The sequence below is a fragment of the Mesorhizobium sp. B2-8-9 genome (assembly GCF_006439475.1).
Lineage (GTDB): Bacteria > Pseudomonadota > Alphaproteobacteria > Rhizobiales > Rhizobiaceae > Mesorhizobium.
Map to the genome: position 1 here is coordinate 106,266 of NZ_VFTQ01000005.1, position 53,433 is coordinate 159,698.

General features: G+C 63.5%; 64 protein-coding genes and 1 pseudogene (2 of these 65 running past the window's edge). 37 read left to right on the top strand and 28 right to left on the bottom strand.

Features of this window, described 5'->3' with window-relative positions:
* The 8 genes from FJ423_RS08355 to msrA form a co-directional block, all read left to right on the top strand.
* Positions 1-175 carry the final stretch of a LamG domain-containing protein gene (locus FJ423_RS08355; protein ID WP_140840723.1) on the top strand. It extends 536 nt beyond the left edge of the window, so only the last 175 of its 711 coding nucleotides appear in the window; its start codon lies beyond the left edge, outside the window; the stop codon is at positions 173-175.
* 69 nt (positions 176-244) lie between these two features.
* Entirely contained in the window at positions 245-1,321 is a 1,077-nt protein-coding gene (locus FJ423_RS08360; protein ID WP_181174747.1) for an acyltransferase, read from the top strand.
* 122 nt (positions 1,322-1,443) lie between these two features.
* On the top strand, positions 1,444-2,196 hold the full coding sequence (locus tag FJ423_RS08365; protein ID WP_140840727.1) for a glycosyl hydrolase 108 family protein: 753 nt from the start codon (positions 1,444-1,446) through the stop codon (positions 2,194-2,196).
* Positions 2,193-2,396, top strand: coding sequence for a hypothetical protein (locus FJ423_RS08370; protein WP_140840730.1), 204 nt, complete (start codon positions 2,193-2,195; stop codon positions 2,394-2,396). Before FJ423_RS08365 ends, FJ423_RS08370 begins: the two co-directional genes overlap by 4 nt.
* 109 nt (positions 2,397-2,505) lie before the next feature.
* Positions 2,506-2,745, top strand: a complete 240-nt coding sequence (locus tag FJ423_RS08375; protein WP_140840732.1) for an ABC transporter permease — start codon at positions 2,506-2,508, stop codon at positions 2,743-2,745.
* Positions 2,730-2,924 (top strand): hypothetical protein, encoded by a 195-nt coding sequence (locus FJ423_RS08380; protein ID WP_140840733.1) that lies wholly within the window; start codon positions 2,730-2,732, stop codon positions 2,922-2,924. The genes FJ423_RS08375 and FJ423_RS08380 overlap by 16 nt, the downstream gene beginning before the upstream one ends.
* Entirely contained in the window at positions 2,924-3,244 is a 321-nt protein-coding gene (locus tag FJ423_RS08385) for a hypothetical protein (RefSeq protein WP_140840735.1), read from the top strand. The genes FJ423_RS08380 and FJ423_RS08385 overlap by 1 nt, the downstream gene beginning before the upstream one ends.
* A 154-nt stretch (positions 3,245-3,398) precedes the next feature.
* On the top strand, positions 3,399-3,920 hold the full coding sequence (msrA, locus tag FJ423_RS08390; RefSeq protein WP_095768415.1) for a peptide-methionine (S)-S-oxide reductase MsrA: 522 nt from the start codon (positions 3,399-3,401) through the stop codon (positions 3,918-3,920).
* Between the two features lie 112 nt (positions 3,921-4,032).
* Here the strand turns inward: msrA and FJ423_RS08395 are convergent, their stop codons facing one another.
* Entirely contained in the window at positions 4,033-4,227 is a 195-nt protein-coding gene (locus FJ423_RS08395; protein WP_140840737.1) for a hypothetical protein, read from the bottom strand.
* 171 nt (positions 4,228-4,398) lie between these two features.
* On the opposite strand from FJ423_RS08395, the gene FJ423_RS08400 reads away from it, so the two are divergent.
* Positions 4,399-4,659 carry a hypothetical protein gene (locus tag FJ423_RS08400; protein WP_140840739.1) on the top strand — a complete coding sequence of 87 codons (261 nt, stop codon included), beginning with the start codon at positions 4,399-4,401 and terminating at the stop codon, positions 4,657-4,659.
* Positions 4,660-4,685: 26 nt separating this feature from the next.
* Here the strand turns inward: FJ423_RS08400 and FJ423_RS08405 are convergent, their stop codons facing one another.
* The 4 genes from FJ423_RS08405 to FJ423_RS08420 all read right to left on the bottom strand — a co-directional run bounded on the left by FJ423_RS08405 (position 4,686) and on the right by FJ423_RS08420 (position 6,863).
* Positions 4,686-5,231, bottom strand: a complete 546-nt coding sequence (locus FJ423_RS08405) for a PAS domain-containing protein (RefSeq protein WP_140840741.1) — start codon at positions 5,229-5,231, stop codon at positions 4,686-4,688.
* Positions 5,232-5,780: 549 nt separating this feature from the next.
* The gene (locus FJ423_RS08410) at positions 5,781-6,221 is read right to left on the bottom strand and encodes a GFA family protein (RefSeq protein WP_140840743.1); all 441 of its coding nucleotides are present in this window, start codon (positions 6,219-6,221) and stop codon (positions 5,781-5,783) included.
* A 120-nt stretch (positions 6,222-6,341) separates the two neighbouring features.
* Positions 6,342-6,593 carry a hypothetical protein gene (locus FJ423_RS08415; protein WP_246680117.1) on the bottom strand — a complete coding sequence of 84 codons (252 nt, stop codon included), beginning with the start codon at positions 6,591-6,593 and terminating at the stop codon, positions 6,342-6,344.
* Positions 6,594-6,695: 102 nt separating this feature from the next.
* Positions 6,696-6,863, bottom strand: coding sequence for a Thivi_2564 family membrane protein (locus FJ423_RS08420; RefSeq protein ID WP_140545453.1), 168 nt, complete (start codon positions 6,861-6,863; stop codon positions 6,696-6,698).
* 202 nt (positions 6,864-7,065) lie between these two features.
* Between FJ423_RS08420 and FJ423_RS08425 the strand changes: the two genes are divergently transcribed.
* Entirely contained in the window at positions 7,066-7,230 is a 165-nt protein-coding gene (locus tag FJ423_RS08425) for a DUF3309 family protein (protein ID WP_095768421.1), read from the top strand.
* A 675-nt stretch (positions 7,231-7,905) separates the two neighbouring features.
* Positions 7,906-9,129 (top strand): anion transporter, encoded by a 1,224-nt coding sequence (locus FJ423_RS08430; protein WP_140840747.1) that lies wholly within the window; start codon positions 7,906-7,908, stop codon positions 9,127-9,129.
* Positions 9,130-9,230: 101 nt separating this feature from the next.
* On the opposite strand, the gene FJ423_RS08435 is transcribed toward FJ423_RS08430, so the two are convergent.
* The 5 genes from FJ423_RS08435 to FJ423_RS08455 all read right to left on the bottom strand — a co-directional run bounded on the left by FJ423_RS08435 (position 9,231) and on the right by FJ423_RS08455 (position 13,658).
* Positions 9,231-10,316, bottom strand: a complete 1,086-nt coding sequence (locus tag FJ423_RS08435; protein WP_140840749.1) for an HPP family protein — start codon at positions 10,314-10,316, stop codon at positions 9,231-9,233.
* 326 nt (positions 10,317-10,642) lie between these two features.
* Positions 10,643-10,939, bottom strand: coding sequence for a cupredoxin family copper-binding protein (locus FJ423_RS08440; protein ID WP_246680118.1), 297 nt, complete (start codon positions 10,937-10,939; stop codon positions 10,643-10,645).
* Positions 10,940-11,025: 86 nt separating this feature from the next.
* Positions 11,026-11,550 carry a DUF4142 domain-containing protein gene (locus tag FJ423_RS08445; protein WP_140840753.1) on the bottom strand — a complete coding sequence of 175 codons (525 nt, stop codon included), beginning with the start codon at positions 11,548-11,550 and terminating at the stop codon, positions 11,026-11,028.
* A gap of 93 nt (positions 11,551-11,643) precedes the next feature.
* Entirely contained in the window at positions 11,644-12,342 is a 699-nt protein-coding gene (locus FJ423_RS08450) for an RNA polymerase sigma factor (protein ID WP_140840755.1), read from the bottom strand.
* A gap of 143 nt (positions 12,343-12,485) precedes the next feature.
* A complete protein-coding gene (locus FJ423_RS08455) occupies positions 12,486-13,658 on the bottom strand; it encodes a cystathionine beta-lyase (protein ID WP_140840757.1) in 1,173 nt (390 codons plus the stop codon).
* A gap of 463 nt (positions 13,659-14,121) precedes the next feature.
* Here FJ423_RS08455 and FJ423_RS08460 point away from each other — a divergent pair, with 463 nt between their 5' ends.
* From FJ423_RS08460 to FJ423_RS08480, 5 genes are all read left to right on the top strand, one after another.
* Entirely contained in the window at positions 14,122-15,150 is a 1,029-nt protein-coding gene (locus tag FJ423_RS08460) for an amino acid ABC transporter substrate-binding protein (RefSeq protein WP_140545460.1), read from the top strand.
* A gap of 62 nt (positions 15,151-15,212) precedes the next feature.
* On the top strand, positions 15,213-16,400 hold the full coding sequence (locus tag FJ423_RS08465; protein ID WP_140840759.1) for an amino acid ABC transporter permease: 1,188 nt from the start codon (positions 15,213-15,215) through the stop codon (positions 16,398-16,400).
* A gap of 4 nt (positions 16,401-16,404) precedes the next feature.
* Positions 16,405-17,562 (top strand): amino acid ABC transporter permease, encoded by a 1,158-nt coding sequence (locus FJ423_RS08470; RefSeq protein ID WP_140840761.1) that lies wholly within the window; start codon positions 16,405-16,407, stop codon positions 17,560-17,562.
* A gap of 14 nt (positions 17,563-17,576) precedes the next feature.
* Positions 17,577-18,380, top strand: coding sequence for an amino acid ABC transporter ATP-binding protein (locus tag FJ423_RS08475; RefSeq protein WP_095768430.1), 804 nt, complete (start codon positions 17,577-17,579; stop codon positions 18,378-18,380).
* A 172-nt stretch (positions 18,381-18,552) separates the two neighbouring features.
* Positions 18,553-19,224 carry a TIGR02117 family protein gene (locus FJ423_RS08480; RefSeq protein WP_140840763.1) on the top strand — a complete coding sequence of 224 codons (672 nt, stop codon included), beginning with the start codon at positions 18,553-18,555 and terminating at the stop codon, positions 19,222-19,224.
* Between the two features lie 226 nt (positions 19,225-19,450).
* Here FJ423_RS08480 and FJ423_RS08490 read toward each other — a convergent pair whose 3' ends face one another.
* Positions 19,451-20,683, bottom strand: coding sequence for an FAD-dependent monooxygenase (locus FJ423_RS08490; protein ID WP_140840765.1), 1,233 nt, complete (start codon positions 20,681-20,683; stop codon positions 19,451-19,453).
* A gap of 15 nt (positions 20,684-20,698) precedes the next feature.
* Positions 20,699-20,944 carry a zinc-finger domain-containing protein gene (locus tag FJ423_RS08495; RefSeq protein WP_027169907.1) on the bottom strand — a complete coding sequence of 82 codons (246 nt, stop codon included), beginning with the start codon at positions 20,942-20,944 and terminating at the stop codon, positions 20,699-20,701.
* A gap of 252 nt (positions 20,945-21,196) precedes the next feature.
* On the opposite strand from FJ423_RS08495, the gene FJ423_RS08500 reads away from it, so the two are divergent.
* The gene (locus FJ423_RS08500; protein WP_095768434.1) at positions 21,197-23,392 is read left to right on the top strand and encodes an RNA degradosome polyphosphate kinase; all 2,196 of its coding nucleotides are present in this window, start codon (positions 21,197-21,199) and stop codon (positions 23,390-23,392) included.
* Positions 23,389-24,924 carry an exopolyphosphatase gene (gene ppx / locus FJ423_RS08505; RefSeq protein WP_140840766.1) on the top strand — a complete coding sequence of 512 codons (1,536 nt, stop codon included), beginning with the start codon at positions 23,389-23,391 and terminating at the stop codon, positions 24,922-24,924. The genes FJ423_RS08500 and ppx overlap by 4 nt, the downstream gene beginning before the upstream one ends.
* A 24-nt stretch (positions 24,925-24,948) precedes the next feature.
* Here the strand turns inward: ppx and FJ423_RS08510 are convergent, their stop codons facing one another.
* The 4 genes from FJ423_RS08510 to FJ423_RS08525 form a co-directional block, all read right to left on the bottom strand.
* Complete coding sequence (locus FJ423_RS08510; RefSeq protein WP_140840768.1) at positions 24,949-25,371, bottom strand: DoxX family protein; 423 nt, start codon at positions 25,369-25,371, stop codon at positions 24,949-24,951.
* A 140-nt stretch (positions 25,372-25,511) separates the two neighbouring features.
* The gene (locus tag FJ423_RS08515) at positions 25,512-25,934 is read right to left on the bottom strand and encodes a DoxX family protein (protein ID WP_140840770.1); all 423 of its coding nucleotides are present in this window, start codon (positions 25,932-25,934) and stop codon (positions 25,512-25,514) included.
* A 210-nt stretch (positions 25,935-26,144) separates the two neighbouring features.
* The gene (gene fumC / locus FJ423_RS08520; protein ID WP_140840772.1) at positions 26,145-27,542 is read right to left on the bottom strand and encodes a class II fumarate hydratase; all 1,398 of its coding nucleotides are present in this window, start codon (positions 27,540-27,542) and stop codon (positions 26,145-26,147) included.
* 261 nt (positions 27,543-27,803) lie between these two features.
* The gene (locus FJ423_RS08525) at positions 27,804-28,286 is read right to left on the bottom strand and encodes a cupin domain-containing protein (RefSeq protein ID WP_348642883.1); all 483 of its coding nucleotides are present in this window, start codon (positions 28,284-28,286) and stop codon (positions 27,804-27,806) included.
* A 102-nt stretch (positions 28,287-28,388) separates the two neighbouring features.
* Here FJ423_RS08525 and FJ423_RS08530 point away from each other — a divergent pair, with 102 nt between their 5' ends.
* Entirely contained in the window at positions 28,389-29,360 is a 972-nt protein-coding gene (locus FJ423_RS08530) for a LysR family transcriptional regulator (RefSeq protein WP_140840776.1), read from the top strand.
* A 73-nt stretch (positions 29,361-29,433) separates the two neighbouring features.
* Here FJ423_RS08530 and betI read toward each other — a convergent pair whose 3' ends face one another.
* Positions 29,434-30,084, bottom strand: coding sequence for a transcriptional regulator BetI (gene betI, locus FJ423_RS08535; RefSeq protein ID WP_140840778.1), 651 nt, complete (start codon positions 30,082-30,084; stop codon positions 29,434-29,436).
* A gap of 84 nt (positions 30,085-30,168) precedes the next feature.
* On the opposite strand from betI, the gene choX reads away from it, so the two are divergent.
* Together choX and FJ423_RS08545 are read left to right on the top strand one after the other, a co-directional pair.
* The gene (choX, locus tag FJ423_RS08540; RefSeq protein WP_140840780.1) at positions 30,169-31,107 is read left to right on the top strand and encodes a choline ABC transporter substrate-binding protein; all 939 of its coding nucleotides are present in this window, start codon (positions 30,169-30,171) and stop codon (positions 31,105-31,107) included.
* The gene (locus FJ423_RS08545; protein WP_181174748.1) at positions 31,104-31,940 is read left to right on the top strand and encodes an alpha/beta hydrolase; all 837 of its coding nucleotides are present in this window, start codon (positions 31,104-31,106) and stop codon (positions 31,938-31,940) included. The genes choX and FJ423_RS08545 overlap by 4 nt, the downstream gene beginning before the upstream one ends.
* On the opposite strand, the gene FJ423_RS08550 is transcribed toward FJ423_RS08545, so the two are convergent.
* Positions 31,941-32,699: an NIPSNAP family protein gene (locus tag FJ423_RS08550; RefSeq protein ID WP_140840782.1), complete on the bottom strand. Its 759-nt coding sequence runs from the start codon at positions 32,697-32,699 to the stop codon at positions 31,941-31,943. It lies immediately after the preceding gene.
* A gap of 227 nt (positions 32,700-32,926) precedes the next feature.
* On the opposite strand from FJ423_RS08550, the gene FJ423_RS08555 reads away from it, so the two are divergent.
* A complete protein-coding gene (locus FJ423_RS08555; RefSeq protein ID WP_140840784.1) occupies positions 32,927-33,574 on the top strand; it encodes a TetR/AcrR family transcriptional regulator in 648 nt (215 codons plus the stop codon).
* Between the two features lie 50 nt (positions 33,575-33,624).
* Positions 33,625-34,749, top strand: a complete 1,125-nt coding sequence (locus tag FJ423_RS08560; protein WP_140840786.1) for a metallophosphoesterase — start codon at positions 33,625-33,627, stop codon at positions 34,747-34,749.
* A gap of 76 nt (positions 34,750-34,825) precedes the next feature.
* On the opposite strand, the pseudogene FJ423_RS08565 reads toward FJ423_RS08560, so the two are convergent.
* Positions 34,826-34,960 (bottom strand): annotated as a pseudogene (locus FJ423_RS08565) (CsbD family protein).
* A gap of 164 nt (positions 34,961-35,124) precedes the next feature.
* Here FJ423_RS08565 and FJ423_RS08570 point away from each other — a divergent pair.
* The 7 genes from FJ423_RS08570 to FJ423_RS08595 all read left to right on the top strand — a co-directional run bounded on the left by FJ423_RS08570 (position 35,125) and on the right by FJ423_RS08595 (position 39,195).
* Positions 35,125-35,784, top strand: a complete 660-nt coding sequence (locus tag FJ423_RS08570) for a glutathione S-transferase family protein (RefSeq protein ID WP_140840788.1) — start codon at positions 35,125-35,127, stop codon at positions 35,782-35,784.
* A 104-nt stretch (positions 35,785-35,888) separates the two neighbouring features.
* The gene (locus tag FJ423_RS08575) at positions 35,889-36,644 is read left to right on the top strand and encodes an SDR family NAD(P)-dependent oxidoreductase (RefSeq protein ID WP_140840790.1); all 756 of its coding nucleotides are present in this window, start codon (positions 35,889-35,891) and stop codon (positions 36,642-36,644) included.
* Between the two features lie 370 nt (positions 36,645-37,014).
* Complete coding sequence (locus FJ423_RS08580) at positions 37,015-37,422, top strand: hypothetical protein (protein ID WP_140841070.1); 408 nt, start codon at positions 37,015-37,017, stop codon at positions 37,420-37,422.
* A gap of 1 nt (position 37,423) precedes the next feature.
* Entirely contained in the window at positions 37,424-37,582 is a 159-nt protein-coding gene (locus FJ423_RS33490; RefSeq protein ID WP_181174749.1) for a hypothetical protein, read from the top strand.
* A gap of 44 nt (positions 37,583-37,626) precedes the next feature.
* Positions 37,627-37,965 (top strand): YkgJ family cysteine cluster protein, encoded by a 339-nt coding sequence (locus FJ423_RS08585; protein ID WP_140841072.1) that lies wholly within the window; start codon positions 37,627-37,629, stop codon positions 37,963-37,965.
* A gap of 100 nt (positions 37,966-38,065) precedes the next feature.
* Positions 38,066-38,677 (top strand): LysE family translocator, encoded by a 612-nt coding sequence (locus tag FJ423_RS08590; protein ID WP_140840792.1) that lies wholly within the window; start codon positions 38,066-38,068, stop codon positions 38,675-38,677.
* Positions 38,678-38,796: 119 nt separating this feature from the next.
* Entirely contained in the window at positions 38,797-39,195 is a 399-nt protein-coding gene (locus FJ423_RS08595; protein WP_140840794.1) for a RidA family protein, read from the top strand.
* Here FJ423_RS08595 and FJ423_RS08600 read toward each other — a convergent pair.
* From FJ423_RS08600 to FJ423_RS08610, 3 genes are read right to left on the bottom strand one after another with little or no spacing between them, the layout of a single operon-like run.
* A complete protein-coding gene (locus FJ423_RS08600; protein ID WP_140840796.1) occupies positions 39,192-39,578 on the bottom strand; it encodes a nuclear transport factor 2 family protein in 387 nt (128 codons plus the stop codon). The two genes, FJ423_RS08595 and FJ423_RS08600, sit on opposite strands and share 4 nt — an antisense overlap.
* Positions 39,579-39,597: 19 nt before the next feature.
* Complete coding sequence (locus FJ423_RS08605) at positions 39,598-40,032, bottom strand: OsmC family protein (RefSeq protein WP_140840798.1); 435 nt, start codon at positions 40,030-40,032, stop codon at positions 39,598-39,600.
* Positions 40,033-40,069: 37 nt separating this feature from the next.
* A complete protein-coding gene (locus FJ423_RS08610; RefSeq protein WP_140840800.1) occupies positions 40,070-41,080 on the bottom strand; it encodes an NAD(P)-dependent alcohol dehydrogenase in 1,011 nt (336 codons plus the stop codon).
* A 114-nt stretch (positions 41,081-41,194) separates the two neighbouring features.
* Between FJ423_RS08610 and FJ423_RS08615 the strand changes: the two genes are divergently transcribed.
* A complete protein-coding gene (locus FJ423_RS08615) occupies positions 41,195-41,803 on the top strand; it encodes a TetR/AcrR family transcriptional regulator (RefSeq protein ID WP_140840802.1) in 609 nt (202 codons plus the stop codon).
* Between the two features lie 77 nt (positions 41,804-41,880).
* Here FJ423_RS08615 and groL read toward each other — a convergent pair whose 3' ends face one another.
* The 3 genes from groL to FJ423_RS08630 form a co-directional block, all read right to left on the bottom strand.
* On the bottom strand, positions 41,881-43,536 hold the full coding sequence (gene groL, locus FJ423_RS08620; protein ID WP_095768453.1) for a chaperonin GroEL: 1,656 nt from the start codon (positions 43,534-43,536) through the stop codon (positions 41,881-41,883).
* A gap of 63 nt (positions 43,537-43,599) precedes the next feature.
* Entirely contained in the window at positions 43,600-43,896 is a 297-nt protein-coding gene (gene groES, locus FJ423_RS08625) for a co-chaperone GroES (RefSeq protein ID WP_010915433.1), read from the bottom strand.
* Between the two features lie 228 nt (positions 43,897-44,124).
* Entirely contained in the window at positions 44,125-44,925 is an 801-nt protein-coding gene (locus FJ423_RS08630; protein ID WP_140840804.1) for a class I SAM-dependent methyltransferase, read from the bottom strand.
* A gap of 72 nt (positions 44,926-44,997) precedes the next feature.
* Here FJ423_RS08630 and FJ423_RS08635 point away from each other — a divergent pair, with 72 nt between their 5' ends.
* Entirely contained in the window at positions 44,998-45,849 is an 852-nt protein-coding gene (locus tag FJ423_RS08635; protein WP_140840806.1) for a hypothetical protein, read from the top strand.
* Between the two features lie 8 nt (positions 45,850-45,857).
* Here FJ423_RS08635 and FJ423_RS08640 read toward each other — a convergent pair whose 3' ends face one another.
* Entirely contained in the window at positions 45,858-46,619 is a 762-nt protein-coding gene (locus tag FJ423_RS08640; protein ID WP_140840809.1) for an SDR family oxidoreductase, read from the bottom strand.
* 104 nt (positions 46,620-46,723) lie between these two features.
* Between FJ423_RS08640 and FJ423_RS08645 the strand changes: the two genes are divergently transcribed.
* Entirely contained in the window at positions 46,724-47,620 is an 897-nt protein-coding gene (locus FJ423_RS08645; protein ID WP_140840811.1) for a LysR family transcriptional regulator, read from the top strand.
* A gap of 6 nt (positions 47,621-47,626) precedes the next feature.
* Here the strand turns inward: FJ423_RS08645 and FJ423_RS08650 are convergent, their stop codons facing one another.
* Positions 47,627-48,253: a TetR/AcrR family transcriptional regulator gene (locus tag FJ423_RS08650; protein WP_140840813.1), complete on the bottom strand. Its 627-nt coding sequence runs from the start codon at positions 48,251-48,253 to the stop codon at positions 47,627-47,629.
* 119 nt (positions 48,254-48,372) lie between these two features.
* On the opposite strand from FJ423_RS08650, the gene FJ423_RS08655 reads away from it, so the two are divergent.
* The 4 genes from FJ423_RS08655 (at position 48,373) to FJ423_RS08670 (ending at position 53,216) form a co-directional block, all read left to right on the top strand.
* Positions 48,373-49,557: an MFS transporter gene (locus FJ423_RS08655; RefSeq protein WP_140840815.1), complete on the top strand. Its 1,185-nt coding sequence runs from the start codon at positions 48,373-48,375 to the stop codon at positions 49,555-49,557.
* 14 nt (positions 49,558-49,571) lie between these two features.
* Positions 49,572-50,852 carry a D-arabinono-1,4-lactone oxidase gene (locus FJ423_RS08660; RefSeq protein ID WP_140840817.1) on the top strand — a complete coding sequence of 427 codons (1,281 nt, stop codon included), beginning with the start codon at positions 49,572-49,574 and terminating at the stop codon, positions 50,850-50,852.
* The gene (locus FJ423_RS08665) at positions 50,849-51,985 is read left to right on the top strand and encodes an alanine racemase (protein ID WP_140840819.1); all 1,137 of its coding nucleotides are present in this window, start codon (positions 50,849-50,851) and stop codon (positions 51,983-51,985) included. Before FJ423_RS08660 ends, FJ423_RS08665 begins: the two co-directional genes overlap by 4 nt.
* A gap of 295 nt (positions 51,986-52,280) precedes the next feature.
* Positions 52,281-53,216 carry a helix-turn-helix domain-containing GNAT family N-acetyltransferase gene (locus FJ423_RS08670; RefSeq protein ID WP_140840821.1) on the top strand — a complete coding sequence of 312 codons (936 nt, stop codon included), beginning with the start codon at positions 52,281-52,283 and terminating at the stop codon, positions 53,214-53,216.
* A gap of 152 nt (positions 53,217-53,368) precedes the next feature.
* Here the strand turns inward: FJ423_RS08670 and FJ423_RS08675 are convergent, their stop codons facing one another.
* A protein-coding gene (locus tag FJ423_RS08675; RefSeq protein WP_140840823.1) for an AraC family transcriptional regulator crosses the window boundary here: on the bottom strand, positions 53,369-53,433 show its 3' portion. It continues 769 nt past the right edge of the window; only the last 65 of its 834 coding nucleotides appear in the window; its start codon lies off the right edge, out of view; it ends in the stop codon at positions 53,369-53,371.

The following is a 53,433-nucleotide window of genomic DNA, read 5'->3' on the forward strand; positions in this document are numbered from 1 at the left end:
GGTTGCCTGGGATAGCACTTCGCTGAACATCGGAACTTTCGTCGGTGAGCGGGACACCGGCGGGCCAGACCACAAATACAAAGGGAATATGGACGAGATTCGGATCTCGAACAATCTTGCCCGCTACATCGCCAACTTCACACCGGCCGGTTCTGCATTTGATCGCTACGACTGATTGTTCATCTGGACATCTGGCATCGGCTGCGCGTACTAACGTCGGCGGGTTGCGAGGGACATGATCAGAATGGGATTCGCTACGGGCGACAGACAGCGTTTGTTGGCGCTCGATGGCCTTCGCGCCTACGCGGCAATCGCGGTCATCTTCTATCACGGTATCCTTCATTTTGATGAGGGATTGATACAGCGCGTTTTGCCAAAAGCGTTCTGGGAAGTGACCGCAACCGACCAGTGGCCCAAGCTGTGGCTCTCCATTTTCAACGGCACGGCGGCGGTCGAGCTGTTCTTCCTTCTAAGTGGTTGCGTGTTGATCCGTTCCCTTTCTGACATTGGTAATCCGTGGCGTGCGGGCGCATCGTTTGCCGTGAAGCGCGTGTTTCGCATCTATCCAGGGCTCATAGCCTGTGTGCTGGCCGCGGCATTGCTTCAGGCATGGCCTATCTCGTGGTCGGAAGCCTGTGCGAACATGGCCCTGTGGTCCTATGCAGTCATACAACCAACTTGGACACTGCAGGTGGAAATGCTCGCCGTCCCACTGATGCTGCTGGCTGGAGTGTTTACGCTTCGGTGGGGCATGTGGGGTACTCTTGCAGTGCTCGTTTACACATGCATCGCTCGGAAAAATCCTGAACTGCTTGGAGTACAATTGCTCTCAGATTACGGGTATCTGTTCATCTTTGGGGCCTTGGTGCCGAGCGGGCTGGGTGCCTTTGCTGCTAAGTTGGCAAGGCCGATAGGATGGGCACTGCTCCTGGTCGCTTTCCTGTTGCTTAGGCAATTCGTGCACGGCCTTGAGCTTCTGACGGCAGCGTTAGGTTTTGTGTTGCTCGCGCTGTTGTTCCACGATGACAGGGCGGCTTCGTCACCGTTCTTCGTTTCGCCTCTTCCCGCATTTCTCGGGCGTGTGAGCTTCGGCCTCTATCTGTGGAATGTCCTCTTTCTGAACGCAATTCACAATGTGCCGCCAAGTTGGCTTCCGTCGGATGCAGTGATGGCGGGCATTCTGGTATCTCTCGTCATTATCCCCCCGAGCGTCTTCTTAGCAGCCGTCAGCTACCGATTGATTGAGCTGCCCGGAATTGCGCTTGGGCAAAAACTCTCTCGCGCCATCATTAAAGGCGCACCGCGTTTAGAAGCCGCGTAGATCTTGCCACTGCACCTTTAGTTTGGTCGCTGACCGCCGCGTGCGAGCGCTCCGTCTCGCCGCATGTTCCTTCGCACCCCTGAATCTCAAGAATCTGCCCCTCCCGGCGGAAAGGAACCCCAATGGACCGCAACTTTGCGCGTGCCCTTTCGCTCGTTCTCACCTCTGAAGGCGGCTGGTCCGACAATCCCGCCGATCCCGGCGGTGCGACCATGAAAGGCGTCACGCTCGCCAATTTCCGCCGCTACGTCAAAGCAGACGCCACGAAGGCCGATCTGCGCGCCATCTCGGATGACCAAGTCGCCACCGTCTATCGCCGTTTCTATTGGGATGCTGTAGTGGGCGCCGAACTCCCCGGCGGCATCGACTACGCGCTCTTCGACTTCGCCGTGAACAGCGGGCCGGGCAGGGCGGCGAAGCATCTTCAGGGTGTGCTCGGTGTTGTTCAGGATGGCCGCATTGGCCCGGCCACGCTGGCGGCGGTGAGGGCAAAACCCGCCGGCGTCGTCATCGATGCGCTGTGCGACGCGCGGCTCGCCTTCCTGGAAAAACTATCGACCTGGCCGAGCTTCGGCCGGGGCTGGAGCGTCCGAGTCGCCTCCGTGCGCCGGCAGGCGCTGCTGATGTCGGCCGCGCCGTCGGCGACTGAGGGATACGCTTCGCCGAGGCCGGCATCCACCGATGACGTCCCGCTAGCCGCAGCGTCTGCCGGCGTCGGATTGCCTGCCGCCGGCGAGGCGCCCACTGCGCCACACAAATCCGCATCGGGTGCCAAGGTAGCCGGCATTCTCACCCTGATCGCGCTGGCGCTCGGCTCGCTCATCGCCTGGACCGCGCATCTTTCCTGCAATCTTTTCGGAGTGCTCTGCCGATGACTGCCGTTATCATCCGCGTCGCCCTGCGCTATTGCGCGGGCGTGCTTGTCGCGCGCGGCCTTCTGGGCGCCGACGACGCCTCGGCATTCTCTGCCGATCCCGACATTCAAATGGCGCTGGAGACCGGCCTCGGTCTTGCCATCGCCGCCGCGGCCGAGTGGTGGCATCTGCTCGCGCGCCGGTTCGGCTGGGAGCATTGACCATGGAAAATCTGAAAGCTCTGCTCACCGCCTGTATCGAAGCCGCCAGGCCGTATGTTGTTATCGGCGCCGCCTGCTTTGTCGCCGGTCTTCTCATCGGAGCGCTGCTATGAGCGCGCTGCTGGCATGGCTTCTCACCAATCCGACAATCCTGGCGATCGGAGCCGGCCTTGTCGGCGCGCTCGGCTGGGGCTTCCGCCAGCGCCTCGCAGGCGCAAGGGCCGAGCGCAGCAAGCAGGCCGGCGCCGAGGCCGCGGCCCGGGATGTCGCCGACCAGGTCGACAACGATGTCGGCGCTTTGCCGGCTGACGCGGTCAGAAAGGAGCTGAAGTCATGGGCAAGGGATTGATCGTCGCCGCCATCGTCGCCGCGCTCGCCGGCTGCACGACGGGCAGGGGCAGCTTCTGCGCCGTCGCCCCGCCGATGCGCCTCTCTGCCAGCGCGGTCGATGCCTTGTCCGACCAGGAGGCGAGGGCGCTGCTTGCGCACAACCGCAAGGGCGAAAAACTCTGCGGCTGGAGGCCGTGATGCATGACATCTTCGATCTTCTCGGCATCAAGGGCCAGGTCGTGGCAGCGGGGCTCGCCGGCGGCGTGCTGCGGGCGCTGTCGCGCCATCGCTACAAGCTGCGCGAGATGATTGCCTCGCCCATCTGCGGCGCCTTGGCCGCCGCCTATCTGACATTGCCTGTCGTCGCTTGGGTCCGGGCAAGCGGCCTGCCAATTCCCGCCGCCGACGACACCACCACGCTCGCCGCAGCCTTCCTCATCGGAGTCTCGGCCATGTGGATCTCGGACATCGTTTTCGAGGTGGTCGTGCGAAGATTCAAACAAATGCCGGATTCCTGATCGCGGCGGACCGACACCGTGCAGGCATCGAGACATCGACCGGGAGATCGTCTACACGATACCAAGATGACGGTGTCAGCGGTTTGCCCGCTCGAGCCGCTGGAAGAATCCAGGCGCAACGCCTATCTATGGAGCAATCCAAAGGAGGTACGACATGGCTTCTTCCACCGAGCGCGCGGTCCTTGCCGGCGGCTGCTTCTGGGGCATGCAGGATCTGATCCGGCGCTTGCCCGGCGTGATCTCGACGCGAGTGGGCTACAGCGGCGGCGATGTCCCCAACGCCACCTACCGCAACCACGGCACCCACGCCGAGGCGATCGAGATCATCTTCGATCCGGCCAAGACCAGCTTCCGCACGCTGCTCGAATTCTTCTTCCAGATCCACGATCCGACGACGAAGAACCGCCAGGGCAACGATATCGGCGCGAGCTATCGCTCGGCGATTTTCTATACCAGCGATGAACAGAAACGGATCGCCGAGGACACGATAGCCGATGTCGACGCGTCCGGCCTGTGGCCTGGCAAGGTCGTCACCGAGCTCGCTCCGGTCGGGCCCTTCTGGGAAGCCGAGCCCGAGCATCAGGACTATCTCGAGCGCTATCCCAACGGCTACACCTGCCATTTCGCACGGCCGGGCTGGAAGCTTCCGGTTCGTCAACAGGCGGCCGCGTCATAATCAGCGACCGCGGTGTGTTGACATAGTCTTCACGCGCTTTGATCTGCCCGCCGTGCCGGAAGGCATGGCGGGCTTTTTTGCGTTTCGGCTGGTTGTCCCGGCCCGGCGGGCCTTAGCCCTTGGCTCGGCGGCCTTCGTGTTCGTGGTTGCCGATCCAGTGGGCGCGGATGCGGTCGCTGGCTTCGAGATAAGCCATGTCGATCAGGTAGGTCAGAAGCTTCTCGCCATCGGCCTCCGCCTTCTGGCGAAGTTCTCGCAGGATTCCCTGCGCAAATTGCAGGTTTTCCATTTTGCTAGGCTGGTCCATGGGTGCCCCCAAATGTCGGTGCGGTAAGTTTGGCTCACTATGCTTGTACGAAGATTATCGCCTCGCTCGCGGTGAAGCTGTACTCGGTTGCACTGGGGACGCCCGATCAACGAAGCTGTTGGACATCGCGCGGAAATGTCGATATTTTGCGCGCCCAATCGGATGGCGACCATGCACGAAGACGAGGGCAGCACTCCTGACAAGTTGCAAGCCATGCTTGACGTGATCGCCAGGAGCGAGCCCCCGAGCGAGAGCGGGCAAGCCGATTTCGGCCGATTGAAAGCCGACGCCGCCAAGGCTGCCGGCGTGTTGATCGAATTTTACGGCGATGCAGCCCTGGAGCGGGCCAAGCTCATAGAGCGCCGGTCGCCCCAGTCGTATTTTGCGCGCATGGTCGTGGCTGAAGTCGGCCGGCGCGGCAAGCGAAATTGACCCGCGAGCAATCGGCGAAAGCTGCTTCAAGACGATCTTCGCCTCCCCAGCCTTGCGCTAAGCCGCTGCTCGACCTCTTCCTCGATGTTGTCCAGGAGATAGGACATCAGGTCGTGTCCGATCGACCGCGCTAGGTCCTTGGCTTGCTCGACATGGTTGCGGATCTCGCGCAGCGCCTGCTCTTCGCACGCGGCGTCGTCCGTCAAATCGACGAACCAGCCGGGATAGAGCGCTGCCTCGCCTGTCCCGTCAACATAGCATTGGCCGACGGCCAGGATCTTGCGCACCCCCATCTTCTCGGAATGGACCCTATAGACCTCCCTGAATGCGGACCTGCGCTCCACGGCCTTGCGGATCGCCAGCCGAACCCGTGAACGATCGTCCTGATCGATGCTTTGCATGCATCGTTCAAGCGAAGCGCCATGAGAGAACTCATCGAGTGTCAGACCGAAATAATCTGAAAGATTGGCGTCGCCATAAACGCGGTCGCGCTTGATGTCCCAGGTCCAGAACCCGTCGATCGGTGGATACCGCACATGCATGTTGCGGCCGTGTTCAGGCGCCGTCGTCATGAAAACCGCCCCGTCCGGTTTCAAGCTTTGGCAGCACTATGTCGCAAAAACGGTAAGAAACAAACATGGCCTTTTGTACAAGGCCGGAAGTCATAAGACTTGCTGCCACTGGCAATTCGGGGATGTCATGTTGATATAACCGGAAAGAGGGCGAAGAAAAATTTCTTGAGCCGAAAGAATTTTCACTTTGATGTTGCAACTGCCGCTTGGCGTTTTACGCGAAAACGCGGCGGACAAGCAGGAGAAACAACCCCGGAGGTTGTATTTCCGCAAGAGGCATGGTTGAAAATTCTTATATTTTGTAAAAGAATAAAACTCTTTGCGTACTGCTGCAGGAAGCCAAGCCGGCTTGCCGCCTCATATTTGCAGCATATCCAAATGCTAGCGTCAGCCGATTGACCGGCAAACCGACCGGTGGTTGAAAAACGCGAAACTTCGAGAGAAGCCCGCGCATATCAATCCGCGGCTGGGCGTCCTCTCGGACGTGCCGAAGCCGTCACCAGACTGAAGGTCTTTGTCGTTCAGACTAAAGTCTGCCAAGAGATCAACCTAAGCCAGTCTTTGCCGCGGCTCCAGGTCGGCTTCAGCGCCTGCGGCCGAATCATCGGCGATTCGGTCATGCTCGAACTGGCGCGCCGTGGGCAGGGCCTGCAACCAGGGCTCGCGGCGTCCGATCCAGAGTTCATAGCTCGGCACCAGCCCTTCGGTTGGCGCAACGTCCAAGCTACCGATCGTCACTTCGGCCTCGTCGTCGCCAACGAACGGAACGCGGCTTCCGCAGGTGGGGCAAAAGCTCCGAGCGCCATAGCTGCTGGTGATGCCGGTGGTTTCGAACGCTTTTAGCGGCCATACGGCGTAGGCATGGAAGGCCGACCCGCTTGTCTTGCGGCAGTCCTTGCAGTGACAGAGGCCGACCCGGAGCGGCTCCCCAGTGACGCGGAACTGCACCCCGCCACACAGGCAACTCCCGCTGCGCGCGATTTCAGGCATTGCTGGTCCTCCTGCGGCTATGCACAGAGCCAATTTCGCTCACCCCGGCAGGTCCCGCTGCCGGCTGCTAAAACCCGCAACAAGTTGCGATGGTTCCACGCCTGCGTGCAAGAAGCACGGTCAGTCGGGGAGGTTGATCGGCTCCTCGCACCGATAGACGCGGCACTCGCCGTCCTTGGTGGGAACCGTCGTCGACACAGGCACTTCCGGCCAGTCGCACTCATTGCCGAATTGCCGAACGAATCGGTCATAAGTATCCGCGCCTGTGCTCAAGACCACGGCACGATCGCTTTTGATCAGCGTCTGCGTCTGCTCGCAAGTCATCGTGCGTGTGTCCGGCCGGGCGTAGGCGGCGCTCACGGTGCACAACATTGGGCCGGCGCACAATATTTTGCCTGCGGCAAGTGCGATCAACAGGGTTCTCATGGGGACGCCAGGTTTTTGAAGTTTCCAGGTGTCGAATATGGATCGCGGCTAGAACACCGCAAGATATTTGAGCAGCGAAACGATTCCGATGATGATGACGATGATCTGCGCGATCTGGCGCGCGCGGGCATCGAGCGGCAGGCGTTGCACGAGGTAAAGCACCAGGATCACCACGAGGAAGGTGATCAATATGCCGATAAGGATCGATGCGCCCATTTGCCTGCCTTCTTACCAAGATTGCCCGGATGGGCAGGCTCCAACGTTGCCGGCTGTGAAATGGTTCCAAGCGGATTGAGCCGCCGATCGTGTCGTCCGAAAGCAGAAGCCGGCTCCGACGTCGGCGGAACATGCGCGCGGCTTGCGAGTTCACTTCCTCGATAGCAATGCGCGGGATCGCACTGTCAGAGAGGAAGAAACCATGGGCCTCGGCACGATTCTTATCATCATTCTCATTCTTGCCCTGCTTGGCGGCTTCAGCGGCTTAGGCGGAGGGCCTTTCTACGGCACCGGCTATTATGGCGGCGGCGGCCTCGGACTCGTCCTGGTCATCGTGATCATCCTGGTGTTGCTCGGCCGCATCTGACGGCCCACGATGCGACCAGGCCTCAGAGTGTCGCCAGCGCGTCCCTCAGCTTCGCCACTAGGCGATTGCTTCGCGGCTGGCGTTGCGGTTCCCGATCTGCGTTTCGACTAGTTTTGGCGGGCAAGGCGGCGATCAGCGCGACGACGGCAAGGAGCGGAAGCATTTGCCGTCGCAGGGCGCACCGCAGTCAGATGATCATTGCTGCCATAGAACAGGATTCGGCGGCGTTGCGGTCGACCGGCGGCAGATCCGCGAATCCCGCTAGCTCTCGCGCCCACTGCATTCGAGGCACACGATACTGTGTCCCGGACAATTCAGCCGGTGCGTGCCCCCTGGGCAGCAATGGCCGTTCGAGCTCAGCCAGCGCGCGCAAACGAAAACCTTCTTGGCCCCGTGACAGCGGGAGCATTCCTGCGGACGCATCAGTTCCTCCCGTGACGGGACGCCATGTTCCGCTTCAACGACCGTGTTCATCCGTTTAGTCCCCAACGCCTGGATTATCGGTCACATATGTTAATTCACTATTCTTTACATTAGGGTTTATGAATGTGAAAGGCGTGAAAGCGACATAAGGTTTTCACGCGCTTGTGCGCTTTCCCTTTGCGCTGGCGTTGTTAAATGTGGTGCCGCCCGATGCGTCGACGGATCAGGGCACGCAAAGGGAACCTTCTTGCAATGACATGGACCGGAGCGGGCGCGCTTTTCATCCTCGTGCTCACCTATGCCGGCGTCGCCGTCGGCCGTATTCCGGGCCTGCGGCTCGACCGCGCCGGCATCGCGTTGCTGGGCGGCGCCGCCATGATCGCAATCGGCGCGATCGGCATCGAGGATGCCTACAGAGCCATCAATTTCGACACCATAACCTTGCTGCTCGGCATGATGATCGTCGTGGCGCATCTGAAGGTCTCGGGCGCGTTTCGGGCGCTTGGCGGCTTTGCCATCGAGCATGCCCACGCGCCCTTCATGCTTTTGGTAATGGTGACGCTGCTGACCGGCGCGCTCTCGGCCTTCCTGGTCAATGACGCGATCTGCCTGGTGATGGCGCCGATCGTCGTGCACGTCACACGAGTCATCAACCGCAACCCGGTGCCTTACCTCATCGCTACCTGCACGGCCTCGAACTGCGGCAGCGTCGCCACCATCACAGGCAACCCGCAGAACATGGTGATCGGTGCGCTGTCCGGCATTTCCTATCCGGCTTTCACGCTGGCGCTCGCGCCGGTGGCGCTGTTCGGCCTGCTCTGCGTCATCGTCATCGTGCGCATCGTCTACCGGGCCGAATTCTCCCGCCCTGCCGAGCTCAGCCCGGAAGTCTATCGCGGCCGCATGCTGCCCGGGCAGGTCCTGAAGGCCACCATCGTGTGCGTGTTGCTGGCGCTCGCCTTCTTCGCCGGCGTTCCCGTCGCGAAGGCGGCGCTCATTGCCGGCGCCTTCCTGCTGGTCACGCGGGCAATCAAGCCGCGGCGCATTTACCGCGAGATCGATGGACCGCTGCTCTTCATGTTCGCCGGCTTGTTCGTGGTGGTGGCGGGTGCCGAGCGCACCTTGCTCACGCCCGACATGATCGCCTGGGCCAAGAACATCGGACTCGACGATGTCTGGCGGCTCTCCGGCTTCACCGCGGTGCTTTCCAACATCATGAGCAATGTGCCGGCGGTGCTGGCGCTCCGGCCCTTCGTTCCTGGGCTGGAAAACCCGGCGCGCGCCTGGCTGGTCGTGGCGATGAGCTCGACGCTTGCCGGCAATTTCACGCTGCTCGGCTCGGTTGCCAATCTGATCGTCGCCGAACAGGCAAAAGCTGCCGGCAAGGAGCTTTCCTTCTCGGCTTTCTTTAAGGTCGGCCTGCCGCTGACGCTGGTGACGCTTCTTGCCGGAACCGCCTGGCTGGCCTGGGCCTGAAGACGCTGTCTCTTCGGACCGCCTGATCGAGGGCGCCGCGGCGACATGACCGGCGGCAGCGTCTCGACCTGGCAGTCGGCTTGCCGGGGTGAGGGCCTTGCTTAGGCCACCGCCTTCAACGGCGCCCTGTCTGCCTGCTGCAGGCGTGCGGCGGCCGCGAGCAGGTCGGTCTGGGTGATCAGGCCGAGGATGCGCCGCTCGGCATCGACGATCACCACCGCATGGCTTCGCCCGTCGGTCAGCACCGGTAGCAGGCTCATCGCCGGGGTGTCGGGTGAGGCGGTGCCGGCCTTAGACATCACCCCTTTGACCGTGTCGGTCGCCCTTGTCAGCTCGCGCAGGCCGACCGCGCCGGAGAGCCGACCGTCCGCGTCGATCACCGGCAAGGTGCGGATGTTGTGGTCGATCAGCTGTTTGCGCGCGTCGTCGGCCGAGGCCTTTTCCGCCACGGAGATCACATCGCGCGACATGATGTCTTTGCAAAGCAGCGTACGCTGCGAGCGCACCATGGCCTGCAACTCGACCTGGCGCAGCAGGCGCTCCAGGTCGTCACGGTCGATGTCGAAGGTCTCGTCGAGCGCCGAGAGGGCGGCGTCGACATCCTCGGGCCGGAAGCCGACGCGCTCGGCCGGCGGCCGATCGGCGGTGCCGTGGCCGCGGGCGGTGGGCACGTGCACATGGGGATAGTTGCGCCGCGACAGCTTGTGGAAAAGGAAGCCGAGCGCAACCAGAATGGCCGAGTTGAGTGCTACCGGCACGAAGGGAAACAGGAAGCCCGCGGCGGCTACGGCCGGCCCGCCGAGCACGCCGGTAAGCGCCGCTGCGCCGCCCGGCGGATGCAATGAGCGCGTGAACGACATGGCGGCGATCGCCAGCGCCACCGCTAGGCCGGAGGCGATCACCGTGTCATGCACAAAATGCGCCACCGTCACGCCAACCAGCGCCGAAATCGTGTTGCCGCCGATGATCGACCAGGGCTGCGCCAGTGGGCTCGAGGGAACGGCAAAGAGCAGCACCGCCGAAGCGCCCATTGGCGCCACCAGCATCGCCACAAGCGGGCCGCTACCCATGGCGAGCCCGCTAATCATGCCGGTGAGCGCGATACCGATGGTAGCGCCGATGCAGGCAAGCAGCCGCTCGCGAAGCGTCGCGCCAGCAAGGATCGGAACGAAAAGGCGAAACGCCATGGCAGGCCCTGGATCGAAGAGGTGGAATTGCGATGCCCGCAATGCCGCTGAAGCCGCGGATTTGAAAGCCAAACCAATCCGTAGATTCGCCGCTGAAGGGAATATTATTGCACAGCGATCCGCGCAGGACGCGCCGCCAGCGGCCTCGGCTTTCTCAATCGCGCCAAGCCTTTACGACGGTTTGCAGAGTCGGTTCGGCAATTCGCCCGAATGTCTGGCCTAGGCGAAAGTGTGCGAGTGCGGTGCGCGGCGCTGAGGCTGCTTTCGGCATGGGAGGATTGCTGCAAGGGCAAGCGAGGCGCTGCGCGCGCCTCGCTCTCGGATAGCTAGGGGGCCACCTCGACATGGCCCTTCATGTTGGGATGGAAGCGGCAGAAATAGTCCGCTGTTCCCGCCGCCTTCAGCGCAACCTTGCCCTTCGACTTTGCCGGGATCAGCACGTCCCAGCCGCCTTTCACCGTCGCGGTGTGGGCGATCACGTCCTTGTTCGTCCACTCGATCGTATCGCCGACCTTGGCCTGAATGTTTGCGGGCGAGAAGACCAGCTTGTCGATCGTTATCTCGATCGTCGCCGCGAACGCCGGCGATGCGATGAGCGCCAGCGCCAGAGTGAGCAAAGCAATTCCTGGAAAAGTGTGAAACGGTTGGGCGCAGCGACTTCGCCGTAGCTTTCCGTCAGGAATTGCCTCAAAACAAAGCAATAGCAGCCTCATTTCAACATGCCGGCGACGTGTTCGGCATGTTGCTGATGCCCCCGGAAAATCTTGAGGCCGGTCTCCAGCAGGTCCTTCAGTTCGGCATTGCTTGCCGAGGGGATAAGCAAGGTTTCGAGCGCGCCGTTGACCTGTTTGTGATAGGCCACTTCGTTCTCTATATAGGCCTTGTCGAAGGCGGCACCCTTGAGCTTCGCCAGCTTGGCGTCTTCTTCCTTCGCAGCCTTGGTCAGGGCCTTGCTGGTGTCGTTGTCCTCGGGCGTGACCTTCAGCTTCTTCACGAGGTCGAGCGCCTGCTTGTTCACCGCCTCGTGGTCCCGCTCCATGTCTTTGGCGAAGTCGACGACCTCCTTGTTCTTGGATTTCTTGATCGCCAGCTTGGCCGCTTCGATGTCGAGCGTGCCGGCCGTATAGGCAATGTGGGCGATCTGCGGATCGGTGGGCTTTTCGGCGGCTAGCGCCAGCGGCGCCGTGCTCACGAAGAAAAGGGCGGCGAGGGCGGCGGTTGATCGCATGAACATGGCATCTCCTTCGCCCGACGGCGCTCGCCTCGGGCTTCATTTGAGGTTGACGGTAGATTGGATGCCGGACGCGTCAAAACGTTCCTGGGAAAGTTAGACCTCGAAATCCAGCCTTTTCATCAGCGCCTGCGTCAGCCGCTCGCAACGCCGGCCTGCAAAGGGGAAGGCGTCGAGCAGCACCGGACCGATCTCGTCGTCCAGTGCCTTTCGCACCAGCGTTCGCGCCCGGTGCAGCCTGGTCTTCACCGTCTCGGGCCTCACGCCGAGAAAATCGGCGGTTTCCTCGATGCTCAGGCCCTCGATGACGCGGGCGACGAAGACGGTGCGATAGACATCGGGAAGGCTGTCGGTCGCCCGTTCGACAAGCCTCAGAATCTGCCGCTGCGCCATCGTCCGCTCCGGATCGTCGCCTGGGTTCAAGTCGGTTGGATTCAAGGGAAACCGGATGATCTGCGCCTCCGGGTTCTCATGCATGGCCGCGACGCGCTTGCGCTTGCGCAGCCGGCCGAGCGCTTCGTTGATGACGATGCGCGACAGCCAGGTGGAGAGCGAAGCCTCGCCGCGAAAGCTGCTCAGACTGGCGAAGGCGCGCAAATAGGCCTCCTGCACGATGTCCTCGGCCTCCGCGTCGTTGCGCACCACGCCGCGCGCAATGCGGTAGAGTCGCTGGTTGTACGTCTTGATGATGGCACGGAACGCATTCGGATCGCGCGCAAGCGCCCGGCGAACCAATGGCATGTCGCCGGCTTCGGCCGTACCGACCTCGGCGGTTTCGATGGCGGGCTTTATCATCGCGCCCGATCTCCCGACAGATGTTGCATCCACGGTTGGATGCGCCTGCCGACAAAAGGTTCCCGAGCTGGTTGCACGGACCATGCTACCGCTTCGACCGGGGCTTGTCTGCCGCCGGTGCGGATTCCGTGCCGATCAGCCTGTCATCCGGCTGCGGCGGCAGCCGCGAGCCCGCGCAGAATGTCGGCCTTGAGATCTTCGACATCCTCGAGCCCGACCTGCAGGCGGATCAGCGAGCCGGCATACGAGCCTTTGGCAAGCATGCGGTCGCCGAGGAAGACCGGAACGGCGAGGCTTTCATAGCCGCCCCAAGAATAACCGAGGCCGAAGATCTTGAGCGCATCGAGAAAGGCGTGCTGGGCCTTCTGGCCGCCGCCGTTGAGCACGATCGAGAAGACACCGCTCGAGCCGCAGAAATCGCGCTTCCAGAGCGCATGGTCGGGATGGCTTTCCAGCGCCGGATGCAGCACCTGCGCGATCCCAGGCTGCTCCTCCAGCCAGCGCGCGATGTCGAGCGCGCTCTTGCGGTGATGCTCGAGCCGCACGCCCATCGTGCGCAGGCCGCGCAGCACTTGGTAGATATCGTCGGGACCGGAACAGCAGCCCAACACGCAAAACCCATCATAAAGCTTTGTCCAGCAGGCGTCGTTGGCCGAAACCAGGCCGAGCAGCACGTCGGAATGACCGGCCGGATATTTCGTCGCCGCGTGGATCGAGATGTCGACGCCATGGTCGAGCGGCTTGAAATAGAGCGGTGTCGCCCAGGTGTTGTCCATCATCACGATGGCGTTCGCCGCATGTGCAGCCTTGGAGATCGCCGGGATGTCCTGCACCTCATAGGTGTTCGATGCCGGCGATTCGGTGAACACTACCTTTGTGTTTGGCTTGATCAGCGAAGCGATGCCGGCGCCGATGCGCGGCTCGTAATATTCGATCTCGACGCCGAGCCGCTTCAGCATCGTGTCGGCGAAGTGGCGCGTCGGGTGGTAGACGCTGTCGACGATCAACAAGTGATCGCCCGCGGCAAGGAAGGTGAGCAGCGGCACCGTCACCGCCGCCAGTCCGGAAGGCACCGCGATCGTGCCGGCAGAGCCTTCCAGCGCATCGACGGCGAGCGTCAGCGCGTCCATCGTCGGGGTGCCGCGGGTGCCGTAAGTGTATTTCTGGCTGCGCCCAGCCATCGAAGCGGCGTCGGGATAAAGCACTGTCGAGGCATGCACGACCGGCGGGTTGACGAAGCCGAAATAGTCACGCGGGTTGTTGCCGGAATGGGCAAGCAGCGTGTTGATGCCCATTTCGATGACGTCTCTAGCCATGGTTCGTCGCCTGTCGAATGATGTCAGGGATCAGCCATAAAGCGGCGGCAAAGCCGGCGCAACCGCGTCGGGCCCGCCAAAAGCCGGTCTTCCGCTGGGCCAATCCAAAGGCGCTCAAGCCCAGTAAAGAACGCTATTGCCGCAGCGGATTCTGCCGCAGGAGCACGGATTCGCGACGCCGCGACTTGACTGATTTGTTCGCATCGCCTGCCGGTTTCATGTGCTCTTGTCCGCAATTCTGGCATTTGCGGCAATTGCTTTCAAACCTCTGAGGAATCGGTCATTTCCCTTGACCTCACAGGAATAATCGCCTTCGATGCGTTTCGTGAATGGGAGGCAGCGCATCGCAACCGATGCGGGTCCCGGGAGTGGGCCTTGGAGTGGGAGCTGCATTCACAAACGAAAAAAGATCAAGCGTCGCCTGGCGATAGGGGCGCCTGTAACAGAAAAGGGTCTGTGGGTCATGAAACACATTGCAATCGGCATTCTTGGCGTCGCCGCGCTCGGGTTCATGGCGTCTGCCGCCTCGGCCGGCACGCTCGATACCGTGAAGCAGAAGGGCTTTATCCAGTGCGGCGTCTCGACCGGCCTCGCCGGCTTCTCGGCGCCGGACGACAAGGGCGACTGGAAGGGCATCGACGCGGACTTCTGTCGCGCCGTTGCGGCCGCTGTCTTCGGTGACGGCTCCAAAGTGAAGTTCACGCCGCTAAGCGCCAAGGAGCGTTTCACCGCCTTGCAATCGGGCGAGATCGACATCCTGTCGCGCAACACCACCTGGACCAGCAATCGCGACAGCGCGCTCGGCCTCGATTTTGTCGGCATCACCTACTATGACGGCCAGGGCTTCATGATCAACGCCAAGAAGCTGCCCGGCGTGAACTCCGCGCTGCAGCTTTCGGGCGCCGCCGTGTGCGTGCAGAGCGGCACCACCACCGAGCTCAACCTCGCCGACTACTTCAAGAAGAACAAGATGGAGTACAACCCCGTCGTGTTCGAGAAGCTCGAAGAGGTCAACGCCGCCTATGACGCCGGCCGCTGCGATGCTTATACCACCGACCAGTCCGGCCTTTATGGTATCCGTCTGACGCTCTCCTCGCCGGCCGACCATGTCGTGCTGCCCGAGATCATCTCCAAGGAGCCGCTCGGCCCGGCCGTGCGCCAGGGCGATGACCAGTGGGCGCATATCGCGCGCTGGACGTATTTCGCGCTGCTCAACGCCGAGGAAGCCGGCATCACGCAGGCCAATGTCGATGAGATGAAGACGTCGACCGACCCGAACATCCAGCGCCTTCTCGGCACTGAACCGGACGGCAAGTATGGCGCCGATCTCGGCCTCTCCAACGACTTTGTCGTCAACATCGTCAAGGCTGTCGGCAACTACGGCGAAATGTTTGAGCGCAATGTCGGCTCGGGCAGCCCGCTCAAGATCGCGCGCGGCATCAACGCGCTGTGGACCAAAGGCGGCCTGCAATACGGTCCGCCGATCCGCTGATTGAAACGTGATCCGGGAGGCAGGTCGTCTGTCTCCCGGTTTCTCTTTCCAGAGGACGGTCCATGGCTTCGCAGGAAATCCTTCGCGAGGAGCCGAGTCGCGGCTCCTTCATCAATGACCCGAAAATACGCAGCCTGTTCTTTCAGACGCTGGTCGTGATCCTGCTGTTCAGTTCGATCTGGTGGATCGTCCACAACGTCATCGAAAACCTCCAGCGTCTGCACATCGCGTCGGGCTTCGGTTTCCTCAGGAGCAGGGCCGGCTTCGACATTTCCGACACGCCGATCGCCTATACGTCCGATTCGACCTATTTCCGCGCGCTGGTCGTCGGTTTGCTCAACACGATCATTGTCGCCGCCGCCGGCATCGTGCTTGCGACCATCGTGGGCTTCGCCATCGGCATCGGCCGCCTGTCGCAGAACTGGCTGATCCGCAAGATCTGCACGGTCTATGTCGAGATCTTCCGCAACATCCCACCGCTGCTGGTCATCTTCTTCTGGTATTCCGGCGTGCTGGCCGTGCTGCCGCCGCCGCGCGAGAGCATCCACCTGCCTTTCGGCTCGTTCCTCAACCAGCGCGGCTTCTATTTTCCGCGCGCCGTTTGGGGCGATGGCTCCTGGCTGATCGGCGTCGCACTGCTGCTCGCGATTGCAATGGCCTGGTTCGTCGCCCACAGAGCGCGACAGCGGCAGAAGGCGACCGGCCAGCAATTTCCGGTCTTCTGGACATCGGTCGCGCTAATCATCGGCCTGCCGGTGCTGGCCTTCCTGCTCGGCGGCATGCCGCTCACCTTCGATTTTCCGAAGCAGTCGACCTTCAATCTGACCGGTGGCTTCTGGGTCAAACCGGAATTCCTGTCGCTCTTGCTGGCGCTCTCCTTCTACACGGCGGCCTTCATCGCCGAGATCGTGCGCGCCGGCATCAGGGGCGTCAACAAAGGGCAGAGCGAAGCGGCGGCGGCGCTCGGCCTCCGCTCCGGTCCGATCCTGCGGCTGGTGGTCATCCCGCAGGCGATGCGCATAGTCATCCCGCCGCTTACCAGCCAGTATCTCAACCTGACCAAGAACTCCTCGCTGGCGATCGCTATCGGCTATCCGGACCTTACCGCCACCGCCGGCACGGTGCTCAATCAGACCGGGCAGGCGGTGGAGGGCGTTTTCATCATGATGATCGCCTATCTGGTGCTGAGCCTTGTGACGTCCTTTGTCATGAATATCGTCAATGCCAGAATGGCGCTGGTGGAGAGGTAGGGCCATGCAGGAACATGACATGTCCTGGGTGCGCACCGAGATGGCGCTTGCCCAGCCGGCCCCGCCTACCGAACGCGGCGCCTATGCCTGGGTGCGCAAGAACCTGATCGGTTCGGTCGGCGACACCGTCCTCACAATCCTCGGCATCGCCATCGTGCTTTGGATCCTGCCGCAGGTCATCAGCTGGGCCTTCCTCAATGCCCAGTGGACCGGGCCGGATCGCACCGTCTGCACCACCGTCACGCAAGGCGGCATCCAGCCCGACGGCTGGACTGGTGCCTGCTGGGCTTTCGTCAACGCCAAGTTCGGCCAGTTCATGTTCGGCACCTATCCGATCGAGGAGCGCTGGCGGCCGATCCTGGTCGCCATCCTGTTCGTGGCGCTGTTGGTGCCGATGCTGATCCCGCGCGTGCCGCGCAAGGGATTGAATGCGGTGCTGTTGTTCGCAGCGCTGCCGATCGTCGCCTTCTTCCTGCTGCTTGGCGGCGTGTTCGGCCTGCCGGTTGTCGAGACCTCGCGCTGGGGCGGGCTCCTCGTGACGCTCAGCCTCTCCTTCGTCGGCATTGCGGTGTCGCTGCCTTTGGGCATCGTGCTGGCGCTCGGGCGCCGTTCGAAGATGTCGATCATCAAATGGCTTTGTATCGTCTTCATCGAGACGGTGCGCGGCATTCCGCTGATCACGGTGCTATTCTTCGCCAGCGTCATGCTGCCGCTGTTCCTGCCCGCGGGCGTTACCTTCGACAAGTATCTGCGTGCGTTAATCGGTGTGTCGCTGTTTGCCGCCGCCTATATGGCCGAAGTGATTCGCGGCGGCTTGCAGGCGATCCCGAAGGGCCAGTATGAGGGCGCCGATTCGCTCGGCCTCGGCTACTGGCAGAAGATGAGCCTGATCGTGCTGCCGCAGGCGCTGAAGCTGGTCATTCCGGGCATCGTCAACACCTTCATAGGCATGTTCAAGGACACCAGCCTGGTCCTGATCATCTCGATGTTCGACTTGCTCGGCGTGGTGAAGCAGAATTTCGCCGATGCCAACTGGGCAACCCCGCAGACCGCGAGATCCGGCCTGATCTTTGCCGCCTTCGTTTTCTGGCTGTTCTGCTTCGGCATGTCGCGCTATTCAATGTACACCGAACGCCGGCTCGACACCGGTTATAAACGATAAAAAGGGAACAGGTTATGGCCACCGAAAACGCCGTCAGCGCGGAAGAAATCAAGGTCAACGCCGCCAAGATGCACATCTCCACCACCGATGTCGCCATCGACATCGTCGGCATGCACAAATGGTATGGCGAGTTCCATGTGCTGAAGGACATCAACCTCAAGGTGATGCGTGGCGAGCGCATCGTCATCTGCGGTCCGTCCGGCTCCGGCAAGTCGACCATGATCCGCTGCATCAACCGGCTGGAAGAGCACCAGAAGGGCAAGATCATCGTCGACGGCAAGGAACTCACCAACGATCTGAAGAAGATCGACGAGGTGCGCCGCGAGGTCGGCATGGTGTTCCAGCATTTCAACCTGTTCCCACATCTGACCATCCTGGAGAACTGCACGCTGGCGCCGATCTGGGTGCGCAAGATGCCGAAGAAGCAGGCCGAGGAAATCGCCATGCATTTCCTTAAGCGCGTCAAGATACCGGAACAGGCCAACAAATATCCAGGCCAGCTCTCCGGCGGGCAGCAGCAGCGCGTTGCGATCGCGCGCTCGCTGTGCATGAATCCGCGCATCATGCTGTTCGACGAGCCGACCTCGGCGCTCGACCCGGAAATGATCAAGGAAGTGCTGGAGACGATGGTGGGGCTGGCGGAAGAGGGCATGACCATGCTTTGCGTCACCCACGAGATGGGCTTTGCCCGCAAGGTGGCCAATCGCGTAATCTTCATGGATCAGGGCCAGATCGTCGAGCAGAACACGCCGGCCGAATTCTTCGACCATCCGCGCCATGAACGCACAAAGCTTTTCCTGTCGCAGATCCTGCACTGAGCGGGCGCGATCGCTAGATTTTAGGAAGCCCGGCTGGAAACAGCCGGGCTTTTTTGCATTCGGGCGATCGGACAAGGATCGGCTCATTTTTGGTTGACGCTGCGAAATCGTCTAGCCTGATCGTCCAGGTTATCCTGGGGTTGACGCAGACGAGACGGAACGATCGCACCCGATGAGACGAGTCCTGCGATATATGGTGATGCTGTTGGGAACGGCGGTGCTTGCCGCCGCGCTCGGCACGCTGGTGCCGCGACCGCTCTGGCCGGCGGCATCGGCCGAAGGCGAAGGGACGCGGCACATATTGGTGTTGAAGAACCCGATCCACACCGACATCGCCGTGCCCCTCGATGACGGCGTGCGCCGGCGCTTTGCCTTTCTCGCCGATACCGGCCTGCCGATCGAGGCTCCGGGGGCGCGCTACATCGTCTTCGGCTGGGGCGGCCGCGCCTTCTATCTGGAGACGCCGACCTGGTCGCAATTGAAGACCATGCCGGTGCTGAAGGCGCTTACGCTCGACGCCGCGGTGATGCATGTCGATGTCGCGGGCGCTATTCTTGAGCCGCATCCGGATGTCGCCGTTTTTGACATCGATGAGGAACATTTCTCGGCGCTGCTCGACTATATCGCCGTAAGCTTCCGGCAGGGAGAGGCGGGCGGGCCGATGGCGATTGAAAATGCGGGCTATTCAACTTTCGACCGTTTCTACGAGGCCAACGGCCATTTCAACGCGCTGGTCGGTTGCAATACGTGGACCGCGGCGGCGCTGCGCACCGCCGGTCTGCGCACCGGCTGGTGGAACCCGCTGCCGGTATCGCTGGGGTGGTCATTGAGGTTGTATGATTGAGGGTTGATGGGAATTTGCAAACGCCGCGTTCCGTCACACCCCCTCTGGCCTGCCGGCCATCTCCCCCGCAAGGGGGAAATCAGCTGTCGTGGCTGCTTTCGCCAATCATCAACGTCGCAAGGCGGGAGCCAGCGCCCAAGCTGCCAATCTCCTCCCTTGCGGGGGAGATGCCCGGCAGGGCAGAGGGGGGTGCTGTCCCGCCGGCCTATCCAGCTGGTGGCAGACGCTACCGCCGCACAACCTCGCGCTCCTCCCACCCATAGAGCCAGTCCAGGTCCGCCGCGAGCTTTTCCGCCGGTCGCGCCGCCAGCACGAGATTGCGTGTGATCGCCACCGGTCCCCACGCGTGCCAGGCCAGCCGATTGAGAGCGCCGCGTTTCAGCACCTTCTCGACGCGCGGGCGTCTGAGATTTTCCCATATGGCAAGGCCTCGAGCTGGATCGCCGGGGAAGTCGGCAACGAGATTGGCGAGCATAGCGGCGTCCTCGATCCCCATGGCCGCGCCTTGCGCCGCGAACGGCGTCATGGCGTGCGCGGCGTCACCGATCAGTGCTACTCCCTCCGCCAGGGTCCAGCGCTGCTGCGCGACCGTGTGGATGGGGAAGGCTGTCCACGGCCCCGCAAGCGCCGCCAGCTCCGCCAGCGCTGCCGCCGTGCCTCGCATGGCAGCCGAAAGGATCGCAGGGTCGGCATGGCCGGACCAGCCTTCGGCAATGCGCTCGCCCTTGGTGAAGGCGGCAAGGTTGACGGCGCTGCCCGTGCTCACCGGATAGGCGACCATGTGGAAGCCGGGATGCAGGAAAGTGGTGACGCTGTCGGTGGCTCCGATTTGCATAAAAGCCTGGCCGGCGGCGCTTTCCGCCGGGACCGTCGCGCGCCAGGCGAGTTCGCCCGAAAAGCGGCTTGCCGCAAAGCCGGCCGTCCGGGCAAGCTTGGCGCGAACCGACGACCAGACGCCGTCGGCTGCAACCAGCAAACCGCATGCGACATCCGTCGCCTTGCCGTCGATCTCGACCGTCGCGGTAACGCTTTGCGGGTCGACGGCAAAGCCGGTAACGCGCGCACCGGTGACAAGCGCGATACCGGGCCGTTCCGCCACTGCCGCCATCAGCGCCGCCTGCAGGTCGGCGCGGTGCGCCACGAGATAGGGCGCCCCCCAGCGCTTTTCTGCGGTTTCCCCAAGCGGCACGCGCGCCAGCTCTCGCAGGCTCCTTGCGTCCTTCAGCACCACCGCTCGCGGCCGGATCGCGTTGGGCAGCAGGCGATCGAGCACGCTGAGCCGCCGCAGGATCCGGGTCGCGTTGGGGGAAAGCTGGAGGCCGGCGCCGGCCGCTTCGAGTTGCCTGGCCTGCTCGAACAGTGTTACCGGGAAGTCACGCTCGGCAAAGGCAAGCGCCGCCACGAGCCCGGCAATGCCAGCCCCGGCGATGACGATCTGCCGGGACCTTATTTCAGTCATGGTTGATCGGGGCGATCAGGCGGCCTGGTCGACATAGAGGCAGCCGGCCGGCTGCGTTTCCGTCGCCTTCAGCGACGGTGAATAGCGGTAGAGCGTCGAGCAGTAAGGGCAGACCTTTTCATTGTCGTCGCCCATGTCGAGGAATACGTGCGGATGGTCGAAAGGCGGGTTGGCGCCGGTGCACATGAATTCCTTGACGCCGATCTCGATGACCGGATGGCCCGCGTCGTTCTGGAAATGGGGAATGCTGCCGCCTGCCATCGTCGTCTCCAATTGGGTTCGGCCAGTGGGTGTGACCAGTTTGCATCTGGAGCATAACAGGCCAGTTTGCAAGATCGATGAAATCAAACTGTCGCAAAAGGCTGGCAGAGGATAAGTTGAGCCGGTTAAGCGCATGGGGCCGGTGCCGGAGCGATTCCGTGACGATCATGCGTCATAAAGACATGCTAGAGCGTCGTTGAACGGCAGTATGCGGCGCCTCCTGGGAACGGTTGCGGGCAAGAGCAGGAAACCATGAACGAACTGAAGCCTGTGCAGAGCGAGTTCATCACCGTCGAGGCCGCAAGCCCCGACGGCGGCAATCCCGATCGTTTCGTCAACCGCGAATTCTCCTGGCTGCAATTCAACCGCCGCGTGCTGGAGGAATCGCTGAACGAGCATCATCCGCTGCTTGAACGCGTCCGCTTCCTGTCGATTTCTGCCGCCAATCTCGACGAGTTCTTCATGGTCCGCGTCGCCGGCCTTGCCGGCCAGGTCCGCGAGGGCATCGCGCTGAAGAGCCCGGACGGCCGCACGCCCGAACAGCAGCTGGAACAATTGCTGCGGGAGGTCGAGCGCCTTCAGGAAGACCAGCAGAAGAGCCTCTCGGCGCTGATGACGCTGCTCAACAAGGAAGGCATCGAGAGCATCACCCGCGACGCGCTGACCAAGGATGAGAAGGCCTGGCTGGAGGAGCATTTCCAGGAACAGGTTTTCCCGGTGCTGACGCCGCTGTCGATCGACCCGGCGCATCCGTTTCCGTTCATCCCCAATCTCGGCTTTTCCATCGCCCTGCAATTGCGCCATCGCAAGAATGGCGAGGAGATGAGCGCGCTGCTGCGCCTGCCGGTGGCGCTCAGGCGTTTCATCCGCCTGCCCGACCGCAAGAATCACGTCCGCTTCATTCCGCTGGAGGAAGTGGTCGGCATCTATATCGGCAAGCTTTTCCCCGGCTACGAGGTCAAGGGCTCCGGCACGTTCCGCATCATCCGCGACAGCGACATCGAGGTCGAGGAAGAGTCGGAAGACCTGGTGCGCCTGTTCGAAACGGCGCTGAAGCGGCGCCGCCGCGGCTCGGTGATCCGCATCGAATTCGACACGCTGATGCCGGCCGCGTTGCGGGACTTCGTCGCCGGCGAGCTCGGCGTGTCGTCGAGCCGCATCAGCGTGCTCACCGGTCCGCTGGCGCTCAACCAGATATCCGAGATTGTCGCCATCCCGCGCGACGACCTCAAATTCACGCCCTACAATCCGCGCTTCCCCGAGCGCATCCGCGAGCATGGCGGCGACTGCTTCGCCGCCATCCGCGAGAAGGACATCGTCGTCCACCACCCCTACGAGTCCTTCGACGTGGTGGTGCAGTTCCTGCGCCAGGCCGCCGCCGACCCGGAAGTGGTGGCGATCAAGCAGACGCTCTACCGCACCTCTAACGACAGCCCGATCGTGCGCGCGCTGATCGACGCCGCCGAGGCCGGCAAGTCGGTCACGGCACTTGTCGAGCTCAAGGCGCGCTTCGACGAGGAAGCCAACATCCGCTGGGCGCGCGACCTCGAACGCGCCGGCGTGCAGGTCGTGTTCGGCTTCCTGGAGCTGAAGACCCACGCCAAGATGTCTTTGATCGTGCGCCGCGAGGATGGCCGGCTGCGCAACTACGTGCATCTCGGCACCGGCAACTACCACCCGGTTACCGCCCGTATCTACACCGACCTGTCCTTCTTCACCACCGATCCGACGATCGCGCGCGATGTCGCGCAGCTCTTCAATTTCATCACCGGTTATGCCGAGCCCGCCGAGGAGATGCGCCTTGCCGTATCGCCCTTCACGCTGCGCAAGCGCATCCTGAAACACATCTTGGACGAGATCGTTCATGCCCGCGACGGCCGACCGGCGCGCATCTGGATGAAGATGAACGCGCTGGTCGATCCGACCGTCATCGACGCGCTTTACGACGCCAGCCGCGCCGGCGTCGAGGTCGACCTCGTCGTGCGCGGCATCTGTTGTCTGCGGCCGCAGGTGCCGGGTCTTTCCGAGAACATCAGGGTGAAATCGATCGTCGGCCGCTTTCTCGAGCACAGCCGCATCTTCTGCTTCGGCAACGGCCACGGCCTGCCGTCCGACGAGGCGGTCGTCTACATCTCGTCGGCCGACATGATGCCGCGCAATCTCGACCGCCGCGTCGAGACCCTGGTGCCGATCACCAACCCAACTGTGCATGAACAGGTGCTTGGCCAGATCATGCTGGGCAACATCATGGACAACCAGCAAAGTTTCGACGTATTGGCTGACGGCACCTCCCGGCGCGCTGTGCTGGAGGAGGGCGAGGAGCCGTTCAACGCGCAGGAATATTTCATGACCAATCCGAGCCTCTCCGGGCGGGGCGACGCGCTGAAATCGCATGCGCCCAAGCGCATTGCCCAGTTCAAGCGCCGCAAGAAGAACAGCGCCGCGTGACTGCAGTTTCCCAGGGCCGGCTTCAGGACCGGCGGCCGCTGTCGATCATCGACATCGGATCGAACTCGATTCGCCTTGTCGTCTATGAGGGGCTGGCGCGCTCGCCCACGCTTCTGTTCAACGAGAAGATGCTGGCCGGCCTCGGCCGCGGCATCGTTTCGACGGGCAAGCTCGATCCCGAGGCGGTGACGCGCTCGATGGAGGAATTCCGCCGGTTCCGCGCGCTCTCGGACCAGGCGGGTGCCGAGCACATCTATGTGCTGGCGACAGCCGCCGCGCGCGAGGCGGGCAACGGCCCCGATTTCATCCACCGTGCCGAGGAGGTGCTGAAGACCGAGATCCGCGTGCTCACCGGCCGTCAGGAGGCCTATTATTCGGCGCTCGGCGTCATTTCCGGTTTCCATCCGGCCAATGGCATCGCCGGCGACCTTGGCGGCGGCAGCCTCGAGCTGATCGACATCAATGGCGAAGCGATAGGCGACGGCATCACGTTGCCGCTCGGCGGCCTGCGCCTGCAGGACATGGCCAGGAACTCGCTCGTGCAGGCCCAGAAGATCGCGCGCCAGGAACTGGCGCGGGCGAAGCTTCTGAAGGGCGGGCAGGTCAGGGTTTTCTACGCAGTCGGTGGCACCTGGCGAAACCTTGCCCGGCTGCATATGGAGATGAACAACTACCCGCTCGGCGTCATGCATCACTACGAGATATCGGCCGACAGCGCGCAGACTTTCCTCAAGCAGGTCGCCCGCAGCGAGGTCGAGAAGGTGAGGGGCATCGAGGGCGTTTCCAAGAACCGCCGCTCGCTCTTGCCCTACGGTGCCGTCGTGCTGCAGGAGATCATGTCGGCCATGCAGCCGTCGAAGATCGTCGTCTCGGCGCAGGGCGTGCGCGAGGGTTTCCTCTACTCGCTGCTCGACGCCGCCGAGCAGAAGGCCGACCCGCTGATCTCGGCCGCCGAGGAACTGGCGCTATTGCGCTCGCGCTCGGTGCATCACGCGCACGACCTGGTCGAATGGACCGGCAAGGCGTTCAAGGCCTTCGGCATTGATGAGACGGAAGACGAGGCACGCTACCGCCATGCCGCCTGCCTGCTTGCCGATATCGGCTGGCGCGCGCATCCGGAATATCGCGGCAGGCAGTCGCTCAATATCATCGCGCATGCCTCCTTCATCGGCGTCGATCATCCCGGCCGCGCCTATCTGGCCCTGGCCAACGCCTATCGCCATGACGGCATCTTCAACGACGGCATCGCGCCCGAGATCAAGGCGTTGGCGCCGCCGCGCCTTCTGGAACGCGCCCGCGTGCTGGCGGCGATGATGCGTGTGGTCTATCTCCTCACAGCGGCAATGCCGGGCGTCATGCCGAGGCTGAAATGGGAGAGCCGCGGCAACGGTGCGCTGGCGCTGGTGCTGCCGGCCTCGCTCGCCGACCTCTATGGCGAGCGTCCTGCCGGCCGGCTGGCACAGCTCGCGCGCATCACCAACCGGCGCCTGGTGCTGGCGGTCGAGGGCGGACCAAGTGTGTCGGTGAAATAGGCATGTCAGTGAAATAGGGCCGGCTCAGGTCACTTCGGCACCGAGGCCGAAATCGCGCCCGTCAGCCGACCATGCGCCGGCGCCAGCCATGGCGAGCGCCAGGAAGCCGCCGGCAATGGCGATGTCCTTCATCAGCATCTGCTGGTGCAGGAAGGCGAGGGTCGCATCGTCGGCGCCCTGGCCGTAGTGACCGATGAAGCCGGCGGCGATCGAGAAGGCGGCAAGCAGCAGCGCCACGATCCGCGTCTGGAAGCCGACCAGGATCAGCAATCCGGCGATCAGCTCGAACAGGCCGGTGCCCCAGGCTGCAAGAGTCGGAAGCGGCAGGCCGAGGCCTGCGAAATAGCTGGTCGTGCCGGCGATGTTGGTGAGCGCCTGAAAACCGGAGGGCACGAACAACGCGGCGAGCAGGAGCCGCGAGACGAGAAGCAATGCGTTGCGGGGCATTGGTCATCTCCCTTGCCGGCATCAGGCCGGCTGCCGGCGCAGTCTACGCCTACAACCGGAAAACGAAAAAGCGATGCGGAAAATTCCGCACCGCTTTCGTTTCAGTTTGGGAGGATTGCTTCAGTATGGGAGGAAAAAGATCAGCCGCGCTTGGCGTCGATCGAATAGGCGCCGGCGCCGGAGGAGGCGAGCAGGATGAAGCCGCCGGTGATGGCGAGGTTCTTGAGGAACTGGATCATCTGCATCTGGTCGGCCCAGCCGGTGTGAGCGACTAGCCCAGTGGCGATCGTGAAGATGGCGAGCACCCAGGCAGCGATCCGGGTCTGGAAGCCGACGAGAATGGCAAGGCCGCCAAGCAGCTCGATCAGCCCAACAACGACGGCCGTTACGGTCGGCACCGGCAGGCCGAGAGCGCCGAAATAGCCGGCGGTGCCGGAAATCGCTGTGAGCTTGCCGAAGCCGGAAAGCAGGAAGATGACGGCAAGCAGGACGCGACCCAACAGGATTGTCGTGGAGCTGGTGGATGTTGCGCCGTTGCCGGCGACGGAAGAGTTGATGGACATGGCGGTTCTCCGAACGGTTGAATGGCCCGTCAGATAAACGATAGAGACTGTTCACCAGAAGCCGCCTATGTGGCGACACATTGTTCACAGAATCTTCATTCTTAGATTACCCGGCGGGCGCGAAATTCATGTCGCGAGAATCGGCAGTGAGAGCAAATTCTCCCACTGCAAAATGGCTCGTCCGCTTCTTCCTAAGAAGAGATGCAATCGTCAGCCCGGATGCGTCATGTCCTCTGGCCGCACCAGCCGATCGTAATCGGCTTCGCTGACCAGCCCGGTGGCCAAGGCCTCCTCGCGCAAGGTCGTGCCGTTCTTGTGCGCGGTCTTGGCGATCTTGGCGGCGTTGTCGTAGCCGATGGTCGGCGCTAGCGCCGTCACCAGCATCAGCGAGCGCTCGAGCGCGGCCTTGATGTTGTCCTCGCGCGCCTCGATGCCGACCACGCAATTGTCGGTGAAGGAGACGGAAGCATCGGCCAGCAGCTGCACCGACTGCAGGAAATTGTAAGCCATCAGCGGGTTGTAGACGTTGAGCTCGAAATGGCCCTGGCTGCCGGCGAAGGCAAGTGCTGCATTGTTGCCGAACACCTGCACGCAGACCTGCGTCAGCGCCTCGCACTGGGTCGGGTTGACCTTGCCCGGCATGATCGAGGAGCCCGGTTCGTTTTCCGGCAGCGAGAGCTCGCCGAGACCCGACCGCGGGCCGGAGCCGAGCAGGCGGATGTCGTTGGCGATCTTGAACAGCGCCGCGGCCGCCGCGTTGATGGCACCATGCGAGAACACCATGGAATCATGCGCCGCCAGCGCCTCGAACTTGTTCGGGGCAGTGACGAAGGCGATGCCGGTGATGGCGGCGATACGGTCCGCCACCTTTTCCGCGAAGCCGACCGGCGCGTTGAGGCCCGTGCCGACGGCGGTGCCGCCCTGCGCCAGCTCCTGCAAACCGGGCAGCGTCAGCTCGATGCGCTTGATCGAGGAGGCGACCTGCGCGGCATAGCCGGAAAATTCCTGGCCGAGGGTCAGCGGCGTGGCGTCCTGGGTATGGGTGCGGCCGATTTTGATGATATGGTTGAAGGCGCGGGCCTTGGCGCCGAGCGCCTTGTGCAAATGGTGCAGTGCTGGGATCAAGTGGTGCGCGACCCGCTCGGCGCAGGCGATATGCATGGCCGTCGGATAGGTGTCGTTGGACGACTGGCTCATATTGACGTGGTCGTTCGGATGCACCGGCTTCTTCGAGCCCATCACCCCGCCGAGCATCTCGATCGCCCGGTTGGAGATCACCTCATTGGCATTCATGTTGGACTGCGTGCCCGAGCCCGTCTGCCAAACCACCAGCGGGAAATGATCGTTAAGCTTGCCGTCGATCACTTCCTGCGCCGCCTCGACGATCGCTTTGCCGATGACCGGATCGAGCCGTTTCATCTCCATGTTCACTTCGGCCGCGGCGCGCTTGACGATGCCGAGCGCGCGCACGATCGAAGCCGGTTGCTTCTCCCAGCCGATCTTGAAATTGCCCAGCGAACGCTGCGCCTGCGCGCCCCAATAGCGGTCGGCCGCCACCTCTATGGGGCCGAACGTATCGGTTTCGGTTCTGGTCTTTTCAGCGCTCACGGCAAGTCTCCGTCTGTCGATTTGGGCAAGGGCGTATCGCGTTGCACAAACCGCTTCAAGCGGAGATTGCGGTCGGGGAAGATGCAAATCGGTTGAAGGGCGCGCCTCTTCCTTCTCCCCTTGTGGGAGAAGGTGTCGCCGAAGGCGACGGATGAGGGGTGTTCCAGGGAAAGCCAGCGTCTCACTCCGCTGGAACACCCCTCATCCGTCTCGGCGCTATCGCGCCGATCCACCTTCTCCCACAAGGGGAGAAGGAAAGGCTCACCCCAGCGGCGGCCCGACAATATCGATGCCGTTCTCGGCGCACAGGCTCGTCAACACCTCAATCATCTCCGGCGTCGGCGCTGCCGCCGGCGGCAGTTCGGCTCGCTCCGCAGGGCGACTAGCCTTGCGCACCATCGTCTCGAAATCCGAACCGCGCGTGACGGTGAGCGTATGGGCGCCTTCGAGAGACTCGACCTTGTAAGTGTGCGGCAGGCCTTTCGGAGCGAGCACCGTTTCGCCGGCGCCGGCAAGCCGCTCGCGGCCGTCGACGACAAAACGTATCCGGCCTTCGAGGATATGAAACACCTCGTCCTCATTGCGGTGCACGTGCAGCGGCGCGGAATCGCCGTAGGGCTGGCGGTGCTCGATGATGCAGATGCCGTCCTCGCCGTCGGCCGACGAAAGCTGGATGGCAACGAGCGTGTTGTTGAACCAGAGGAGTTCCTTGCCTGCGATCGTCGTGTTGATCATTGTCATCATTGCTCTCGCTTGTTGAGTGCCGACAAAGCGGCTTCGACGGCGACCTAAGCAAGGATGAGCCGGTAATGGAAATCGAATGATCGTATGGGGCGGATTGATGCGATGAATTTGAACGCGCTCGACCTCAATCTGGTGAGGGTGCTCGACGCGCTGCTGCGCGAGAAGAGCGTGACGCGCGCCGGCGAGCAGATCGGCCTCAGCCAGCCGGCTGTTAGCGCCGCGCTCAACCGCCTGCGCCATGCGCTCAACGACCAACTCTTCGTGCGCCGCGGCAACGACATGGTGCCGACGCCTCGCGCCGAAAGCCTCGCGGAGCCGGTGCGTGCAGCGCTGCGCGAGATCGAGCGCGCCTTTCAGCCGGCGACCGATTTCGATCCGGCAAGGCTGGAACGGACCTTCACCTTCATGGGCGCGGATTTCTTCTCCATGCTTCTTATGCCGCCCTTCGCCGCGCGCATTGCGGCGGTGGCGCCCGGCGTATCGTTCCGTTTCCTCGACAGCGCCATCGGCGACGTCTCGAAGCTGTTGCAGGACGATCGGATCGACCTTGCGCTGGAGCGCCCGCTGGAGGTCGCGGAGTGGGTCTCAAGCGTGGCGCTGTTCGGCTCGCCCTTCGCCATTGTCGCGGCGAAGGACAATGCGGCACTCGGCCAGGCCGGCATCGCCGAGGGCGAAGAGGTGCCACTCGACCTGTTCTGCGCGCTGCCGCATGCGCTGCGCTCCATCGATGGATCGATGTCGGGCTTCACCGACGATGCGCTGGGCAGGATGGGCCGGGCGCGTCGCGTCATGCTTGCTTTGCCGCACTTCCAGGCCGTCGCGCTAGCCGTGGCGAACGGGCCTTATCTGGCTGCGGTTCCAACGCAGTTCGCTGTAGCGGCGGCAAAATCCCTGCCGATCGGCATCTATCGGGCGCCGATCCCGATACCATCGCCGGCGGTCAGAATGTACTGGCACGCCCGCCGCGATGATGAGCCGCCGCATCGCTGGATCCGCGAGCAGATACTCGATGAGGTGGGAACGCTCGGCTTCAAGGACTGGGACGGCACCGCAAGTGCTCTCCGGGGGGTATAGCTGCCGTTGGAGCGGGAGTGCAGCGCTGAGCAACGCGGACGGTCAAGCGCGGGAGCGATCGCCGGTATGAACCTTATCCGGCTGAGGCTAACCCGACCGGGGCGGGCTGGCGCAGGCCCAGCCGGCCCGCGACGAAATCCTTGACCTGGCGCACGGCCTGTTCGCGCGTGACGCTGCCCGGCTGCAGGCCGAGCCTGAGCCACAGCCCGTCGATCAAAGCGGTGACGCCAAGCACGATCTCGTCGGCCAGTTCCGGCGAAGCGAGGCCGCGCAGGCCGGACAAGAGGTTCGAGCGCATGCGCGCGTGGATGACTTTCTGGATGCGCGCCAGCTTCTCGTCGCGCGGCACCTCGGCGCAGAGCGACAGCCATGCGTGGCAAAGCGGCGGCAGGAACAAATGCTCCTCGAAATTGCCTTCGATCACGGCGTCCAGCCGTTCCATCGGCGTTCGCGCCCGCTGAAGCCGGGCGACGACGGCGTGACAGAGCACGGCGTTCGCCTCGCGCATGGCGTGCTCGAAAAGCTCCTGCTTGTTGCGGAAATAATGCAGCACGATGCCCTTCGAGGCGCCGGCCTGGGCCGCGACCTTTTCCAGCGTCGCGCCGGCGATGCCTTCGCGCTCCAGCACCGCGAAGGCCGCCTGCCGCAGTTCCTTGCGGCGTATGTCGCTGAGACGCGTGAGTTTCACCGGACCGATCCATGCATGGCGAATCCACGTTGACATTTTCGTCCGCTCAGATCAATGATTGACCAATGGGACAATAAAATGACCACAGGGTCAAAAAACGATTGAAAGAGGAGAACCGGAATGTTGCGCATGCTTGCGAGAGGCGTCTGTGTCGCGGCGCTAATGGCGGCTTCCCAGGCGGCCGGCGCCGCCGAAGCCGAAGGCTGCAAAGCGGTTCGCATGGCCGAACCCGGCTGGAACGATCTCGCCTTCACCACGGGTGTGACCAAGGTGCTGCTCCAGGCGCTTGGCTACGAGCCGCAAAGCGAGGTGCTTGGCATCAACGTCATCTATGAAGGGATGAAGAACAAAGACCTCGACCTGTTCCTCGGCTACTGGGATCCTGCGATGGTCACCTACTACGAGCCCTACAAGAAGGACGGTTCGATCGAGAATGTGCGCGTCAACCTGGTCGGCGCCAAATACACGTTCGCCGTGCCGACGTATGTCTGGGATGCCGGCGTCAAGGACCTGTCGGACCTGCACAAATTCGCCGACAAGTTCGGCAAGAAGATGTACGGCATAGAGCCCGGATCCAATCAGCTCATGATGGATGCCATTGCCGATCCGCAATATGGTCTGGATGGCTGGCAGGTGGTCGAATCGAGCGAAGCCGGCATGCTCTCGGAGGTCGGCTACGAGATCAAGGAGAAGCAGTTCATCGTCTTCCAGGGTTGGGCGCCGCACCCGATGAACACGATGTACGACTTCAAGTACCTGACCGGCGGCGACAAGTTCTTCGGCCCGAATTTCGGCGCCGCCACCGTGACGACCCAGGTGCGCAAGGGTTTCCTGCAGGAATGCCCCAACGTCGCGCAGTTCCTGAAGAACCTTGCCTTCGACATCGACATGGAAAATGTCGGTATGGGCTATCTCATCAATGACGGCATGAAGCCGGAGGATGGGGCGCTGAAGTCGATCACCCTGCACAAGGATCGGCTCGATGCGTGGCTCGCCGGCGTCACCACCTTTGACGGCAAGCCCGGCCTTGCCGCGGTCAAGGAAAAGCTCGGACTGTGAGGCCGGCGTTATCGGAGCCTGGGGAGCAGGGCATCGAGCAGACCGCATGGTCCGGCGGCAAGCGGGTTGTCGATGTCGGCGGCCTCGACCTGGCCTATGTCGAGCTCGCCGGTGCGGAGCCGCCGCTGCTGCTGATTCACGGCTTCACCGACACCAGCCGCAGTTTTTCTCTGCTGACGCCGCATCTTTCCGGGCGCCGGCTGATCATGCCCGATCTGCGTGGCCACGGCGCCTCGAATGCGGGCGAGGGGTGCAGTGTCGTCGATTTCGCTGAGGACATTGCCGGGCTGATCCGGCGCTTGCGGCTCGACCGGCCGGTCGTCGTCGGACATTCGCTGGGCGGCATGGTGTCGATCGCGCTGGCCGCGCAATATCCGGAACTGATCGGTGGGATGGTGATCCTGGCCAGCACGCTGAAGCCCGATTTCGGATCGGATCACCAGCTGATCGACGGCGTGGCGGCCTTGCGCGACCCGATCTCGCCGGTCGATCCCTTCTATGATTGGTGGCATGCCTGCCGGCCGGGCGTGCCGCGGGCTTTTCTCGCCGGCCTGGCGAAAGACGCGTCCGCGATTCCCGCGGCGCGCTGGCGCGCCATTCTCGAGGAAATCCGCCGCACCGATCTGACCGCCGCGGCGCGCGCCGTGCAGGCCCCGACGCTGATCATCGCAGGCGGGCGCGATCCGCTTTTTGGCGAAGCGCATCAGCGGGCGATGGCAGGGGCGCTGGCCGGATCGCGCCTGGTGTGGGCACAGGATTGCGGCCACAACCCGCATTGGGAAGATCCGGCCTTTGTCGCCGAGGCAATAGCCGGCATGTTGTCGGCAGCGTGACTATCGCAACAGCGACCGGGCCGTGGGCGTCAGGCGCAACGTCTCGGTCGGCTTCGTCGAAACAGCTTGCAGGGTTTCGCGAACCACCTGCCATTCCGGCGAAGCGGCGAGAGCGGCCTGATGGCCCGCGTGGGCATCGCCATCATCGAAACCGGTAATGGCGATGAAGACATTTTCGCCGACCCGCACGGGCAGCCGAGGAAATGTGTTTTCGGAACGCTCGCTGACGAAGGCGCCACGCAGCCGGGCGCCGTTTGCCGCAAGCAACGGAACGGCCTCAGCCTGGAAGCGTTCGGCAAAGCCGGCCTCGGCACCTGGCCGCAAATGGTGAATCGAAATCTCAACAAAGCCGGGCAACCGGCTCCCATTGCTCATGGTTTCGGCCTCGGTGGCTGTCGGCCGCTGCAACCCTGACAGGTCGAACCCCGCGCCCCGCCAAGCCGGTTTGAGCAGCAACACGTCGTCGGAATCGATCATCGTCGCATTGGCGGCATCGCGATGCGCTGCCCACACCGGGCCGCCATAGAAGGCGCTCAGCGCGTCCTTTCTCGTTTCCATGTCCTCAAAACCGCGCAGCCAGACGAACATGTCGGGGCGGTCGAGATCGCGGAACTGTCCGATGACGGTCATGCCCGTCGCTTCCTGCGTTTCGACGAGCTCCCGCTCGAACAGCGCGATCAGCGTTTCGCGCTGTCCGGGCTTCAGCGTGTATTGCCGAAGCTCGACGACGGGCGAAGCAAGGCGGGAAGGTCGGTTCATGGCCAGAATCTCAAAACAGGGTGATCGTCCTGTTTATAAACAAACCGGTTGTCCTGTTTTGTCAATCTGCTATCTTCTTCCCTTCTCCCCTTGTGGGAGAAGGTGGATCGGCGCGCAGCGCCGAGACGGATGAAGGGTGGGTGACGGATCGCCGTCATTGCCAAGCTGGAGCACCCCTCATTCGTCGCCTTCGGCGACACCTTCTCCCACAAGGGGAGAAGGCGGAGATGGCGATAGGCAAAAAGCGCACCAACGATCCGGAAGGCATGCGCCGGCGCGTCCTCGACGTGGCGGAAGGCGCCTTCCAGGCGCGCGGCTATCACGCCTCGAGCCTTGGCGATCTGATGGCGGCGGCCGGTGTCACCGGCGGCGCGCTGCACCACCATTTCCCGACCAAGAAGGCGCTGGCGCTCGCAGTGATCGAGGAACGAGTGGCGGCGGCGGTCCAGGAGACCTGGATCGACCCGATGCTGGCGGCGTCATCGGCCCGCGAAGGCGTGCGGGCCGTGTTCGAGGCGGTGGCTGCGGAGCTAGAGCGACAGGGCTATGTCCGCGGCTGTCCGCTCAACAATCTCGCGCATGAACTGTCGCTGGCCGACGACGAGTTTCGCCTGGCGCTTGCCAAGATTTTCGCCGGCTGGCGGAGGGCGATCGCCGACAAGATCCGAGCCGACCAGCAGGACGGCGGGGAGGGTGGGACCGATCCCGACCGCTTCGCCGCGCTTGCGGTGGCTGCTTATTCCGGCGCCATGTCGATGGCCAAGACATCGCAGGATGCCGGGGTGTTGCTGGAGTGCTTGACGGGGCTGGAAAGCGTGCATCCGTCTTCGGGCGGATTGGCAACGAGACGACGCCGCAGGGTGTTGTTGCGATAAATGCTGTCAGGACAGAGGGAGTCGGTCCGAGGGTGTTTAATCGGGTGACGATGAATCGCTCTTCGCCAGCAACCGTTTCGCGCCGCGTCTTCATCGCCGGAGGTCTCGCTGCTGCCGGCGCGCTGCCTCGCGTCGCCTTCGGCCAGACCGGCAGGCGCATCCAGCCGATCGACGCCACTTTCCTCTTCATCGCCGATATTCATGCCTGCCGCATGGCGAACGGGCTCAGTCCCAACTGCCTGCAGGAAGGCAAGACCGATGCAGCACTTCTGCGCAACGTCGCGGCCTTGAACGCGATTGCCGACAAGAAGTGGCCGGCCGAGATCGACGGCGTTGCCACCGGCCTGCATTCGGCCGGCACCCGCATCGGCACGCCGCTCGGCCTCGTCACCGGCGGCGATATCACCGACGATGGCGGCGGCCAGGTCACCGAGCCCAGCGAAGGCACGCAGCTTCTGCAGTTCTCCAAGCGCTATCAGGAAGGTGTCGGGCCGGACCGGATCCACATCCCGGTCTATGTCGGACTCGGCAATCATGATCTCGACCAGAACGGCTCGCCGCCGCACGTCGATTGGTATCGCCGCGAATTGCGCGATTATGTCGAGGTCAACCATCGTCCCGGCGTGTTCTTCAAGCCGCCGGTGCCCGCTACCGAATACGACGTCGATACCGACTGCTATTCCTGGGACTGGGGCGGCCTGCATCTCGTCCAGATGCACCGCTTCGCCGGCGATACCGGCCATGGCGCGCCAAGCAGCCTGCCTTGGCTGAAGCAGGACCTCGCCACTTATGCCGGCGACGGCCGGCCGGTCATCCTGTTCCAGCATTATGGCTGGGACTCTTTCTCTACGGAGCGCTGGGATCCGCTGAAACGCACCTATGATGACGATGGCTCCGGTCGCCCGCATTGGTGGGGCGAGACCGACCGCCAGGCGCTGGTGACCGCGATCAAGGGCTACAATGTGATTGCCGTCTTCCACGGCCACCAGCACGAAGTGCCGATGATCTACCAGCGTGACGGGCTCGACATCATCAAGCCGAAGGCCGCCTTTTTAGGGGGCTTCGCCTTGGCGCGGGTGACGGCCGGCAACATGGATGTGGCATTGGGCGAGGCGGTCGGCGATCACGGCGAGATCGTCTTCACCAATGCCTTGGCCAAGCAATTCCAGACATGAAAGGCCGCCTCCTGGCTGACTCTTGCGACCAAAACCAGAAGACCTTACGGACCTTATCCACGTCGCCACAGGTCTTCTACACCTTGCCGGCGAGCTTGTCGGCGGCGCTTCAGATCTGGGTTAGCCGGTTGCCGGTGGCCTTGCCGGCCGCCGGCTTGACCGAACCCTTCATTTGCTTGGCAATGCCGGCGACCTGATCCCTGTTCACCATGCGCGCATGTCCTGGGTCTGGATGGGAGCCGGATGCGAGAACCGCATCCGGCAGCCAAACGGACGCAGAGATTTTGGTCCCGCAAGCCGGCGTTGCGACAATGACTTTCGGCTCGAAGGTGAAGCGGCTAGGTTGGCCGCAGCCTGCATGAGGAGAGGTCGGTCTTGACTGAATTCACCCTTTATATCGGCAACAAGTGCTTTTCCTCATGGTCGCTGCGGCCATGGGTGGCGATGAAGCACCTGGATATCCCTTTTGAGGAAGGCTTCGTGCGGCTGCGCACGCCCGAGACCGCGGCCAACCTCGCCAAGGTGTCGCCGACCGGCCTCGTGCCGGTCTTGAATCACAATGGAAGGATTGTCTGGGAAACGCTTGCCATCCTTGAATATCTGGCCGATCTCTATCCGGAAAAAAGGCTCTGGCCGACCGATCTCGGCGCCCGTCAACTGGCGCGCTCGGTGGCAACGGAAATGCATTCGGGCTTCCGCGAGGTCCGCTACGGCTGGCCGATGAACCTGCGCCGGCCGAAATCCCATAAGCCGCTCGATGCCGAGGGCGAGGCGCAGCGGGCGAGGATCGAAGCGATCTGGCGCCAGTGCCGCGAGCAATATGGCGAAGGCGGCCCGTTCCTGTTCGGCCATTTCACCGCGGCCGATGCCATGTATGCGCCGGTGGTGACGCGCTTCGACACCTATGGCGGCGAACTGGCGCCCGTCACCCGCGCCTATGTCGACGCGATATTGGCGACGCCCGCGATGCGGCACTGGTATGCGGAAGCCGCCAGGGAGCCATGGCCGGAGCCCGGGCCGCACGAACAGGATTGAGTGCGGGCCGGCTCGGCAATTGCTTCGACTGCTCTGATGGGGGCCTTCAAGCCCCGGCGGCGCGGCCTATGTGAAGGGGCGGGCCGGGCTCCTGGAGATTTCTCATGACAACCGCAAATTCACTACTCACGGGCAAAGCCGCGCTCGTCACCGGCGCTTCGTCCGGCATCGGCGAGGCCACCGCCGCGGTCCTTGCCGCGGCCGGCGCGAAAGTCGCAGTCGCCGCCCGTCGTGCCGATCGCCTCGAAGCATTGGTTGCTCGCATCGAACAGGCCGATGGCGTCGCGCTCACCATTGAAGCCGACATCGCCAAGCCCGGCGACATCACCGCTATGGTCGACAAGGTCGTATCCGAATGGGGACGGCTCGATATCCTCGTCAACAATGCCGGCGTCATGCTGCTTGCTCCTGCGGCCGAAGCCGATCTAGATGACTGGCGCCAGATGATCGAGCTCAACCTTATCGGTCTGATGGCGACCACCAAGGCGGCGCTGCCGCACCTGAAGGCTTCAAAGGGTCATATCGTCAACGTCTCCTCGGTCGCCGGCCGGGTCGCAAATCCCGGCGCCAGCGGCTATGCGGCGACAAAGTTCGGGGTGGTGGCTTTTTCGGAATCGCTGCGCCGCGAGGTCTATGCCGATAAGGTGCGCGTCACCGTCGTCGAGCCGGGCCTTGTGCGTACCGAGCTCGGCGATCATATCACCAACGTGCAATCCAAGGCCGGACTCGAACACCGTCTCGCCACGATGGAAGCGCTGACCGCGGAAGACATTGCGAACGCGATTTTCTATGCCGTCAGCCAGCCGCCGAGGGTCAATGTCAACGAGATACTTATCCGTCCGACCGATCAGGAGCGGTGAACAATAGAAAACGCCTCTCGCGCTTGTTATGGCGCGGGAGGCGCTTTTGCCGTCAACCGTTCTCGATTGCTCGTGAATTGCTGACGGCTTGAGTGAAAACGGCCCGCCACGACATTGGTTCCGCAGCCGACGAATTTTTTGCCCTTTTTTGCGGATAGCCCCAACGTCCGCCGCGATGTGATAAGGATGCTGCAAGGCCAGGGATGCGGACGTCCGCAATTTAATCCGACGCCAATGTTGCTTTGTGCGTGGTCATGGCCGAAAGACGCTCTGCCATTTCGGCATCAACCTGCGGGCAGGAGAAGATTTTGACCGCTAGCTCGAATGAATCATGTGGGCAGGCTTTGCCGAAACCGGCAGGCGCACGCTGATGGCCGCCAAACGCGTGCCATCTACGCCGATCGCCGCCGATGCGACCATCGCCGATATGGTCGACACCCTCGACAAGCCGATCGAATATGTTCGCCGAGTGCTGGAAAGGCTCGAACGCTGCAAGCGCGCGCATGGCGATGCTCAGGTGCGCGTTGGCGTGCGCGGCCGCGCCGAAGCCCCGAACTATCTGATCGAGTATGTACGGGAAGACGCCAAGACCCATCAACGCACCAGCTATCAGGATGCCGCCTACAGCGGCAGCACGCATCGTGAGCTGGCGCGGCACCACATCGAGGACGCCAGGAACTGGTCGCCCGAGGAAATGAACATCACGGCGGTCTCGGCGCTGATCGGCCGCTTGCGCAATCCGAATGCGCCATCATCGCGCTTTTCTGACGAGGACTGACATGGCCATAAAATTCTCCGCCAAGGACCAGCCGGCAGCTCCGCCCGCCGCGGCCAAGCCAGCCAAGCCGGCGGCAAAGCCGGATGCGCCCGCAGAGGTTGCGACCGATCTGTTCAAGTCGCCGGCCGAAGCGCCGCCGCGCAAGACCAGGAAGAAGTAGCGCCCTTGCCGCAGGACGGCGGTCGCACAGCCGGGCCGCTCGGCCTGCTCGGTCAGCCCTCTGTGTCTGTCGACGAGGATGGCGGCGCGGTCGCCGTCTTCGACTGTCAGAGCTGCGGCGCCTGCTGCTCCTACTCGGCGGACTGGCCGCGCTTTTCGACCGAGGAGGATGAGCAGCTCGACCGCATCCCGGCCGAGCTGGTAGCGGCCGACCAGTCCGGCATGCGCTGCGAGGGCGGCCGATGCTCGGCGCTCACCGGCGAGGTGGGCAAGCACACGGCCTGCGGCATCTACGAGCTGCGCCCCGACGTCTGCCGGGCCTGCATGCCCGGCGGCGGCGACTGCCTGATGGCGAGGGCGGCGCATGGGCTGGCGGTCAGCTAGTTTCCTTGCCCCCGCATCGCGGGGCGAGGAAAAGCGCCCCGCTTGCCCTGTTGCACGCCTCCCGGTACCTTCCCGCCGGGCAGGGCAGCGGAGGAAATCCATGAGCATTGAATTCCTGTTGACGTCGTTGATCATCGTGGCTTCGCCCGGCACCGGCGTCATTTACACGCTTGGCGCCGGCCTCTCGCGCGGCGCGCGCGCCTCCATTATCGCGGCCTTCGCCTGCACGCTTGGCATCATCCCACATATGGCGGCCGCCATCACCGGCCTGGCCGCAGTGCTGCACACAAGCGCCGTCGCCTTCGAGACGCTGAAATATCTCGGTGTCGCCTATCTGCTCTACATGGCCTGGAACACATTGAAGGAAAAAGGCGGCCTCAGCATCGACGAGGACGCCGCGCCGCGCTCGACCGCCAGAACGATCACCTCGGGCATCCTGATCAACATCCTGAACCCGAAACTGTCGATCTTCTTCTTTGCCTTCCTGCCACAATTCGTCAGCACCACCGAGCCGCACGCGCTGCCCAAGATGCTGGAGCTCTCCGGCGTCTTCATGCTGATGACGTTCGTCGTCTTCGCCATCTACGGCGTCTTCGCGGCATCGGTGCGCAGCCATATCGTGTCGCGGCCGAAGGTGCTGACATGGATGCGCCGCAGCTTTGCCGCCGCGTTCGTCATGCTCGGCGCGAAGCTGGCGCTTGCCGATCGGTAGCCTTTGGCGCCTGCCCTCTACATAGCCCATGCCGCCTCGGGGGAGCTTTGGGCTGATGAGGCTCGAGAGATCCAGAAATCCGAGGAAGGCCGGAAATCCGAGTAAGAAAGGCGGTCGCAATGACGCTTGAATGCATCAATCCCCAGGATCTGCCGAAGCCTGACACATACAGCCAAGTTGTCGTGGCGAAGGGCAGCAGGCTGATATTTATCGCCGGCCAGGAACCTGAAGACCTAGACGGCAAGCTTGTCGGCGAAGGTGATTTCACGGCTCAAACGCGCCAGGTGTTCGCCAATCTCGGTCGGGCTATTGCCGCCGCAGGCGCCCGTCCCAACGACGTGGCGAAGATCATGATCTACGTCGTCGACTATCGGCTCGATGACCATTACCCGATCATCGATGCCGCCCGCGTGGCTCTGTTCGGGGACCACAAGCCGGCCAACGTGGTGTTGGGAGTGGCCAGCCTGTCGCCTGGATATCTGATCGAGGTCGATGCGGTTGCGGTGGTCGACGCCTAGCCTTTCACGTAGCCCATCGCCTCGACGATTTGCCGATCCGCGACGCGCATCAAGTTGACGCCGCGCAGAGACCTGCCGTCGGCCATCCAGAAGCGCCAGCGGATCGTGGCGCGGTCGCCGGCGACGAACGTCTCTTCGATATCGAAGCGGGTACCGGGTCCGGTAGCGATCGCCGACCACAATTCGACGCAAGCCGCCTTGCCGGTGCGGCGGGCGCCGTCGGGCGCCGGCGTGGTGTTCTCGATCACGCAGTCCTGCGCCACCAGTTCGTTCAGTGCCGAAGGGTCGTGGCGCTGGAAGACGTCGTTGTAGCGCCGCATGATTTCCGCCGTCTCGGCGGAGCGTTTGGCCGCGGCGATGTCGATGATGTGTTCATGGGTCATTTGATCTTCTCCTGTCGTTTCATTGAGCTGCGAGGCTCGCCTTGAGCGTGATGGTGGCGACGCCCGCCAGCGCGCGCGAGACGAGACAGGCCGCCTTGGCCTTTTGCGCCAGCCGCTCGAAATCCTCGGCCGATATGCCGGCGATGCGCGCCTGAGTTTCGAGCTCGATGCGGGTGATCGTCGGCCCGGCCGTGGTCGCGCCGAGATGCACCTTGGCGATGGTGTGGATGCTCTCGGCCGTGTGGCCTTCGGCGCCGAGAATGGCGGTGAGCGCCATCGAAAAGCAGCCGGCATGGGCGGCCGCAATCAGCTCTTCCGGATTGGTGCCTGGGCCGTTCTCGAAGCGCGACGGGAAGGAATAGGCGCCTTCGAAAACGCCGCTGCCCAGCCGCAGCCGGCCGGATCCTTCCTTGAGCGTTCCTTGCCATTGGGCGGAGGCTTCGCGGATTGTCATGGCTGATCTCCTATCTGGTTTTGCGGAAAAGCGGCGATCACGCGCCGTCGATGACGACCTTGCCGAAGACGTCGCCCAGCTGGAAATGGCGGTAAGCCTCGCGCGCCTCGGCGAACGGGAAGACCTTGTCGATGATCGGTCTCAGCCGGTGCGTGGCGACCGCGGCAAGCATCGTCTCGAGCCCGTTGCGGCTGCCGACAAAGAGACGGGCGATGGTAACCAGGCTGCGCTGATAGACGGCGCCCGGAATCTCGACCGACTTGCCGTTGCGGTCCTGCACGGTGAGCAGCACGATGCGCCCTTGAAGCGTGCTGGCGATCAGCGATTGCGCAAAGGTCGCCGGGCCGCCGGTTTCGACGACCATGTCGATGCCGACGGTCGCCTCGCGCAGCTTCATGCCCCATTCCGGTGTCTCGGCTGCCGCGACGACGAGGTCGGCGCCGAGCGCCCGCAGCCTGTCGGTCTTCTCCGCCCGCGAGGTGACAGCGGCCACACGGCAGCCCATGAGCTTGGCGAACTGCAAGGCAAACAACGCAACACCACCTGAGCCAATGGTGAGAACCCATTGACCCGGCTTCGGAATCTCGGCGTGCGTCAGCGCGCTCCAGGCGGTCAGCCCGGCGCAGGTGAAGGTCGCAGCCTCCTGCCAGGAAAGATGGTCCGGCAGTCGCACCGCCCATTGCTCGTCAAGCAGCGCATATTCGCCCAGCACGCCGTCCAGTGTGCAGCCGAGCTGGTCGATCACGCCCGGATGGATGCGGCCGTCGATCCAGCGCGCGAAATAGCTGCCGGTGATGCGGTCGCCGACGGCAAAGCGAGTGACGCCGTCGCCGGCGGCCACGACTTCGCCGGCACCGTCGCTCAGCGGCACGATGCCCGCGCGGGGTGCCAAAGGATAGGTGCCGTTAAGGATCATCGTGTCCCGGCGGTTAAGCGAGGCGGCGCGCACTCGTACCAGGATCTGGTTTGCACCCGGCTTGAGCAGCGCTTCCTTGCGCATGACCAGTCCCTCGATGTCGCCGAATTCCTCGAGCCGGTATGTCCGCATTTTTGCCTCCGGTATATGTAGACCGATTTACATATTATGTAGACCGATTGTCATATTCAGGGCAAGTCCTATAATGCGCGCTCCTGACAAAGGTTGACATTTTGAGAGGTCGACGTGGCGACTGACACACGCACCCGCATGATCGAGGCGACGGCGCTGCTCATCCGCAAGCGCGGCTATCACGGCACGTCGCTGAACGACATTCTAAGCGCCAGCGCAGCACCGCGCGGCTCGCTCTATTTCCATTTCCCGGGCGGCAAGGACCAACTGGTCGTCGAGGTGACGCGCGCCAGTGTTGCCGACGTGACGGAGCGGCTGGGCGTCGCGCTGTTGGAGGAAAGCGATCCCGCCGTTGCCGTTCACCACATCTATCAGTCGGTGGCCCGCATGCTGGAGGAGAACGAATTCTCGCTCGGCTGTCCTGTCGCGCCGGTGGTGCTCGATGCGCCGAACGATGTGCCGGACCTGGTTGAAATCTGCCGCTCGGCCTTCGAGCAGTGGATCGGACTGCTGCGGCAGGCATTCGTCAGGGCAGGGGTGCCGGAGCGGCGCGCTCAGGCGCTGGCCCTGCTGGTCGAATCCTCGCTGGAAGGCCTGATGGTGATCGCCCGCGCCACCCGCGACCGTGCCCCGGTCCAGGCGGTTGCCGACGAGGTCGCTGCGCTGGTCGAGCAGGCGGTGCTGGCTGGCAAGGCGACACGGCAGGCGGAGAGTGCCGCCTGAGGACTCGGATTTGATCCATGCAAAACAAAAAGGGCGCCTTTCGGCGCCCTTTCCGTATCAGTGATGGGTCAGACTTCTTAGAAGTCCATGCCGCCCATGCCGCCCATGCCGCCGCCGCCCATGCCGCCAGGCATGCCGCCGCCAGCCGACTCCTTCTTCGGAGCTTCGGCGATCATGGCTTCGGTCGTGACGAGCAGGCCGGCGACCGAGGCCGCGTCCTGGAGAGCCGTGCGCACGACCTTGACCGGGTCGACGATGCCCATGGCGATCATGTCGCCATACTCGCCGGTCTGGGCGTTGTAGCCGAAGGTCGCGCCCTTGTTGTCGAGGATCTTGCCAGCGACGATCGAGGCTTCCGCACCGGCGTTGGCCGCGATCTGGCGGGCCGGAGCCTGCAGCGCGCGACGCACGATGTTGATGCCGGCGGCCTGGTCGGAGTTGGCGCCGGTGGCCTTGAGGTTGCCCGAAGCGCGCAGGAGCGCAACGCCGCCGCCGGCGACGATGCCTTCTTCCACGGCCGCGCGGGTCGCGTTCAGGGCGTCATCGACGCGGTCCTTCTTTTCCTTGACTTCCACTTCGGTCGCACCGCCGACGCGGATCACGGCAACGCCGCCGGCGAGCTTCGCCAGACGTTCCTGCAGCTTCTCCTTGTCGTAGTCCGAGGTGGTCTCCTCGATCTGCTGCTTGATCTGGGCGACGCGGCCCTGGATCTCGGCCTTCTTGCCGGCGCCATCGACGATGGTGGTGTTCTCCTTGGAGATCGACACCTTCTTGGCGCGGCCGAGCATGTTGAGGCCGACATTCTCAAGCTTGATGCCGAGGTCTTCCGAGATGACCTGGCCGCCGGTGAGGATGGCGATGTCTTCCAGCATGGCCTTGCGGCGATCGCCGAAGCCCGGCGCCTTGACGGCGGCGATCTTCAGGCCGCCGCGCAGCTTGTTGACGACCAGCGTGGCCAGAGCCTCGCCTTCGACGTCTTCCGAGATGATGAGCAGCGGCTTCGAGGTCTGGACGACGGCTTCCAGGACCGGCAGCATGGCCTGCAGGTTAGACAGCTTCTTCTCGTGCAGCAGGATGTAGGCGTCCTCGAGATCGGCGACCATCTTGTCAGCGTTGGTGACGAAGTAGGGCGACAGGTAGCCGCGGTCGAACTGCATGCCTTCGACGACTTCCAGCTCGGTCTCGGCGGTCTTGGCTTCCTCGACGGTGATGACGCCTTCGTTGCCGACCTTCTGCATCGCTTCCGCGATCATCTTGCCAACCGACTCGTCGCCATTGGCCGAGATCGTGCCGACCTGGGCGACTTCCTCGGAAGTCTTGATCTTCTTGGCGGCCTTGCCGAGCGCCGTGACGACTTCGGTGACGGCGAGGTCGATGCCGCGCTTCAGGTCCATCGGGTTCATGCCGGCGGCGACCGCCTTGTGGCCTTCCTGGACGATCGACTGCGCCAGAACCGTTGCGGTCGTGGTGCCGTCGCCGGCGATGTCGTTGGTCTTCGAAGCGACTTCGCGGACCATCTGGGCGCCCATGTTCTCGAACTTGTCCTCAAGCTCGATTTCCTTGGCGACGGTGACGCCGTCCTTGGTGATGCGCGGGGCGCCGAACGACTTGTCGATGACGACGTTGCGGCCCTTGGGGCCGAGGGTGACCTTCACCGCGTCGGCGAGGATGTTGACACCGCGCAGCATGCGCTCACGGGCATCGCGGGAGAATTTTACGTCTTTGGCAGCCATGTTTTAGCTCCTGGCAGGGGCTCAGGAAGAGCCCGAAGATGAAGATTCAGGTGAGGCCGATGATCAGCCGATGATGCCCATGATGTCGGATTCCTTCATGATCAGAAGGTCTTCGCCATTGAGCTTGACTTCAGTGCCCGACCACTTGCCGAACAGGATGCGGTCGCCGGCCTTGACGTCCAGCGGCACGAGCTTGCCGCTTTCGTCGCGGGCGCCGGAGCCGACGGCGATGATCTCGCCTTCCTGCGGCTTCTCCTTCGCCGTATCCGGGATGATGATCCCGCCGGCGGTCTTGGATTCGGATTCGACCCGGCGAACGACCACGCGGTCATGAAGCGGGCGGAACTTGGACTTTGCCATGTTTTCTTCCTCGAATGAGAACGGTGAGAACTGTTCCTCCATCCGGCGAGGCCGCCGGATATAAGTTAGCACTCACCAAAGGCGAGTGCTAACGTGGCGCTGAGATAGGCCGCTGGGTTGCCGGAGTCAAGGCGCGCGCAACGGGGCAGCGGCGCGAAATTTTTCTCCTGCGAAACGCCAGGCCGAAATGCACCGGCCATCGCGAGGCGCCGACGAGCAACCCGCCCGTTAGTCCAGGCGCCTCGGCGAACGCAGCACCAGCAGCGGGCAGCGTTCTGCGAGCCCGTATGTGCCGGTCGAGGCCAGCCGGACGTCATCGAAGAAGGTCTGGGCTTCCTTGATCAGCGCTGCCGCCGGGGCGAAGCTGTAGACGACGGACGAGTTCCGGTAGACGTCGATGGTCCCGATGGTCGGCAGCTCCCACCCGGTTCGAGCCGACAGCTCCTCGCGGTCGGGAAACATCCTGTCGAATTGTTCGAGGATGCCCCTCACCGGTATCGTGTAATCAGGCGCTCCGCCGATGGCGGTCATGGCCACGCGCCATTTGAGTTCATGGAATGTCGAGACGCCGCCGCTGAGTGCCAGGGCGCAGACTTCCTGCGGCTCGTCGCGGGTTTCGGGGGAAGCATAAAGCCTGATGGCGGCGCGCCCGTCGGGTTTGAGCGCACGCGCGATCGACGCGAGCAGTGAGCGTCTGAGGTCACCGGCGCCGATCACGGAGAGACATCCATCGCCGATCAGCGCTTCGATGCTCGCACCGGGAAACGGCAAGTCGAACCAGTCGCCCTGCACCGCCTTGCGCATATCGGTGTCGCCCGGCCAGATGCCGGCAATCATGTCGGGAGACTCGTCGACCGCCGTCATCGTGGCGCCGAGCCCGGCGAGCTCGGGCGTCACGCCGAGCATGACGACGTGCGATTGCGAAAGCTCGAGCTCACGTTCGTAGGCCTCGACCACCTGAGCCGGCGGCCGCAGCGGCGAGCCGAGCAACTGCCAGTGCTTGCGAATTGCATTCCAGTGCTCGGTCATGCAAACCCTGTATCGGTTAGGGCATTGTGTTCGTCGCATAATCGAAGGCGCATGATAAGCCAAGTGGGGCGCATGGCACGCATCGCCGTCATCACGCATGAACAAGACCGCTTCCAGACCCGGCGCGGGCTGCTGCTGCGCCGTGACAGCCCGTATATGCTCTTCGACCTGCTGGAGGAGCTGAAGCGCCGCGGCCATTCGGTGCGGGTCCTGCGCGGCACCTCGGCGAAGCCGGCCGCCGACATCGCGGTGCTGCATCTCGACGCGACCGTGACGCCGCCCGATTATGTCGACTATGCGCGCCGCTTTCCCTTCTGCCTCAATCTTGGGGCCGCCGACATCTCGAAACGCCGCGTCAGCGGCGCCGTGATTGGCCAAGGCGACGACTGGCAGGGACAGGTCATCGTCAAGAGCAGCCTCAACCATCGGGGAACGCCGGAACAGCAGCTGAACCGGCGCGCGCGGCGAGCCGGCAGGCCGGAGCCGTTTCCCGGCGTCCAAGCCTTCGAAAAATACGAGATCCATGCCTCGCTCGCCGATGTTCCGGCCGCGGTCTTCGAACGCCGGGATCTGGTCGTCGAGAAATTCATTCCTGAGCCGGAGCCGGACGGTTTTGGCGCCCGCTTCTGGCTGTTCTGCGGCGAGCGCGAGCGCTGCACCCGTCATGTCTCGCCGCAGAGCCTGGTCAAGGGCGACGACACCATCCGCCGCGAGGCGGTGCCCGTGCCGGACGAGCTGCGCGCGCTGCGGCGCCAGCTCGGCTTCGATTACGGCAAGTTCGACTTCGTCATGCATGAGGGCAGGGCGGTGCTGCTCGATGCCAACAAGACCCCTGGGCGTGCCAGGAACCTGTCGAGCTTCATCGCCGCCGGCAATGCCAATCTTGCCGACGGCTTCGAAGGACTGATCCGCCAGGTCAAGTGACCGATCGTCTAGATATTCATGCCCCCAGACACCTCGATGCGCTGGGCATTGACCCAGCGATTGTCGTCGGAGAGCAGCGAGGCGATCATCGGCCCGATATCGTCGGGGACGCCGACGCGGCCGAGCGCGGTGACGCCGGCCACCATGCGGTTGATCTCGGCATTGTCGCGCACATGGCCGCCATTGAAGTCCGTGGCGATCGCGCCGGGCGCCACGGTGTTGGCGGTGATGCCGCGCTGGCCGAGCTCCTTGGCGAGGTAGCGCGTGAACACCTCGATGCCGCCCTTCATCATCGCATAGGCCGACGATCCGGGAGCAGCAAAGCGGGCGAGCCCGCTCGAGATGTTGATGATGCGTCCGCCATCATTGATCAGCGGCAGCAGCGCCTGGGTGAGGAAGAACACGCCCTTCAGATGGGTGTTCATCAGCGTGTCGAATTCCTCTTCCGTCGTTTCGGCGATCATCTTGCGCAGGCCGGTGCCGGCATTGTTGACGAGATAGTCGAAGCGGTCGCGCTGCCAGGTGTCCTTGAGGGTCTTCTTCAACGCCGCAACGAAAGCCGGGAAGCTGGCGACGGCGCCGGCGTCGAGCTCAAGCGCCGCTGCTCGACCGCCGGCAGCCTCGATCTCGGCGATTGCGCTCTTCGCCTCGTCGGCGCGCGAGCGATAGGTGACGATGACGTCGACGCCCCTCCGGGCAAGGTGGATCGCGGTGTTGCGGCCGAGGCCGCGGCTGCCGCCGGTGATGAGAGCAATGGGACGAGTGGTCATGGCGAATCTCCTTCTTTTGGATGGAGATGCATATACTCGCCTGCCTGATCGATATAATCGGCCATGGATTGCCAACACTATTCAGTCTGTGCGAACAATCGGCGATGGACCGGTTCGACAGCATGCGGCTCTTCACTCGCGTTGTGGAACGGCGCAGCTTCACCGCGGCCGCCGCCGATCTCGGCCTGCCGCGCTCCAGCGCCACCGCCGCGATCAAGCAGCTCGAGGAGCGGCTCGGCGTACAATTGCTGAGGCGCACAACGCGCCACGTCACCACGACGCTGGACGGCGAGGCCTATTACCAGCGCTGCATCGGCATCCTCGCCGACATCGAGGATGCCGAGGGCAGCTTCGGCGCGCATGAGGTGCGCGGACGTCTGAGCATCGACATCAACGGCAACATGGCCCGCACCTTCGTCATTCCGGAACTGCCGGCGCTGCTCGCCCGCTATCCCGGGCTCAGCGTGCATATCGGCGAGGGTGACCGCTTCGTCGACCTGGTGCGCGAAGGCGTCGATTGCGTGGTCCGCGCCGGCACGCTGCCCGACAGCGACATGATCGCGCGCCGCATCGGCATGGCGCGCGAGGCGACGGTTGCCAGCGTCGCCTATGTCGAGCGCTACGGCCTGCCGCGCACTCTGGACGAGCTTGCCGGGCACGTCATGATCGGCTTCGTCTCGTCCCGCACCGGCCAGGTGATGCCGCTGGAGTTCACCGTCGATGGAAAGATCCGCGAGATCGTGCTGCCGTCGCGCGTCACCGTCTCCAATTCCGACACCGCCGCCACGCTCGTGCGCCAGGGTTTCGGCCTCTACCAGGCGCCGCGCCGCCGCTTCGCCGCCGACATCCAAGCGGGCCGGCTGGTCGAGGTGCTTCCCGATTTTCCGCCGACGCCGACGCCGATCTCGGTGCTCTATCCGCCGAGCCGACAGTTGTCGCCACGGGTGAGGGTGTTTGTCGACTGGCTGGTGGAAATCCTGGGGCCGAAGCTGGATCCCTGATAGCGCTCAGAGAAACAATCGCAACTGCGTGTGGATGATCGAACGATAATCCTCGATCGTGCGCCGGCCCTCCGCCTCGTCCTGCGTCAGCGCCAGCCGCACGACGCCGCCGGCGAGCTGGAAGATCAGGAACACGACACGTCCGAACGCCTCGCGCTGCTCCGCTTGGAGCATCGGCCCGACCTTGTCGCAGAACATCTTCGCCTGTTGCCTCGTCTCGGCGATGTCGAGATGCTGCAGCGCCTTGTCGGCCTGGATGGCGTTCTGCAGGTCCTGGATAGCCGGGTCCGCGGCGACACGGGCATGATAATCGTCGAGCAGCTGGTCGGCCGCGGCGGTCACGTCATCCAGCCGGGCTATCCCGGCGATGATCGCGCCGAAGCGTGCACGGCTTTCCTCGGAGAACCGCTCATAGAGCATCGCCAGGATCGCCGACTTGCTGGGGAAGTAATGATAGACGGTAGCGATCGGCCCGCCGGCCAGCGCGCCGACTTCCTTCATCGTCACCGCGTCGATGCCCTTCTCGCCGATCAGTCGCATGGTCGTGGCGAGGATCGCGTCGATGCGCTCGCGGCTGCGCTCCTGCTTCGGCCTGCGCCGCGGTTCCGTCGCTGTTCGCCTTGTCTGCGTCATGCGCCAAATCTCGTGAAAGCCGCGAATTCGCGGTTGACAAGAAACATGATCAAGTATCAGTTCCGTCAAATGCTGACAACCTGTCAATTTTTCGAGCGAGCTGCAAGGGAGAGCGCCTCGTGACTGCATCGCAAGCCGTGCAGGCGGAAAATGGCGATTGGCTTGTCGGCAATCCGACGGGCCTGCAGCTGGCCTCGGCGCTGTGGATCGGCTCGGTCGGCCTCCTCATCCTCGGACTGCAGCCGGTGCTGCTCGGTGCGCTCTACAGCGAAGGCCATGTCACCGGCGACGAGCTGGCGCTGGTCGCCACCGCCGAGATGATCGCGATCGCTATCGGCTCGGGCGTGGTGGCGATGCTCTTGCCGGCGCGCAACATGCGCTGGAAAAGCACGGTGCTGCTTGTCCTGCTCGCGCTCGCCAATGTCTGGACCGCTTATGCCGGCAGCCCCAATGCGCTGATTGGCGCGCGCACGCTGGCTGGCCTGGCGGGGGGCGGGCTTGTCGCTGTCGCAACCGAGCTGATCGCCCGCTCGCGCCGGGCCGAGCGCATCGGCGGCTATTTCGTCACGCTGCAGACCTTGGCGCAGTGCGCGCTGGCGCTGATCCTCGCGCTCTTTGCCGTGCCGAGAGCGGGCTCGGCCGGCGGCTTCATCGCGCTCGGCATCGTCTGTCTGCTTTCGCTCGTCGTGGCATGGACCGTGCCCGACGACTATGCCGACCTGCCCAAGCAAGAACAGTTCGCCAACGTGGCGACCGTGCCGGCGATCGCCGCGCTGCTGTCGATCTTCTGCTATTTCATGTTCTTCGGCGCCGTCTGGGCTTTTCTCGAGCCCATCGGCGCGCAGTTCGGCATCGATGGCCGCACCGTCGGCCTGATGGTTTCGGCGAGCCTTGCCGCGCAGGTGCTCGGCGCGATGACCGCGACAAGCTTTGAGGCGCGCATCGACTATCGTTTTGCCATCACCGTCATCGGGATCGTCGCGGCGATCAGCTCGCTGCTGCTTGCGTCCGGCCCGGGTCTTTCGGTGTTCTGGGCCGTGGCGCTGGTGATGGGCTTCATCCTGCTCTTCATCGTGCCTTACCAGATCCGGCTGGCGATCACCGTCGACGAGACGCGCACCGCGGTGCTGCTGGTGCCGGCCGCCCAACTCTTCGGCCTCGCCATCGGCCCGGTCGCCGCCTCGCTGCTGATCGACGGCGCGGATTTCCGGCCCGTGCCCGAATTCGCCGCCGCCGCCGCTTTAGCGAGCGTGCTTTTGCTCGGCATTTTCGTGCTGGTCGCGCGGCGGCGCGGCCGGGTCTGAGCAAAGGGGTCAAGATGGCAACCGCCTGGAGCAACTGGTCCGGCTTCGTCACGGCTTCCCCGAAATTGATCGCGGCGCCCGCCGATGCCGGCGAGCTGGCCGACCTGGTGCGCTCGGCGCCCGGTCCGCTGCGCGTCGCTGGCGCCGGCCATTCCTTCACGCCGCTGGTTCAGTCCGACGGCACCATTGTCTCGCTGGAGAAGATCGAGGGGTTGGTCTCGCACGATGCCGCGAACAACCGGGCGCGGGTGAGGGCAGGCACGCGGCTCGGCGCCTTGATGCACATCCTGCAGGACATCGGCCAAGGCCTGCCCAACATGGGCGACATCGACCGCCAGGCGATCGGCGGCGCGCTGGGCACGGCAACGCATGGCTCGGGCCCGACGCTCGGCGCCTATCACACGCAATTGGAGGCGCTGCAGCTCGTCGATGGGTTAGGCACGCTGCGCGAGTTCAGCCGGGCAGACGACCTGGACATGATCCACGCCACAGGCGTCGCGCTCGGCGCCTTCGGGGTGCTGACCGAAGTGGCGATGAACAACATCGCCACCTACCGGCTGCGCCGCCGCAAATGGGTGCTGCCGATCGGCGACATGCTCAAAAATTTCGAGACGATGATGGCTGCGCATCGCTCGGCCGAGTTCTACTACATCCCGTTCTCCGGCTACGCCCAGTTCATCGCCAGTGATCTCAGCGACGCGGCGCCGACGATGCGGCCGACCGAAGACGACGAGGAAGGGCTGGCGACTTTGCGTAAGCTGCGCACCGCGTTACCCTGGCTGCCGCGGTTGCGCCGCGCGCTGATCAGAGGGGCGGTGAAGAAGGTGCCGGCGGAAGACTATGTGCAGGACTGGCTCAACGTCTACGCCAGCGAGCGTCGCACCAAATTCAATGAGATGGAGTATCACCTGCCTTACGAGGAAGGTCCCAAGGCGCTGGCCGAGATCATTGCGCTTACGGAAAAGCATTTCCCGGAAGTCTATTTCCCGATCGAGGTGCGCTCGGTGGCGGCCGACGAATTCTGGCTTTCGCCATTCTACAAGAGGCTGACCTGCTCGATCGCAATCCACCACGATGCGGCGAACGACCCGCTGCCTTTCATGCGCGCCGCCGAGCCGATCTTCCGCAAGTGTGGCGGCAGGCCGCATTGGGGCAAGATGCACAGCCTGAAGGCGGCGGACTTCAAGAAGCTTTATCCGCGCTGGGACGATGCGATGGCGGTGCGGCGCGACATCGATCCGCAAAACCGTTTCGTCTCGCCCTACATGGCCGGCCTGTTCGGCATCCAACAATGAGCGCCTATTTCGCCGCCCTGGCCGATGCATTGATGGCCGCCGAGATTTTCCGGCCCTGCCTTGTCCTCGATCGCGACCGGCTGGACGGCAACGTCGCGCTGGTGAAGCAAAGGCTGGCGCCGGGCCTTGGCGTGCGGCTGGTCGACAAGTCGCTGCCTTGCGTGCCGTTGCTTTCGCACATCGCCAAGGCGCTTGGCACCAACCGCTTTATGACCTTCCATCCGCCGGTGACGCAGGCCGTGCTTGACGCGTTTCCCGAGGGCGATCTTCTCTACGGCAAGCCGATGCCGGTGGGTGCCGCCAAGGCCGCGCTGACCAGGGGTGGCGCCGGCTGGTGGTCGCGCGTCTGCTGGCTGATCGACACGCCGGAACGGCTGGCGGAATATGGCGCGCTCGCTGCCGCGCTCGACACAGAATTGCGCTTCGCTTTCGAGGTGGACGTCGGCCTGCATCGCGGCGGTTTTCGTGATCCCGCCGAGATTAACGCGCTCACGATTCCAAAAGGTCTGCTCTGCGACGGCATCATGGCCTATGAGGCGCATGCGCCGGAGATACCGGGCCTGTTCGGCGGCGTGGCCAAGGCGCTGAAGCAGGCCTCTGCCAAAGCCGCGGAATTCGTCGCTGCCCTCGATCCGAACCAGCGCCGCACCCTCAACATCGGCGGCTCCAAGACCGCGCTGCTGCATGGCGGCGGCGTCGTCAACGAAGTGTCGATCGGCTCGGCCTTCGTGCTGCCAAAGGATTTCGACACGCCTGGCTTGGAGGGCTTCCAGCCGGCGGCCTTTATCGCCACCCCGATCCTCAAGGCGCTCGATCCGATGCTGCCCGGCCCGCCGGCGGTTTCCAGGGCGCTGCAGGGGCTTGGCCTCTTCCCGCGCAAGGGCTGCTATCTCTATGGCGGCAAATGGATGGCCGAGCCGGTGTTTCCCGAAGGCATGAAACCGAACGGATTGATGGGCCTGTCGTCCAACCAACAATTCATGGGCCTGCCGGCGGGCGCAGATGTGAAGCCCGGCGACTATGCCTTCCTGCGGCCAACGCAGAGCGAGGCGGTGCTGCAACATTTCGGGGCGATCGCTGTGTTTGCCGGCGGGCGAATCGTGGAGTTTTGGCCGGCACTGCCAATGGGGTAGGGCCACTGAGGTCGTGATTGGCGCTGGCTTCCGCGATCTCGTCATTCTAGGGCGGAGCGACGCGAAGCGGAGCGCAGACCTAGAATCCATGCCGTTACCTTTCCGCTATGCAACGAATTGGATCCTTGGCACCTGGCGCGCTTCGACCACCGTCACGGGATTGGATTCCAGGGTCTGCGCGTCGCTTCGCTCCTTGCTCCGCGCTGGAATGACGAAATTGTGTAGTGTCCCCTCGCCATATTAATTGACTCAGTCAACTAAATGGTTGATCCTGTCCAGGACAGGAGGATTTCCCATGACCATCCACAATCACCCCGGCAAGGACCGTATCGATGCGGTGCGCGCCTTCAACCGCTTCTATACCCGCCAGCTCGGCCTGCTCGACGAGGGCCTGCTGAAAAGTCCGTTCTCGCTGACCGAGGCGCGGGTGCTTTACGAGCTCGCCCATCGCGATGGGCTGGTCGCAAGCGACCTGGTGCGCGACCTCGGCCTCGATCCCGGCTATGTCAGCCGGCTGTTGAAGAAATTCGAGGAGCGCGGCCTGGTCGGACGCGAAGCTAGTGAGACCGACGCGCGCCGCGCCTCGATCGCGCTGACGCCAGCCGGCAGGGAAGCCTTTGCGCCTCTCAACCAGGATTCGCATGACCAGGTGCGCGCGCTGCTCGATCGCCTGGCGCCGGCCGAACAGGAGCGGCTGGTCAACGCCATGCGCACCGTCCAGGACCTGCTCGGCGACAGACCTGAAGCCAAGATTCCCTATATCCTGCGGCCGCTGCAGGTCGGCGACATCGGCTGGATCACGCACCGTCAAGGCCTCATCTACGCGCAGGACTATGGCTGGGACGAAACTTACGAGGCGCTGGTCGCAGAGATCCTCGGTGAGTTCGTCAAGAACTTCGTCCCGCAATGGGAGCGCAGCTGGATCGCCGAGCGCGAAGGCGAGGTGGTCGGCTCGGTCTTCGTCATGCGCAAGTCACCCAAGGTCGCGAAGCTCAGGCTGCTCTACGTCGAACCGTCGGCGCGCGGCCTCGGCATCGGTCGGCGGCTGGTCGACGAATGCATCGCCTTCGCGCGCGCCAAAGGCTACCGGACGCTGACGCTCTGGACCAACGACATACTGGGCTCGGCCCGCCGTATCTATCAGGCTGCCGGCTTCAAGCTGGTCGAGGAAGAACGCCATCATTCCTTTGGCAAGGATCTTGTCGGACAAACGTGGAATCTCGAGCTTTAGCGCTTTTCCTTCTCCCCTTGTGGAAGAAGGTGTCGCCGAAGGCGCGGGGTGCTCCAGGGAATGCCAACGTCTCACTCCGCTGGAACACCCCTCATCCGTCTCGGCGCTGCGCGCCGATCCACCTTCTCCCACAGGGGGAGAAGGGAAAACCATCACCCCTTGACCGGCACCCAGATCTCCAGCCCGCCATTGCCGGTGCGCGCGTCGAATTCGGGCC

Excerpts from the sequence above, each read along its gene's own strand:
- FJ423_RS08360 (WP_181174747.1), top strand. The coding sequence starts at position 245 with ATGGGATTCGCTACGGGCGACAGACAGCGTTTGTTGGCGCTCGATGGC.
- FJ423_RS08365 (WP_140840727.1), top strand. The coding sequence starts at position 1,444 with ATGGACCGCAACTTTGCGCGTGCCCTTTCGCTCGTTCTCACCTCTGAA.
- FJ423_RS08370 (WP_140840730.1), top strand. The coding sequence starts at position 2,193 with ATGACTGCCGTTATCATCCGCGTCGCCCTGCGCTATTGCGCGGGCGTG.
- FJ423_RS08375 (WP_140840732.1), top strand. The coding sequence starts at position 2,506 with ATGAGCGCGCTGCTGGCATGGCTTCTCACCAATCCGACAATCCTGGCG.
- FJ423_RS08380 (WP_140840733.1), top strand. The coding sequence starts at position 2,730 with ATGGGCAAGGGATTGATCGTCGCCGCCATCGTCGCCGCGCTCGCCGGC.
- FJ423_RS08385 (WP_140840735.1), top strand. The coding sequence starts at position 2,924 with ATGCATGACATCTTCGATCTTCTCGGCATCAAGGGCCAGGTCGTGGCA.
- msrA (WP_095768415.1), top strand. The coding sequence starts at position 3,399 with ATGGCTTCTTCCACCGAGCGCGCGGTCCTTGCCGGCGGCTGCTTCTGG.
- FJ423_RS08395 (WP_140840737.1), bottom strand. The coding sequence starts at position 4,227 with ATGGACCAGCCTAGCAAAATGGAAAACCTGCAATTTGCGCAGGGAATC.
- FJ423_RS08400 (WP_140840739.1), top strand. The coding sequence starts at position 4,399 with ATGCACGAAGACGAGGGCAGCACTCCTGACAAGTTGCAAGCCATGCTT.
- FJ423_RS08405 (WP_140840741.1), bottom strand. The coding sequence starts at position 5,231 with ATGACGACGGCGCCTGAACACGGCCGCAACATGCATGTGCGGTATCCA.
- FJ423_RS08410 (WP_140840743.1), bottom strand. The coding sequence starts at position 6,221 with ATGCCTGAAATCGCGCGCAGCGGGAGTTGCCTGTGTGGCGGGGTGCAG.
- FJ423_RS08415 (WP_246680117.1), bottom strand. The coding sequence starts at position 6,593 with ATGTTGTGCACCGTGAGCGCCGCCTACGCCCGGCCGGACACACGCACG.
- FJ423_RS08420 (WP_140545453.1), bottom strand. The coding sequence starts at position 6,863 with ATGGGCGCATCGATCCTTATCGGCATATTGATCACCTTCCTCGTGGTG.
- FJ423_RS08425 (WP_095768421.1), top strand. The coding sequence starts at position 7,066 with ATGGGCCTCGGCACGATTCTTATCATCATTCTCATTCTTGCCCTGCTT.
- FJ423_RS08430 (WP_140840747.1), top strand. The coding sequence starts at position 7,906 with ATGACATGGACCGGAGCGGGCGCGCTTTTCATCCTCGTGCTCACCTAT.
- FJ423_RS08435 (WP_140840749.1), bottom strand. The coding sequence starts at position 10,316 with ATGGCGTTTCGCCTTTTCGTTCCGATCCTTGCTGGCGCGACGCTTCGC.
- FJ423_RS08445 (WP_140840753.1), bottom strand. The coding sequence starts at position 11,550 with ATGTTCATGCGATCAACCGCCGCCCTCGCCGCCCTTTTCTTCGTGAGC.
- FJ423_RS08450 (WP_140840755.1), bottom strand. The coding sequence starts at position 12,342 with ATGATAAAGCCCGCCATCGAAACCGCCGAGGTCGGTACGGCCGAAGCC.
- FJ423_RS08455 (WP_140840757.1), bottom strand. The coding sequence starts at position 13,658 with ATGGCTAGAGACGTCATCGAAATGGGCATCAACACGCTGCTTGCCCAT.
- FJ423_RS08460 (WP_140545460.1), top strand. The coding sequence starts at position 14,122 with ATGAAACACATTGCAATCGGCATTCTTGGCGTCGCCGCGCTCGGGTTC.
- FJ423_RS08465 (WP_140840759.1), top strand. The coding sequence starts at position 15,213 with ATGGCTTCGCAGGAAATCCTTCGCGAGGAGCCGAGTCGCGGCTCCTTC.
- FJ423_RS08470 (WP_140840761.1), top strand. The coding sequence starts at position 16,405 with ATGCAGGAACATGACATGTCCTGGGTGCGCACCGAGATGGCGCTTGCC.
- FJ423_RS08475 (WP_095768430.1), top strand. The coding sequence starts at position 17,577 with ATGGCCACCGAAAACGCCGTCAGCGCGGAAGAAATCAAGGTCAACGCC.
- FJ423_RS08480 (WP_140840763.1), top strand. The coding sequence starts at position 18,553 with ATGAGACGAGTCCTGCGATATATGGTGATGCTGTTGGGAACGGCGGTG.
- FJ423_RS08490 (WP_140840765.1), bottom strand. The coding sequence starts at position 20,683 with ATGACTGAAATAAGGTCCCGGCAGATCGTCATCGCCGGGGCTGGCATT.
- FJ423_RS08495 (WP_027169907.1), bottom strand. The coding sequence starts at position 20,944 with ATGGCAGGCGGCAGCATTCCCCATTTCCAGAACGACGCGGGCCATCCG.
- FJ423_RS08500 (WP_095768434.1), top strand. The coding sequence starts at position 21,197 with ATGAACGAACTGAAGCCTGTGCAGAGCGAGTTCATCACCGTCGAGGCC.
- FJ423_RS08510 (WP_140840768.1), bottom strand. The coding sequence starts at position 25,371 with ATGCCCCGCAACGCATTGCTTCTCGTCTCGCGGCTCCTGCTCGCCGCG.
- FJ423_RS08515 (WP_140840770.1), bottom strand. The coding sequence starts at position 25,934 with ATGTCCATCAACTCTTCCGTCGCCGGCAACGGCGCAACATCCACCAGC.
- FJ423_RS08525 (WP_348642883.1), bottom strand. The coding sequence starts at position 28,286 with ATGATGACAATGATCAACACGACGATCGCAGGCAAGGAACTCCTCTGG.
- FJ423_RS08530 (WP_140840776.1), top strand. The coding sequence starts at position 28,389 with ATGAATTTGAACGCGCTCGACCTCAATCTGGTGAGGGTGCTCGACGCG.
- betI (WP_140840778.1), bottom strand. The coding sequence starts at position 30,084 with ATGTCAACGTGGATTCGCCATGCATGGATCGGTCCGGTGAAACTCACG.
- choX (WP_140840780.1), top strand. The coding sequence starts at position 30,169 with ATGTTGCGCATGCTTGCGAGAGGCGTCTGTGTCGCGGCGCTAATGGCG.
- FJ423_RS08550 (WP_140840782.1), bottom strand. The coding sequence starts at position 32,699 with ATGAACCGACCTTCCCGCCTTGCTTCGCCCGTCGTCGAGCTTCGGCAA.
- FJ423_RS08555 (WP_140840784.1), top strand. The coding sequence starts at position 32,927 with ATGGCGATAGGCAAAAAGCGCACCAACGATCCGGAAGGCATGCGCCGG.
- FJ423_RS08560 (WP_140840786.1), top strand. The coding sequence starts at position 33,625 with ATGAATCGCTCTTCGCCAGCAACCGTTTCGCGCCGCGTCTTCATCGCC.
- FJ423_RS08575 (WP_140840790.1), top strand. The coding sequence starts at position 35,889 with ATGACAACCGCAAATTCACTACTCACGGGCAAAGCCGCGCTCGTCACC.
- FJ423_RS08580 (WP_140841070.1), top strand. The coding sequence starts at position 37,015 with ATGGCCGCCAAACGCGTGCCATCTACGCCGATCGCCGCCGATGCGACC.
- FJ423_RS33490 (WP_181174749.1), top strand. The coding sequence starts at position 37,424 with ATGGCCATAAAATTCTCCGCCAAGGACCAGCCGGCAGCTCCGCCCGCC.
- FJ423_RS08590 (WP_140840792.1), top strand. The coding sequence starts at position 38,066 with ATGAGCATTGAATTCCTGTTGACGTCGTTGATCATCGTGGCTTCGCCC.
- FJ423_RS08595 (WP_140840794.1), top strand. The coding sequence starts at position 38,797 with ATGACGCTTGAATGCATCAATCCCCAGGATCTGCCGAAGCCTGACACA.
- FJ423_RS08600 (WP_140840796.1), bottom strand. The coding sequence starts at position 39,578 with ATGACCCATGAACACATCATCGACATCGCCGCGGCCAAACGCTCCGCC.
- FJ423_RS08605 (WP_140840798.1), bottom strand. The coding sequence starts at position 40,032 with ATGACAATCCGCGAAGCCTCCGCCCAATGGCAAGGAACGCTCAAGGAA.
- FJ423_RS08610 (WP_140840800.1), bottom strand. The coding sequence starts at position 41,080 with ATGCGGACATACCGGCTCGAGGAATTCGGCGACATCGAGGGACTGGTC.
- groL (WP_095768453.1), bottom strand. The coding sequence starts at position 43,536 with ATGGCTGCCAAAGACGTAAAATTCTCCCGCGATGCCCGTGAGCGCATG.
- groES (WP_010915433.1), bottom strand. The coding sequence starts at position 43,896 with ATGGCAAAGTCCAAGTTCCGCCCGCTTCATGACCGCGTGGTCGTTCGC.
- FJ423_RS08630 (WP_140840804.1), bottom strand. The coding sequence starts at position 44,925 with ATGACCGAGCACTGGAATGCAATTCGCAAGCACTGGCAGTTGCTCGGC.
- FJ423_RS08635 (WP_140840806.1), top strand. The coding sequence starts at position 44,998 with ATGGCACGCATCGCCGTCATCACGCATGAACAAGACCGCTTCCAGACC.
- FJ423_RS08640 (WP_140840809.1), bottom strand. The coding sequence starts at position 46,619 with ATGACCACTCGTCCCATTGCTCTCATCACCGGCGGCAGCCGCGGCCTC.
- FJ423_RS08645 (WP_140840811.1), top strand. The coding sequence starts at position 46,724 with ATGGACCGGTTCGACAGCATGCGGCTCTTCACTCGCGTTGTGGAACGG.
- FJ423_RS08650 (WP_140840813.1), bottom strand. The coding sequence starts at position 48,253 with ATGACGCAGACAAGGCGAACAGCGACGGAACCGCGGCGCAGGCCGAAG.
- FJ423_RS08660 (WP_140840817.1), top strand. The coding sequence starts at position 49,572 with ATGGCAACCGCCTGGAGCAACTGGTCCGGCTTCGTCACGGCTTCCCCG.
- FJ423_RS08665 (WP_140840819.1), top strand. The coding sequence starts at position 50,849 with ATGAGCGCCTATTTCGCCGCCCTGGCCGATGCATTGATGGCCGCCGAG.
- FJ423_RS08670 (WP_140840821.1), top strand. The coding sequence starts at position 52,281 with ATGACCATCCACAATCACCCCGGCAAGGACCGTATCGATGCGGTGCGC.